General features: G+C 38.1%; 56 protein-coding genes (1 of these 56 running past the window's edge). 26 read left to right on the top strand and 30 right to left on the bottom strand.

Annotated features, from left to right (window positions below; genetic code table 11):
• Positions 1 to 1,288 carry the 5' portion of an L-lactate permease gene (lldP, locus tag ACTJJH_RS13655; RefSeq protein ID WP_170832242.1) on the bottom strand. It extends 380 nt beyond the left edge of the window, so the window shows 1,288 of its 1,668 coding nt (coding positions 1-1,288); its start codon is at positions 1,286 to 1,288; its stop codon lies beyond the left edge, outside the window.
• Positions 1,289 to 1,661: 373 nt separating this feature from the next.
• Between lldP and ACTJJH_RS13650 the strand changes: the two genes are divergently transcribed.
• Positions 1,662 to 3,032, top strand: a complete 1,371-nt coding sequence (locus ACTJJH_RS13650; protein ID WP_440601290.1) for a phosphomannomutase CpsG — start codon at positions 1,662 to 1,664, stop codon at positions 3,030 to 3,032.
• 41 nt (positions 3,033 to 3,073) lie between these two features.
• On the opposite strand, the gene galE is transcribed toward ACTJJH_RS13650, so the two are convergent.
• The 17 genes from galE to tviB form a co-directional block, all read right to left on the bottom strand.
• Positions 3,074 to 4,090, bottom strand: a complete 1,017-nt coding sequence (gene galE / locus ACTJJH_RS13645; protein WP_440601289.1) for a UDP-glucose 4-epimerase GalE — start codon at positions 4,088 to 4,090, stop codon at positions 3,074 to 3,076.
• Positions 4,083 to 5,753, bottom strand: coding sequence for a glucose-6-phosphate isomerase (pgi, locus tag ACTJJH_RS13640; RefSeq protein WP_440601288.1), 1,671 nt, complete (start codon positions 5,751 to 5,753; stop codon positions 4,083 to 4,085). Before pgi ends, galE begins: the two co-directional genes overlap by 8 nt.
• On the bottom strand, positions 5,750 to 7,012 hold the full coding sequence (locus tag ACTJJH_RS13635; RefSeq protein WP_032037105.1) for a nucleotide sugar dehydrogenase: 1,263 nt from the start codon (positions 7,010 to 7,012) through the stop codon (positions 5,750 to 5,752). The genes pgi and ACTJJH_RS13635 overlap by 4 nt, the downstream gene beginning before the upstream one ends.
• 117 nt (positions 7,013 to 7,129) lie before the next feature.
• Positions 7,130 to 8,005: a UTP--glucose-1-phosphate uridylyltransferase GalU gene (galU, locus tag ACTJJH_RS13630; protein ID WP_032037103.1), complete on the bottom strand. Its 876-nt coding sequence runs from the start codon at positions 8,003 to 8,005 to the stop codon at positions 7,130 to 7,132.
• A 24-nt stretch (positions 8,006 to 8,029) separates the two neighbouring features.
• Positions 8,030 to 8,650, bottom strand: a complete 621-nt coding sequence (locus ACTJJH_RS13625) for a sugar transferase (RefSeq protein WP_320124832.1) — start codon at positions 8,648 to 8,650, stop codon at positions 8,030 to 8,032.
• 12 nt (positions 8,651 to 8,662) lie between these two features.
• A complete protein-coding gene (locus ACTJJH_RS13620; RefSeq protein WP_032037101.1) occupies positions 8,663 to 9,490 on the bottom strand; it encodes a glycosyltransferase in 828 nt (275 codons plus the stop codon).
• Positions 9,491 to 9,496: 6 nt separating this feature from the next.
• The gene (locus ACTJJH_RS13615) at positions 9,497 to 10,531 is read right to left on the bottom strand and encodes a glycosyltransferase family 4 protein (RefSeq protein ID WP_032037100.1); all 1,035 of its coding nucleotides are present in this window, start codon (positions 10,529 to 10,531) and stop codon (positions 9,497 to 9,499) included.
• 3 nt (positions 10,532 to 10,534) lie between these two features.
• Positions 10,535 to 11,515, bottom strand: coding sequence for an EpsG family protein (locus tag ACTJJH_RS13610; protein WP_032037098.1), 981 nt, complete (start codon positions 11,513 to 11,515; stop codon positions 10,535 to 10,537).
• 36 nt (positions 11,516 to 11,551) lie between these two features.
• Positions 11,552 to 12,496: a glycosyltransferase family 52 gene (locus ACTJJH_RS13605; RefSeq protein WP_032037097.1), complete on the bottom strand. Its 945-nt coding sequence runs from the start codon at positions 12,494 to 12,496 to the stop codon at positions 11,552 to 11,554.
• On the bottom strand, positions 12,480 to 13,685 hold the full coding sequence (locus ACTJJH_RS13600; protein ID WP_032037096.1) for an oligosaccharide flippase family protein: 1,206 nt from the start codon (positions 13,683 to 13,685) through the stop codon (positions 12,480 to 12,482). The genes ACTJJH_RS13605 and ACTJJH_RS13600 overlap by 17 nt, the downstream gene beginning before the upstream one ends.
• Positions 13,686 to 14,723: a pseudaminic acid synthase gene (pseI, locus tag ACTJJH_RS13595; RefSeq protein WP_001166640.1), complete on the bottom strand. Its 1,038-nt coding sequence runs from the start codon at positions 14,721 to 14,723 to the stop codon at positions 13,686 to 13,688. It lies immediately after the preceding gene.
• A gap of 26 nt (positions 14,724 to 14,749) precedes the next feature.
• On the bottom strand, positions 14,750 to 15,649 hold the full coding sequence (pseH, locus tag ACTJJH_RS13590; RefSeq protein WP_032037093.1) for a UDP-4-amino-4,6-dideoxy-N-acetyl-beta-L-altrosamine N-acetyltransferase: 900 nt from the start codon (positions 15,647 to 15,649) through the stop codon (positions 14,750 to 14,752).
• Positions 15,642 to 16,724: a UDP-2,4-diacetamido-2,4,6-trideoxy-beta-L-altropyranose hydrolase gene (pseG, locus tag ACTJJH_RS13585; protein WP_320124833.1), complete on the bottom strand. Its 1,083-nt coding sequence runs from the start codon at positions 16,722 to 16,724 to the stop codon at positions 15,642 to 15,644. The genes pseH and pseG overlap by 8 nt, the downstream gene beginning before the upstream one ends.
• Positions 16,721 to 17,410 (bottom strand): pseudaminic acid cytidylyltransferase, encoded by a 690-nt coding sequence (pseF, locus tag ACTJJH_RS13580; protein ID WP_440601287.1) that lies wholly within the window; start codon positions 17,408 to 17,410, stop codon positions 16,721 to 16,723. The genes pseG and pseF overlap by 4 nt, the downstream gene beginning before the upstream one ends.
• 2 nt (positions 17,411 to 17,412) lie before the next feature.
• Positions 17,413 to 18,573 (bottom strand): UDP-4-amino-4,6-dideoxy-N-acetyl-beta-L-altrosamine transaminase, encoded by a 1,161-nt coding sequence (gene pseC, locus ACTJJH_RS13575; RefSeq protein ID WP_032037088.1) that lies wholly within the window; start codon positions 18,571 to 18,573, stop codon positions 17,413 to 17,415.
• A gap of 1 nt (position 18,574) precedes the next feature.
• Positions 18,575 to 19,573, bottom strand: coding sequence for a UDP-N-acetylglucosamine 4,6-dehydratase (inverting) (gene pseB / locus ACTJJH_RS13570; RefSeq protein WP_032037085.1), 999 nt, complete (start codon positions 19,571 to 19,573; stop codon positions 18,575 to 18,577).
• Between the two features lie 46 nt (positions 19,574 to 19,619).
• Entirely contained in the window at positions 19,620 to 20,894 is a 1,275-nt protein-coding gene (gene tviB / locus ACTJJH_RS13565; RefSeq protein WP_032037082.1) for a Vi polysaccharide biosynthesis UDP-N-acetylglucosamine C-6 dehydrogenase TviB, read from the bottom strand.
• Between the two features lie 354 nt (positions 20,895 to 21,248).
• Here tviB and ACTJJH_RS13560 point away from each other — a divergent pair, with 354 nt between their 5' ends.
• The 5 genes from ACTJJH_RS13560 to ACTJJH_RS13540 all read left to right on the top strand — a co-directional run bounded on the left by ACTJJH_RS13560 (position 21,249) and on the right by ACTJJH_RS13540 (position 26,652).
• Positions 21,249 to 22,349, top strand: coding sequence for a polysaccharide biosynthesis/export family protein (locus tag ACTJJH_RS13560; protein WP_440601286.1), 1,101 nt, complete (start codon positions 21,249 to 21,251; stop codon positions 22,347 to 22,349).
• A gap of 4 nt (positions 22,350 to 22,353) precedes the next feature.
• Positions 22,354 to 22,782, top strand: coding sequence for a low molecular weight protein-tyrosine-phosphatase (locus ACTJJH_RS13555; protein WP_032037079.1), 429 nt, complete (start codon positions 22,354 to 22,356; stop codon positions 22,780 to 22,782).
• 19 nt (positions 22,783 to 22,801) lie between these two features.
• The gene (locus tag ACTJJH_RS13550) at positions 22,802 to 24,988 is read left to right on the top strand and encodes a polysaccharide biosynthesis tyrosine autokinase (protein WP_440601285.1); all 2,187 of its coding nucleotides are present in this window, start codon (positions 22,802 to 22,804) and stop codon (positions 24,986 to 24,988) included.
• A 192-nt stretch (positions 24,989 to 25,180) separates the two neighbouring features.
• Positions 25,181 to 25,906, top strand: a complete 726-nt coding sequence (locus ACTJJH_RS13545; RefSeq protein ID WP_032037076.1) for an FKBP-type peptidyl-prolyl cis-trans isomerase — start codon at positions 25,181 to 25,183, stop codon at positions 25,904 to 25,906.
• Positions 25,907 to 25,956: 50 nt separating this feature from the next.
• Complete coding sequence (locus tag ACTJJH_RS13540) at positions 25,957 to 26,652, top strand: FKBP-type peptidyl-prolyl cis-trans isomerase (RefSeq protein WP_032037075.1); 696 nt, start codon at positions 25,957 to 25,959, stop codon at positions 26,650 to 26,652.
• A gap of 48 nt (positions 26,653 to 26,700) precedes the next feature.
• Here the strand turns inward: ACTJJH_RS13540 and murJ are convergent, their stop codons facing one another.
• Both murJ and ampD read right to left on the bottom strand, forming a co-directional pair.
• Positions 26,701 to 28,251, bottom strand: coding sequence for a murein biosynthesis integral membrane protein MurJ (murJ, locus tag ACTJJH_RS13535; RefSeq protein WP_440601284.1), 1,551 nt, complete (start codon positions 28,249 to 28,251; stop codon positions 26,701 to 26,703).
• A gap of 72 nt (positions 28,252 to 28,323) precedes the next feature.
• The gene (gene ampD / locus ACTJJH_RS13530) at positions 28,324 to 28,893 is read right to left on the bottom strand and encodes a 1,6-anhydro-N-acetylmuramyl-L-alanine amidase AmpD (protein WP_005804818.1); all 570 of its coding nucleotides are present in this window, start codon (positions 28,891 to 28,893) and stop codon (positions 28,324 to 28,326) included.
• Between the two features lie 171 nt (positions 28,894 to 29,064).
• Between ampD and nadC the strand changes: the two genes are divergently transcribed.
• A complete protein-coding gene (gene nadC, locus ACTJJH_RS13525) occupies positions 29,065 to 29,910 on the top strand; it encodes a carboxylating nicotinate-nucleotide diphosphorylase (RefSeq protein ID WP_032037072.1) in 846 nt (281 codons plus the stop codon).
• Here nadC and ACTJJH_RS13520 read toward each other — a convergent pair.
• From ACTJJH_RS13520 to ACTJJH_RS13495, 6 genes are all read right to left on the bottom strand, one after another.
• Positions 29,907 to 30,074 carry an ABZJ_00068 family colistin stress protein gene (locus tag ACTJJH_RS13520; RefSeq protein WP_320124834.1) on the bottom strand — a complete coding sequence of 56 codons (168 nt, stop codon included), beginning with the start codon at positions 30,072 to 30,074 and terminating at the stop codon, positions 29,907 to 29,909. The two genes, nadC and ACTJJH_RS13520, sit on opposite strands and share 4 nt — an antisense overlap.
• Before the next feature lie 451 nt (positions 30,075 to 30,525).
• Complete coding sequence (locus ACTJJH_RS13515) at positions 30,526 to 32,694, bottom strand: phosphocholine-specific phospholipase C (protein WP_440601283.1); 2,169 nt, start codon at positions 32,692 to 32,694, stop codon at positions 30,526 to 30,528.
• 20 nt (positions 32,695 to 32,714) lie between these two features.
• Positions 32,715 to 32,849 (bottom strand): hypothetical protein, encoded by a 135-nt coding sequence (locus tag ACTJJH_RS13510; protein WP_255018875.1) that lies wholly within the window; start codon positions 32,847 to 32,849, stop codon positions 32,715 to 32,717.
• A 133-nt stretch (positions 32,850 to 32,982) separates the two neighbouring features.
• Positions 32,983 to 33,699, bottom strand: coding sequence for a ribonuclease PH (rph, locus tag ACTJJH_RS13505; RefSeq protein ID WP_001217232.1), 717 nt, complete (start codon positions 33,697 to 33,699; stop codon positions 32,983 to 32,985).
• 159 nt (positions 33,700 to 33,858) lie between these two features.
• Positions 33,859 to 35,001 (bottom strand): fatty acid desaturase family protein, encoded by a 1,143-nt coding sequence (locus tag ACTJJH_RS13500; protein WP_440601318.1) that lies wholly within the window; start codon positions 34,999 to 35,001, stop codon positions 33,859 to 33,861.
• 30 nt (positions 35,002 to 35,031) lie between these two features.
• Entirely contained in the window at positions 35,032 to 36,057 is a 1,026-nt protein-coding gene (locus tag ACTJJH_RS13495) for a ferredoxin reductase (protein ID WP_440601282.1), read from the bottom strand.
• 173 nt (positions 36,058 to 36,230) lie between these two features.
• On the opposite strand from ACTJJH_RS13495, the gene ACTJJH_RS13490 reads away from it, so the two are divergent.
• Positions 36,231 to 36,869, top strand: a complete 639-nt coding sequence (locus ACTJJH_RS13490; protein ID WP_002120796.1) for a TetR family transcriptional regulator — start codon at positions 36,231 to 36,233, stop codon at positions 36,867 to 36,869.
• A 137-nt stretch (positions 36,870 to 37,006) separates the two neighbouring features.
• Complete coding sequence (locus ACTJJH_RS13485) at positions 37,007 to 37,654, top strand: TetR/AcrR family transcriptional regulator (protein ID WP_002120773.1); 648 nt, start codon at positions 37,007 to 37,009, stop codon at positions 37,652 to 37,654.
• A gap of 82 nt (positions 37,655 to 37,736) precedes the next feature.
• On the opposite strand, the gene ACTJJH_RS13480 is transcribed toward ACTJJH_RS13485, so the two are convergent.
• Entirely contained in the window at positions 37,737 to 38,354 is a 618-nt protein-coding gene (locus tag ACTJJH_RS13480; protein WP_005804825.1) for a thiol:disulfide interchange protein DsbA/DsbL, read from the bottom strand.
• Positions 38,355 to 38,534: 180 nt separating this feature from the next.
• Here ACTJJH_RS13480 and ubiG point away from each other — a divergent pair, with 180 nt between their 5' ends.
• The 12 genes from ubiG (at position 38,535) to ACTJJH_RS13420 (ending at position 49,488) form a co-directional block, all read left to right on the top strand.
• Positions 38,535 to 39,248: a bifunctional 2-polyprenyl-6-hydroxyphenol methylase/3-demethylubiquinol 3-O-methyltransferase UbiG gene (gene ubiG / locus ACTJJH_RS13475; protein ID WP_017400299.1), complete on the top strand. Its 714-nt coding sequence runs from the start codon at positions 38,535 to 38,537 to the stop codon at positions 39,246 to 39,248.
• Positions 39,245 to 39,946, top strand: a complete 702-nt coding sequence (locus tag ACTJJH_RS13470; protein WP_005804827.1) for an HAD family hydrolase — start codon at positions 39,245 to 39,247, stop codon at positions 39,944 to 39,946. The genes ubiG and ACTJJH_RS13470 overlap by 4 nt, the downstream gene beginning before the upstream one ends.
• Positions 39,947 to 40,014: 68 nt before the next feature.
• On the top strand, positions 40,015 to 40,761 hold the full coding sequence (locus ACTJJH_RS13465) for a YciK family oxidoreductase (RefSeq protein ID WP_002120710.1): 747 nt from the start codon (positions 40,015 to 40,017) through the stop codon (positions 40,759 to 40,761).
• A 216-nt stretch (positions 40,762 to 40,977) separates the two neighbouring features.
• On the top strand, positions 40,978 to 41,391 hold the full coding sequence (locus ACTJJH_RS13460; RefSeq protein WP_005071792.1) for an RcnB family protein: 414 nt from the start codon (positions 40,978 to 40,980) through the stop codon (positions 41,389 to 41,391).
• 242 nt (positions 41,392 to 41,633) lie between these two features.
• The gene (locus tag ACTJJH_RS13455; protein WP_017482365.1) at positions 41,634 to 41,963 is read left to right on the top strand and encodes an RcnB family protein; all 330 of its coding nucleotides are present in this window, start codon (positions 41,634 to 41,636) and stop codon (positions 41,961 to 41,963) included.
• A 119-nt stretch (positions 41,964 to 42,082) separates the two neighbouring features.
• Entirely contained in the window at positions 42,083 to 43,438 is a 1,356-nt protein-coding gene (gene argA / locus ACTJJH_RS13450) for an amino-acid N-acetyltransferase (protein ID WP_161283037.1), read from the top strand.
• A 335-nt stretch (positions 43,439 to 43,773) separates the two neighbouring features.
• Positions 43,774 to 44,742: a sulfonate ABC transporter substrate-binding protein gene (locus ACTJJH_RS13445; RefSeq protein ID WP_032063257.1), complete on the top strand. Its 969-nt coding sequence runs from the start codon at positions 43,774 to 43,776 to the stop codon at positions 44,740 to 44,742.
• A gap of 72 nt (positions 44,743 to 44,814) precedes the next feature.
• Positions 44,815 to 45,798 (top strand): sulfonate ABC transporter substrate-binding protein, encoded by a 984-nt coding sequence (locus ACTJJH_RS13440; protein WP_161283036.1) that lies wholly within the window; start codon positions 44,815 to 44,817, stop codon positions 45,796 to 45,798.
• 26 nt (positions 45,799 to 45,824) lie between these two features.
• Positions 45,825 to 47,000 carry an FMNH2-dependent alkanesulfonate monooxygenase gene (gene ssuD, locus ACTJJH_RS13435; protein ID WP_005308909.1) on the top strand — a complete coding sequence of 392 codons (1,176 nt, stop codon included), beginning with the start codon at positions 45,825 to 45,827 and terminating at the stop codon, positions 46,998 to 47,000.
• The gene (ssuC, locus tag ACTJJH_RS13430; protein WP_002120785.1) at positions 46,997 to 47,794 is read left to right on the top strand and encodes an aliphatic sulfonate ABC transporter permease SsuC; all 798 of its coding nucleotides are present in this window, start codon (positions 46,997 to 46,999) and stop codon (positions 47,792 to 47,794) included. Before ssuD ends, ssuC begins: the two co-directional genes overlap by 4 nt.
• A 13-nt stretch (positions 47,795 to 47,807) precedes the next feature.
• Positions 47,808 to 48,608 carry an ABC transporter ATP-binding protein gene (locus ACTJJH_RS13425; RefSeq protein WP_069141599.1) on the top strand — a complete coding sequence of 267 codons (801 nt, stop codon included), beginning with the start codon at positions 47,808 to 47,810 and terminating at the stop codon, positions 48,606 to 48,608.
• 259 nt (positions 48,609 to 48,867) lie between these two features.
• Positions 48,868 to 49,488: a TetR/AcrR family transcriptional regulator gene (locus ACTJJH_RS13420; RefSeq protein WP_005071782.1), complete on the top strand. Its 621-nt coding sequence runs from the start codon at positions 48,868 to 48,870 to the stop codon at positions 49,486 to 49,488.
• Between the two features lie 34 nt (positions 49,489 to 49,522).
• Here the strand turns inward: ACTJJH_RS13420 and ACTJJH_RS13415 are convergent, their stop codons facing one another.
• Together ACTJJH_RS13415 and ACTJJH_RS13410 are read right to left on the bottom strand one after the other, a co-directional pair.
• Positions 49,523 to 50,089: a 5'-methylthioadenosine/S-adenosylhomocysteine nucleosidase family protein gene (locus ACTJJH_RS13415; RefSeq protein ID WP_069141598.1), complete on the bottom strand. Its 567-nt coding sequence runs from the start codon at positions 50,087 to 50,089 to the stop codon at positions 49,523 to 49,525.
• An 80-nt stretch (positions 50,090 to 50,169) separates the two neighbouring features.
• Entirely contained in the window at positions 50,170 to 51,303 is a 1,134-nt protein-coding gene (locus ACTJJH_RS13410) for a TDT family transporter (protein WP_440601281.1), read from the bottom strand.
• Between the two features lie 207 nt (positions 51,304 to 51,510).
• Between ACTJJH_RS13410 and ribF the strand changes: the two genes are divergently transcribed.
• From ribF to ACTJJH_RS13385, 5 genes are all read left to right on the top strand, one after another.
• On the top strand, positions 51,511 to 52,512 hold the full coding sequence (gene ribF, locus ACTJJH_RS13405; protein WP_068611934.1) for a bifunctional riboflavin kinase/FAD synthetase: 1,002 nt from the start codon (positions 51,511 to 51,513) through the stop codon (positions 52,510 to 52,512).
• A gap of 62 nt (positions 52,513 to 52,574) precedes the next feature.
• Positions 52,575 to 55,412: an isoleucine--tRNA ligase gene (gene ileS, locus ACTJJH_RS13400; protein WP_440601280.1), complete on the top strand. Its 2,838-nt coding sequence runs from the start codon at positions 52,575 to 52,577 to the stop codon at positions 55,410 to 55,412.
• Entirely contained in the window at positions 55,405 to 55,935 is a 531-nt protein-coding gene (lspA, locus tag ACTJJH_RS13395; protein WP_005804840.1) for a signal peptidase II, read from the top strand. The genes ileS and lspA overlap by 8 nt, the downstream gene beginning before the upstream one ends.
• Position 55,936: 1 nt before the next feature.
• Positions 55,937 to 56,419: an FKBP-type peptidyl-prolyl cis-trans isomerase gene (locus tag ACTJJH_RS13390; protein ID WP_014208021.1), complete on the top strand. Its 483-nt coding sequence runs from the start codon at positions 55,937 to 55,939 to the stop codon at positions 56,417 to 56,419.
• 137 nt (positions 56,420 to 56,556) lie between these two features.
• Positions 56,557 to 57,099, top strand: a complete 543-nt coding sequence (locus ACTJJH_RS13385) for an NADPH-dependent FMN reductase (protein WP_009387643.1) — start codon at positions 56,557 to 56,559, stop codon at positions 57,097 to 57,099.
• Between the two features lie 43 nt (positions 57,100 to 57,142).
• Here ACTJJH_RS13385 and ACTJJH_RS13380 read toward each other — a convergent pair whose 3' ends face one another.
• Positions 57,143 to 57,493, bottom strand: a complete 351-nt coding sequence (locus tag ACTJJH_RS13380; protein WP_440601279.1) for an ankyrin repeat domain-containing protein — start codon at positions 57,491 to 57,493, stop codon at positions 57,143 to 57,145.
• Positions 57,494 to 57,671: the final 178 nt, after the last annotated feature.

Below are 57,671 nucleotides of genomic sequence, written 5' to 3'. Positions count from 1 at the left end.
CTGAATAGTTCGCAATAAAAGCAAATGCCAACACCATACCAATCGAGTAAATCGGTGTTTTTAACTCATTAAGCGTTTCACCAAAGGTCGTTACAGCTTCACTTGCTTTCATTTTTAAGAAAATAGCAGTGATGATTGCGGCAATAAAAATTGCAGTACCTGTTGCAGAGAACCAGTCAAACTTATAAATCGCTTCGTATGGTTTCATCTCTGCCACAATTGGCGGCATTTTTTCGACCAATTTGTGCAAATACGGTACTTCAAGTTTAAAAATCCAGTGTTCAAGAGCACCATCTTTTGCAAATAATGCTTTAAATGGCTTAACGCTCCAGATGGTCACCATCACTGTTAAAATCGCAAATGGAGACCATGCCTTAGCAATTTTTCCAATGCTATAACGTTGAACCGTAGTAGGTTGTTGAGTTAAAGTTTGACCCGCCTCAGGTTCAAAACGGAAAATATGTTTGGGTTTCCAAACACGGAACAGTAAAGTTAAGCTCACCAATGATGCAATTGCAGCGGTAATATCTGGTAACTCAGGGCCAATAAAGTTAGATGTAAGATACTGGGCAATCGCAAAAGCGCCACCACCGACTAACACCGCAGGCCAAGTTTCTTTAACACCACGCCAGCCATCCATAATCGCCATAATCCAAAACAGCACAATAATGACTAAAAATGGCAACTGACGACCCACCATTTGGCTAATTTCCATGGTGTCTACACCAGAAACCTGCCCCGCCACAATAATTGGAATACCCATTGCACCAAATGCCACTGGCGCCGTATTTACAATCAAGCATAAACCAGCAGCGTAAAGTGGCTTAAAGCCTAAACCAACAAGGAGTGCAGCGGTAATTGCTACAGGAGCACCAAAACCCGCCGCCCCTTCAAGGAAAGTACCGAATGCAAAACCAACCAATAGCATTTGCAGACGTTGGTCTTCGGTAATCGACAAAATGCTTGAGCGAATAATCTCAAACTGGCCTGTTTTTACCGAAATTTTGTATAGAAAAACTGCCCCGATAATGATCCATGAAATTGGCCATAGACCGTAGAAGAAACCGTAAATGATTGACGCAAAGGCCATTTGACCCGGCATTTGATAGAAAAATAGTGCAATCAATAATGCAATAATGACTGTGCCTGTACCCGCAATACTACCTTTTAAACGAAAAACTGCTAATGCCAAAAAGAAGAAAATAATCGGGATTAATGCAACCGCACTGGACAGCCAAATATTATTTAAAGGGTCATAAAGTTGTTGCCACATATTGAGCATTGTCATCTCCTTGAAATGCCGGGGCGAATTTTTGTACCTTAAATTTTTAAACATTTAACACAATTGGTATGACCAATTAAAAATTAAGTGCAAATGTTACTCCTTAAACCACAGACCGCATCATAAACACAGATGCTGGTAAGATCAATTATTAAATAATCACTATAATTGGTAAGACCAATAGTACTAAGTAAAATCAAGCTCTTTCTAATTTAGAAATTTTCTTATTAGACTAAAGTCGCAAAAATCTTTCTTATAAATTTAGATATGAACTACAGAAATGAAGTGAAAAATTTGAATATAAAAACTATAAACATACCTATTTGATGATCTATGTATAATGTGCACACAACTCAAACCACATGTATTGAATTGAATAATGACTACTTTAACGTGTTTTAAAGCTTATGATATCCGAGGCAAACTCGGCACCGAATTGAATGAAGAAATCGCCTATAAAATTGGCCGTGCTTACGGACAAATCTATAAACCAAAGACTGTTGTTGTAGGTTGTGATATTCGTTTAAGCAGTGAGGATTTAAAACAAGCGACGATCCGCGGTTTAAATGATGCGGGTGTGAATGTGCTTGATTTAGGCATGACAGGAACTGAAGAAGTCTATTTCGCCGCTTTCCATTTAGATGTGCAAGGTGGTATCGAAGTTACTGCCAGTCATAACCCAATGGACTATAACGGCATGAAATTAGTACGAGAAAATGCTCGTCCAATTAGTGCTGATACCGGTTTAAAAGAAATTCAGGCTTTAGCAGAAACCAATAACTTTGAAGAAGTTAGTCAAAAAGGCACAACTCAAAGTTATAACATTTTACCTGAGTTCGTTGATCACTTAATCACCTACATTGAACCTGCAAAAATCCGCCCCCTTAAATTGGTGGTAAACGCAGGTAATGGGGCTGCGGGTCATGTCATTGATGCCATTGAAGAAAAATTTAAAACGCTTAACGTACCTATTGAATTTATTAAAATTCACCATGAAGCAGATGGTACTTTCCCAAATGGCATTCCTAACCCAATTTTAATTGAAAACCGTGACAGTACCCGTAATGCCGTCATTGAGCATAAAGCAGATATGGGAATTGCTTGGGACGGCGACTTTGACCGCTGTTTCTTGTTTGATGAGAAGGGCCAATTTATTGAAGGCTACTATATTGTTGGACTCTTGGCTCAAGCTTTCTTAATCAAACAGTCAGGCGAAAAAATTGTTCATGACCCACGTTTAGTCTGGAACACATTTGATATCGTCGATGAATACAAAGGCATTGCCGTACAGTCAAAATCTGGACATGCATTCATTAAAGATGTCATGCGTGAACACAATGCCGTATATGGCGGAGAAATGAGTGCCCATCACTATTTCCGTGACTTTGCTTACTGCGACAGCGGTATGATTCCTTGGTTACTCACCGTTGCTCTACTCTCTGAAACAGGACAATCTCTTTCAACACTCGTTGAAAATATGATTACCAAGTTTCCTTGTAGTGGTGAAATCAACTTTAAAGTAGCTGATACACAAACCACTATTCAAAAGATTTTCGACTTCTATACCGATCAAAATCCACAAATTGACCGTACCGATGGTGTAAGCCTTGACTTTAGCGCATGGCGTTTTAACGTCCGTGCTTCAAATACCGAGCCTTTATTACGTCTCAATATTGAAAGCCGTGCAGACCGTCAGGCTCAGCCAATGCAATATTATGTAGATGAGTTAACCAGATTAATTCAAAGCTAATCAAAAATAAAAAAGGAGCAATTTGCTCCTTTTTTATTTACTTAATTATAGCCATTAGGGTTCTGCTTCTGCCAATTCCAGCTATCAGCAAGCATATCTTCTAAACCATATTGCGGCTGCCAACCCAACTCAGCAACTGCACGACTATTGTCTGCAAAAGATGTGGCTACATCTCCAGATCTCCGCGGTGCAAATTCAAAAGCTACAGGCACGCCATTAACTTTTTCAAATGTATCCTTAACTTGCAAAACAGATGAACCATTACCCGTACCAATATTCCATGCACGACAACCTGTCGCATTCAATCGGTTATTGAGAGCACATAAGTGCGCATTCGCTAAATCGACCACATGGATATAGTCACGCACACCAGTACCATCCACAGTTTCATAATCATTACCATAAATGGATAGTTTCTCACGGCGACCAACAGCAACTTGTGTCACATACGGCATTAAATTATTTGGAATACCCTGTGGGTCTTCCCCAATACGTCCACTTTTATGTGCACCGACTGGGTTAAAATAACGAAGTAATGCGATTGACCATTTTGGATTAGATGCGGACAATTTTTGTAATAATTGCTCGACAATCAGTTTAGTATAACCATAGTTATTACTTGGTATACCTGTTGGCATTTCTTCATTTAATGGAGATATATTGGCTTCATCATAAACTGTTGCAGATGAGCTAAATACAAGCGTATAGACACCTGCCTTTTCCATCGATTTAACCAGTTGAACGCTGCCAGCAATATTATTATCAAAATAAATCAGCGGTTTTTCCTGACTTTCACCTACTGCTTTTAAACCTGCGAAGTGAATCACAGCATCAATTGAATGATCCTGAAATACACGATCAAGTTCATGTGCATTACGAATATCGCCCTGCACAAAAGCTAAACTCTTTTGTGTGATATCCTGAACTCTCGTTAATGATTCTTCTGAGCTGTTTGATAGATTATCAAAAACAATAACTTCATGACCGGCATTTAAAAGCTCTACACAGGTGTGTGAACCAATATAACCAGCTCCACCAGCAACTAGGATTTTAGCCATCTACTTTTCCTAATAATATTTTAATTAATCCACGTGTTGAGGCATCTAATGATGAAAGATCATTTTGAACCCCATTTAAAATAGGTAATAGCTGATCAGCAATCTGTTTGCCTTTTTCGACACCCCATTGATCAAACGGGTTAATATTCCAAATTACGGACTGCACAAAAACTTTATGCTCATATAAAGCAATTAACATTCCCAAACTATACGGATTTAACTCTTTCAATAATAAGGTCGAACTCGGTTGGTTACCTTCATATTGCTTGTAAATCGGCAGTTTTTCTAATTCAGTTGAGTCTAAAGCGTCATTACCAAAGGCCAATAATCTTGATTGAGCCAAACAATTCGATAATGCAAGATGATGCTGTTCGACTAAAGCGTCTGCATTTTCAACATAGGTAAAATGGTCAGCGTTATAGCGTTGGACTGGGGCAATAAAGTCACAGCTGACTGCTTGAGTTCCCTGATGTAATAACTGATAGAAGGCATGTTGAGCATTTGGTCCAACTTCACCCCATACAATTGGGCACGTATCGAGTTCGACTTTTTGACCGTCACGTTGTACCGATTTACCATTAGATTCCATTTCAAGCTGCTGTAAATAAGCAGCGAAATACTTTAATCGACCATCATAAGGCAATACAGCATGTGTTTGAATATTTAAAAAATTATTGTTCCAAACGCCTAATAATCCCATTAAAAGAGGAATATTTTGCTCATAACTTGTATTTTGAAAATGTTCATCTATTGCATGAGCACCAGCTAAGAGTTGCTGAAAACCTTCAACCCCGATACTCAACGCAATAGGTAAACCAATGCATGACCACAATGAGTAACGGCCACCTACCCAGTCCCAAAGCAGTAATTGATTTTCTGGGGCAATCCCCCATTCAGTCATTTTATCTGCTTTTGTTGATACTCCAACAAAATGACTTTTTAAAACTCGGGCATGTGTTCCCAAAGTTTTTTCAAGCCACTGACGTACGGTTTGGGCATTTGATAAAGTATCAATCGTTCCAAAAGATTTTGAAGAAATAATAAATAGTGTTGTTTCTGGACGAAGTTGGTGGAGTAACTCCGACAACTGACTACCATCCATAGTCGATACAAAGTGAACATTTAAAGGTTTAGCCGTTTTCACTTTAAAATCTGACAACGCATGCGTGACCATTTGTGGCCCTAAATCAGAACCACCCACACCAATGTTCACAACATCTTGAATCACTTCACCGGTTGCACCGCGATATTGACCAGCATGAATCTTTTCCACTAAGGCATACATACGTTGTAACTGGCTATGGACTTGAGCCGTTAACTCTGGAAACTTCGAATAGCTAACTGGTAAGCGTAGTGCCCAATGCATTGCTGCACGTTGCTCTGTACAATTTACTTTATCTTGTGAAAAAAGACGTTCAATCCATTGATTTAATTGTTTAGTTTTCGCAAGAGCAGTCAATTGTTCCAAAATGTCTTTAGTAACACGATGCTTACTATAATCAAAAACTAATGGATCAAATTTTATAGAATATTGTTGAAAGCGATCTGGTTCTGAAGCGAACAATTCTTTTATGTGTAACTTTGAATTTTTCTCACCCATTAACTGTAATTTTAGTAAAGGTGAAACCAACTCTTTAGGAAATTTCTCGATAGATTTACTCATAAACGACCTACTCCTTCATAAGCAAAGCCCTTAGCCTTTACATATGCTGGGTCATAAATATTACGCCCATCCAAAATTAAAGGATGTTGCATCAATTGTTGTAACTGCTTAAAGTCAGGACTCCAGTACTGTTTCCATGCGGTAACCAAACATAAGGCATGTGCGCCTCGAGCAGCCTCATATTGATCAGTACACAGTATTAAATCCTTACGTTCACCATATGTAGCGGCAATTTCATCTAATGCTTGAGGATCATGCAAACGTACTGTGACACCTTGCGCCCACAATGCAGCTAATAAAATATGAATTGGCGAGTTATGTATGCTTGAGGTATTTTCTTTGAAGGATGCACCCCAAATAGCCACGGTTTTACCATTCAAATTACAATGATAATAATTCCACAGCTTACGGAATAAAATTTCTTTTTGTTGTTCGTTAATCGCCCATACCTGCTCTAACAGTCGACTTTTCGCCCCAGTTTCAGAAACAGTACTCGAAAGGGTTAAAATATCATGCGAAAAATTTTCACCGCCAAAACCAACTCCAGCGGACAAGTAAGCCGCACCAATACGTGTATCAGCCGCAATACCATGCTTTACGTTGGCGATATCAATACCGAGTTTCTCTGCCACCATAGCTAAGTCATTCATATAACTAATGCGGGTCGCCAACATGCCAGAAATACTAAGTTTAGTAAACTCAGCATCCAAGATCGGCATAAATAAGTATTGATAACTAAAACGGAAAAATGGGCGTAACAACTCTTGCATTGTATCCCGTGCATGATTGGACTCAACACCAACAATGACATGCTTTACATTCAATACGCTATTAATGGCATTCCCCTCTTGTATTACATCAGGGAAATAGACCCACTCGTCTTTTGGTAAATATTGTTTTAACTGATCAGTTCCATGTAAGCCAAATGTAGAACCATTTACCATTAAACGAGGATGAACAATAGGACGTTGACTTAACTTCTCAACTGTATTTAAAGCAAGCTGAATTTGTGTAGGGCTAAAACAGAATAAATAAACCTCAACATCAAGAGGAATAGCAGAAAAAGGACTTTCTTGTAGAAAACCCGATCTTCTTTGTTTATTTAAATAGTTATTAACTTCTTGATCTTGATAGGAAAGTACAGAAATATTTTCTTCGCAGGTGACACTTGTGCACCAATAAATCTGATTGCCATATTCAGCTAGTAATGCTGCCATTACACCAGCGTGTAAGGTGGTTCCAAACACTGCGATTTTCATTGCACACCTGTTTTTTTAATATTCTATAGATTTCTCTTCCCGTTAAGGGAAGAGAATATATTGATTGTTTATTATATTCAGCAGTTTTTACAAATGCTTAAGTAGAACTACACAATACTACAACTTAAGTTCTTGAATTAACTGTTTAAATTCTGACCCTAATTTAGGATGTTGAATGCCATAATGTAATACAGCTTTTAAATAACCAAGCTTACTACCGCAGTCAAAAGTTTGGCCTTGCATACGATAGGCTTCAACAATATCTGTTTCTTGTAACATCGCAATCGCATCTGTTAACTGAATTTCATTACCTGCACCTTTTGGCGTGTTTTCCAAAAGTTGCATAATTTTTGCAGGTAATATATAGCGACCCACTACAGAAAGATTTGAAGGTGCAGAACCAACATTAGGTTTTTCGACAATACCTTGCATGGCAACGCTTTCACCCTCATTAGGGCTATGCGCTACATCTACAATCCCATATTGATCAACAAGGTTATCAGGTACAGCTTCTACCATAATCTGTGCGGCTTGGCTGGCATCATAACGTGCAATCATACGGGTTAAATCATTTCGCCCCGAGTCGTCTTTTACCAACACATCTGGTAATAACACAGCAAAATCATCTTGACCAACAATACTCTTTGCACATAAAACCGCATGTCCTAACCCTAAAGGCTGAGGTTGTCTTACACTTACAACACTCACATGAGGTGGAACAATTTGGGTAATTTCTGCAAGTAAATCAAATTTCTTTTTTTGCTCTAATGTTGTTTCTAATTCAAAGTTTCGGTCAAAATAATTTTCAATTGAAGCTTTTGAAGAGTGAGTGACCAAAATAATTTGCTCAATTCCTGCTTCAACTGCCTCACGCACTACATATTCAATGGCTGGACGGTCAACAACAGTCACCATTTCCTTTGGAATTGACTTACTTGCTGGTAAAAAACGTGTGCCTAGACCGGCTACTGGTAGAACTGCTTTTTTGATCATAACAAAGATTTCAAGATATAAAATTTACTTTACAGAGGAATCAACATTTTCTGGAACATCATTACCTTTAAATAAAGATGGTCCAACATGCCCTGGCGCGTTAATGCCTTCACGCTTAGTCATCACTTTGACTGTTTTAAACATAATTTTAAAGTCAACCCAAACATTATGATTGTCGACATACCACACATCACATTTAAATCGCTCTTCATAATCGAGCTCATTACGGCCACTTACCTGAGCCAAACCTGTCATTCCTGGACGTACTTCTAAACGACGCGCTTGTTCTGGTGAATATAATGCAACAAAGTCTTTAAGCATTGGACGAGGTCCAACTACACTCATGTCACCCTTAAGCACATTAATCAATTGCGGCATTTCATCTAGGCTTGTAGATCGCAATTTTTGACCAAATGGTGTTATACGTGCCTCATCTGGTAATGGATTTCCTTCTACATCAAAAGCATCCTTCATAGAACGGAACTTAATCATTTTAAATAGTTTTCCGTCCTTTCCAGGTCTTTCTTGATAAAAGAATATGGGTGACCCTAAATTTTTACGGACCTTATAAGCAACAATCAGAAATATTGGCGACAGAACACTTAAAGCTATTAAAGAAATGACTATGTCTACTAAACGCTTCATATTTTCATTCACTCATTTTTTAATATCTTTACGAAGAAAGGTATTATAAATTTTACCCAATAGATTTGCTGGTAACAGTCTAAAGGCAGACCGTATCAGAAACAGCATGTTAGCATATAGAGGATTTTGTAACTTTAGTTGTTTTTTTAAATCTAGTAACTGTTTTTCACTTTTAATATATTGGAAACCTTTACGACGACCATGCATACCATTATCAATACGTGCATAGACTAATACATCTGGTAAGTTCTGAATTTTATATCCCTTAGCAATCACCCGTAAAAAGAGATTATAGTCTTCCATCCACAAATGATGTTGATAGCCACCTACTTCAAGAATATGTGACTTTCGATAGGTAATTGTCATATTATTAAATGGGCTTTGCTTCTTTGCATAATTTCTTAGATCTTCATTTGATAAAGGAACGTTACGCATACCTGTCGGATTTTGAGTATCCTCAACAAACTCAAGAATTTGCCCACCTACAATTGATACATCAGGGTTTTTTTCTAAAAATTTAATTTGTTTTTCAAATCTTTCTGGCACATAAATATCATCTGTATCAACAATACAAACAATGTCATAGGTGCATTCTTGCAATCCAATATTTTTTGCCTTACCTGTTCCAACATTTTGTTCAAGTTTTTTAACTCGAAGAACTTTACCTAATTTTGCTTGCCATTTAGCAATAATTTGATCTAATTCAGGTGTTAAAGGACCATCCTCAATTAAAACAATTTCTGTAGGTTTTAAAGTTTGTTTATCCCAAATGCTTTCAATACAAGCATTAAAGTGTGCTGGATGCTCCTTGTGATAAATAGAGCTTAATACAGAAAACATAAAACCTTATCCTTGCAAGACTTTTTCAATCCAAATTTTCAAAATTTGTTCAGGTTGATATTTTTTAGCATTTAATAACGATTCTTGAGAAAAGCGCTCTAATAAGTCTGGAGATGACGCAAGTTTTAAAATTGCTTCTGCTAATTTATCAATATTTTGATCTTCAACTAATAACCCATTTTGATTTTCTTGAATGACGTCACTTGGGCCATATGGACAATTATATGAAACAATAGGTAAACCAAAACTTTGTGCCTCTATTAACACCATGGGTAAGCCTTCATATTTTGATGACATTACAAAGAAGTTAGATTGTTCGTATACTTGCTTTACGTTAGAAGTTGTCCCCATTAAAGTCACATTTCGAAGAGAATTTCTAGTAATGTAATCATCTAACATTGAATAATGTTCACCTTCTCCGTAAATATTTAACTGCCACTCAGGGATAAATTGATAGATTTTCTCCCACGCTTGAAGCAGATGCATATAATTTTTCTGATCAGTTAAACGGCCAATTGTTACAATTTGTTTATTATTCTGTTGATGTGTTGAGCTAATAGGAAATGGCGAAAAATTAGGTATCACAAGTACATTTGAATGAAATTTATCAAATTGCTCTTTGTCATTTTGAGTAAGAGTCACCACTTGATCAATTTTTCGATATAACAGTTTACTTAAAATTTGTATTTTTTGAGGACGACTGACAAAAGAAACATGTTCCAAAATTACTAGTTTTTTAATATTAGAGACAAACGCACATAGTAAAGACAATTTGCCCATATTATGGACAATTACCACATCATAATTCGAGGCAGCAATATGTTTTTTAAGTTTTTGATAAAAATGAAATAAATTACCATCCAGTGCTATTACGTTTATATTATCAGCAACAGGATATGCTGTACTATTTTTATTCGACTCTCTATTCAATAACGTAATATCATAATCTTCTATAACTGACATCTTATTGGCCAATTCAACAGCGACACGTTCAGAGCCCGATTTATTTCTTAACGAATTTATTATAAATAAAATTTTCATATATTATTTACCTGCATATACGAGCATATTAAAAACAGAAGAAAATATAAATGTTGGAAGCAATGTAACCAAGACTAAACCAGCTCTAAAAACAAGAATATTTTTTTTATTATCTTCAATAAACCAATAAATTGAATATAGTATGAAAATTAGAGCAATCATACAAATTCTTTTTGCAGGTGCATCAGATAAAAACAAAACAGAAAATAAGGAAATAAATACACAATACATATTTACATAATATAAATCTATATTCTTTCTATATAAAATCAACTTGTTTAATGACAAAAATATTAGCATCCCTGTACAAACAACCGCAAAAAAAAGTAGAGGAGAAGTTTCACCTGTATCTATCTCAGACTTTGAACTCGACAAGAAAATCATCGCAAATATAGAAATAATAGAAGTCAAAACAAATTTACTTTGGAAAAATTTCTTTCTTATAAAAATAAGTGGTAAAAATATAGCTCCCACATTATGGCTTAAAAAAGAAGTCAAATAAAAAAACTTAGATTTTATATGATTTTCATAAACAAGCAAAAAGGATAAGAAAAGAAATATCGTTGATATATACTGCCTATAAACATTTAAAAAACCCATAACATTAGGAAAAAACAATATAAATACTAAAATAAAGTATGGTTTTAGATTTTTTTTATAAGCAATATAGATAAATAAGCTAAAAATTATAGCATCCCATATAATGAATACAAAAATAGGCTCTTTAAAAAAATCATAGAGAATTTTACTTGTAATCCAATAAATTGGTTCTCTTAATACGTAAAGGCTTTTATAAAAATCCCAATTATAACTCATTGCCTCAGAGTAAACTATTAAGTCTTGTTGAATTGAGTTAAATCGTGCAACAATCGACCACCCCATTAAACAGAAGAAAACAAAAACATAATTTAGTAAATATTTTTTTTGTATAAAAATAAAACAAAAGGCCATTAAGCAAAGAAAACAATATATAAATAATGTCATTGGTTAACCCTATTACATAAGACTGAGAAATATCCATTAAAAATCAATTACATCACACTCTATGTTTTTAAAAATTTCATAGAATTGAAAATAATTAATATTTAAATCTTTTTCACATAACACTTTGATTCTTACATTTTTTAATGATGCTACATTCAAAGCTGCTGTGCTTAATAGCGTATAAACCTCAACAAAATAACCATCTTTCAATATATTTACAATATAATCCTCAAATATCAATGAGGAATCTATATATTTAAAATTATTATATTTCTCCACTTCACGTGGATGGGGAAAATAATAATCAATTTTCAAACTTTCAATAAAGTTTAGTATTTTCTCAGTATTAATACCTTTTATATCTTTAAAAGGTTGTCCTAAAAATATTTTCACTTTCTTTTTTTCTACTACAGTTTCTTTTTGCTTAAAAAGAGATATAAAACTAACATTTTCTATTATATTACTATAGTTATTATAAATAGAATAATGTTTACTGCTTTCACTTACCACATCCTGTGTGCTATATATATTTCCTAGCAACGCTAGAATTAGATCTTGAACTCTGCTCTTATTTTGATAGTTATAATAAACACTTTCTTTATAGATATTCGCAGTACCATCATCAAAAGTAGCTATATTATTTTTACTTAATTTTGATAAAAGTATATGTAAGAATGGATTATCAATACTAGCCAAATAAACATTATTATATTTATTTCTAGTCAATGTTAATAAAAAAAATTTAAATCGAAAAAAATCAAATATTCGATAAATTTTACTTTTAGATCTGACTAAGAATTTCCAAGATAAATCGCATTTCTTGGAAATATTATTAAAATAATAATCATATTTTTTATTTTCATTATATGAAAGACATAGTACATCATACGATGCAGGATTCTGATCTATTATTTTTGATGCTATCAACATTTGTAATGGTGTTAAGCAAACCAACAAGTTTTTATTAGCTTGTTTTTGCATAATTTATTCTCTTCCAAAAAATGACTAGCAATACAAAGTTACTTATCAATAATGCATAAGGGATTAACTCTATTGATTCCTTTGCAAAGAAATATAAAAAGACTAGATACACGATTGACGATAACGTTGTTATTTTAGAAATCATCAAATTTTTACCATGATAAAAAAAGTAGTTCACTAACATAAGATAAGGAAGATTTGCTCCGAAGCCCAGTAAATACATTATGACATAGTACTTTGAACCAACATAACTTTGCCCTAAAAACCAAAGATATACTTGTTCAGGCAGCAGCCAACCTACTACTGCTGGTAGTATACTTATAGGCAAGCTATACAATGTATATTTTTTTATCTTAGCTATAGTTAACGAGTTATCTTTAAGGCCTTGATAGTAATATGGTACTATTGCTTTATTGAGCGCCATAAGAATAATTGGCAACACGGCTGCAATTTGTACGCCTGCAGAATAAATACCTAAATCTATTTTTGAGTATTGTTGATAGATAAAAATACGATCTAACTGACCTTTAATGAAAAAGCTGGACTGATGTAAAATAAGTGGCAGCCCAAACGAAAAAATATAAAAGAGGCTTAAACGTAACCTTTGCCATGTAAAGTGATAATTATCTCTAAAGAGATCTCCTAATACTAAACTTGCGATCACGAATGTTGTAAGGTTTGCTACAATAATCGCCAATATTCGATAAGCTACTAAATCTTGAGTAAAATATTCAAGAGCTGCAACGGTAAATAAAACATTGGTTAAAGACAATATAATTTGAATCGCAATATATTTAAGTGGCTGCTTTTGACACTGTCTTAAAGCAAGCTGAACAGTGACAAAAGACTGAAACATTGTTGCTAGAACAACATATGCCATAATTTCGGCTTTAAACCACCAACAAGCAAGTAGCAGGACAAAAGAAATAACTATATTAAATAAATAGCCTGCCTTAACAACTGTATTTAAAGCTTTTTTACCATAAAAATAGAAATAGCGTGTAACTGCCCCATCTTGGCTTAAACCGACAAAAATACCAAACAACGACAGCATAGTTAAATAGTAAGACAACTCACCAAAGCCATCTGGTCCAAGCTTTCTTGTTAGGTAAGGCAACATCAGAAAAGGGAGACTTTTTGCAAAAAGCTCCCCAATCAAATAAATAAAGCTATCTTTTAATACCCGCATTTAGCCAATAACATCCATCGTTACTGGTGTGTTTAAACTAATATTCTGCGTCACTTTTTTCCCTAGAATTTCATCATAAAATTTAGGTGGTAAACCGAACCCTGGGCGTACACTACGGATACTTGATTCGTCAATCACATCACCTGCTTTTAAGTCTTTTACAAAGTAAAGTGAACGTCTAAATTTAACATTACCTTGTTCACTTGATTTTCTACCGTAGTCTACACGACCAAGTGCCTGCCATGCAGTTTTTGCAGATTGACACAAGTGTTGTAATTCTATGGGTTCCAAAGAGAAACTATCGTCTGGTCCGCCACCATTGCGGTCGAGTGTAAAATGCTTTTCAATAACACATGCACCTAATGTAACCGCTGCAATTGCAGTTGTATTATCTAAGGTATGATCAGATAATCCTACTTGAACATTAAAAGATTTTGCCATATCAACCATAGTTAGCAAATTATAATCTTCCGCTGGAGCAGGGTAACCACTTACACAATGCAAAACTACAAGCTCTTTGCAACCACCGTCATAAGCAGCTTGAATTGCTTCACCAATTTCTTCTTTGTCCGCCATACCTGTTGAAATAATCATTGGTTTGCCGGTTGAAGCTACATATTTAATTAATGGCAAATCGACCGCTTCAAAAGAGGCAATTTTATATGCTGGTGCATTAAGGTCTTCAAGTAAATCAACTGCAGTCCGATCAAATGGTGAGCTAAAAATTGTAATATCTAAAGCACGCGCGTGGTCAAAAAGCGGTTTATGCCACTCCCATGGCATTTGTGCTTTTTGATAGAGCTCATATAGAGACTGCCCATCCCATAAACCACCACGAATCATAAATTCTTCGTTTTGGCTGTTTAATGTAATAGTATCCGCACTGTAAGTTTGTAACTTAACAGCATCTGCACCACAGCGCTTAGCTTCTTCAATAATTTTAAGTGCAGTTTCCAAATGCCCATTATGGTTTGCAGAGAGCTCAGCTATCACATAAGGTGGATACTGTATACCAATATTTCTATGATTTATTTGCATTTACTTCACCTATCTTATGGATAATACTAGCTTAATAAAAACTCGGATTCGCCTTGAGCTATAAGTTTTTCTTCCTGATAAACACCATACTCAATAATGACATAACGTCCTATTTGTGTTTTTAACTTCGCCTTTCCGGTAAGCTCTACATTTGGATAAATCGGGGCTTTAAAATCAAGGTTTTGTCCTAAATAAATTGCATTTCTACTTGGATAGTCCATAGCTGCAACTTTTGATATCTCAGCAACAAGTAAAGCGCCATGGGCGATTCTATTTTCAAAACCCAGTGAAATCGCAGTCTCTTTATCCAGATGAACAGGATTTTTATCGCCAGACAAGGTAGCAAACTGATCAATTTTTTCCTCTGGAATAGAAAAACTCCATACATAACTTTTTTCTATTGGGCTATAAGCTTGCGACTGTATTTTTTGATAATCTTTTTTGAACAGAGCTAACTGATAGATATCATAGAATTTACCGTCTCTATAGTAATCCTGCTTCTTAATGCCTTCCATTTTAAAACCAAATTTGCGATGGAAATTAACAACAGCAAAATTAAACTCTAAAACTTCACAACATAATTTATTTAAATCTAATTCATTAAAAGCATAATCTAATGCCAGTTGCTCCATCTCAGAACCAATACCTCGTACCGTGGTATCTCCAGAGTAAAAAGCCCAAGATGCTTTCTTATTTTTGAAATCGATATCATTGAAGGAGAGCACACCTAATGGTGTATTATTTTGTTCATAAATAAAATAACGACAAGTATCATTTACCAAAATAGAATTAAACCACTTCAGATGAGCATCTAATTCAATAATATCATGGTTATACATATTCATACGGACAGAATCTTGATTACGCCATGTTAAAATCATTTCTGCGTCTTTCAGTTGGACTGGTCTTATTTTTCCTTTAAACATTACTTAACTCCAAGATTTTTTCACATGTTCTGACAACACCAAGCCCATCAACAAGTGCCATTATTTTGATTCTTCTTTGACGGTAAGAAACACTGGTGAAATCTAATTTACTTAAAAATTCGAATAATCGATCTTCTGTTAAAGCGTTACAATCGCCTAAATTATCAATTAAATCTTCCTCAGCCAAATATCCTAATAAGATACGCTGGTTATCTGCTACCTGTACTAACGCTGCATTTAACCCTAAACAAAAACGCTCCCAAACCGTTGAGCCACAAGCCCCTATAGCAAAACTTGAACTATTCATTAATTCAGCCATATTTGATGATGATTGCATAATTTTGATATTTGATTTATCAACAACCAAGCCCTCTAAATACTGAAATCGCTCTTTCTCCAACATTCCTGTAATTAAAATATAATCATATTTATCCACACGATTAATTACAGATATAACTTTTTGCAAAAGTGTAAAATTACCTACACCACCAAAGTTAATCAAAATCTTATTACTATTAATTTGTTCTTGATTTCTCAATGATCTAAACAGACTAAACTCTTTTTTAAGAAGGCAGTATTCCGGCCCCAACAACTTAATAGTTGTTAATGGCGTTGTAAGATCATAGCGCTGCTTATAATATGGGAAAAAGTTTTGGTCTAATAGAATTTCACATTCATGTTCACGAGCTAAATCGTCTATAACAATTAACTTCGAAACATGCTTCCGAATAATCCGTTCCCAGTTAATATTTAATGCATAATGATCAACGATACAGATATCTATTGTTTTCTCTTTTATTTTTTCAATAAAGTCTTCACTATCTTTTTCTATACTTACGCCTAACCAGTCTTTTTCCGACTTTGGCAAACTGCCAATTGTTGTTTGGCCTATAATTTCAAGTTGGAAGCCTGCATTCAATACTAAATTATAAAAAGCTTGCCCATAGTCTCTACAATAGAAAATACATTGATGCCCCTTTGCCTTTAAATAATTAGCAAGAGTTAAACAGCGCTGTAGGTGACCAGTTCCAATATGTTTAGCAGCATCAACTCTAAAGCCTATCCGCATTATCATAATTTCAAAGCCCCAAATAACATCTCTGCTAATTGCCAATCCTCTAGGGTATCAATATCCTGCACACGTGTTCTAGGGAGCTCGACAATTCGAGACTTGCTTGAGAAAACTGGATATTTTTCCTGCCACGCCTGTGCCGTTCCCCAGTAGAACTGCCCTGCGTCATGCCACGCTTCTTCTAAATCCTGAGAACGCTTATTAAAGTTTTCTGGTTGGAACATCTCAACATTACCCTCCTTATTCAATTTAATAGCTCTTTGAATCGGGAAAGCAAAAGTCGTTGCACTAAAAGCATAATCTAGCGGGTGAGATTGTAATAGCTGTAACCCAATTTTCAGATCATCAACCTGTACAAACGGTGCTGTCGCATATAAACAGCAAACAAAGTCTGGCGATTGCCCCCGTAATTGTGCAAAAGCTTGTATCGTATGCTGCATGACATCTGCTGTAGTTGCATAATCATCAGACAAATGAGCTGGTCGCAGGAATGGAACTTTCGCTCCAAACTTAACTGCAATATCTGCAATTTCTTGATCATCAGTCGAGACCCAGACTTCATCAAAACATTCACTTTTCAGTGCTGCTTCTATAGACCATGCAATCATGGGCTTACCGTAGAAGTCTTTAATGTTTTTACGAGGAATTCTTTTGCTTCCACCTCGCGCAGGAATAACCGCCAGTTGCATTATTATACCAACACCTCTTTTAGTGTCTGGTAAATGTATTGAATTTGCTCATCAGTCAAATCAGGGAACATTGGTAAGCTAATAGCAGCTTCATAATAAGCTTCTGCTTCAGGGAAATCGCCTTTTTTGAAGCCTAATTGTTGATAATAAGGTTGGGTATGCACTGGAATATAATGCACATTTACTCCAATACCCTTTTCTCTCAATATCTCAAAAATTTCTTTACGCCCTTTACTCAATTCATCTAGCTTTAAACGAATAACATATAAATGCAAACCAGAATATGTTTCCGGTAATTGGTATGGAGTAATTAACGGTAAATCTTTTAAGAGCTCATTATATTTTTTAGCAATCTCATGTCGTTTAGCCACAAATGTTTCTAAGCGAGTCAACTGTGTAACCCCTAATGCAGCTTGTAATTCGGTCATGCGATAGTTATATCCCAACTCAACCTGTTGGTAGTACCAAGGGCCTTCTGATGGTTTGGTCATAAATTCCGGGTTTCTTGTAACGCCATGACTACGTAATAAATCGATTTTCTTAGCTAAATCTTCATTATTGGTAAGCGCCATTCCACCTTCAGCTGTTGTAATAATTTTGACTGGATGAAAACTAAAGATTGTAATATCGGAATACTGGTTACAACCAATATAACTTTCTTTATATTTACCCCCAATTGCATGAGATGCATCTTCAATAACACTAAAGCCATATTCTTTCGAAAGCGCATGAATTTTTTCCATATCGCATGGCTGACCACATAAATGCACAGGCACTACAATTTTTGGTAATTTATTATTTTGCTTTGCAATTTCTAATTTGGCTTTTAGAGCATTAACCGAAAGATTATAGGTATCTGGGTCAATATCGACGAAATCAACATCTGCTTCACAGTACAATGCACAATTAGCCGATGCAACAAAAGTAATCGGAGATGTCCAAAGGACATCTCCTTTTTTCAATCCCAATGCCAAACAAGCTACATGTAAAGCTGATGTTGCACTATTCATAGCAAAGGCATATTTCGCCCCAACTAATTCTGCTACTGATTTTTCAAATAAAGGAACTTGAGGACCTTGTGTCAAAAAGTCAGATTGGAGGACTTGAACCACTGCATCAACATCAGCCTGATTTATATTTTGTTTGCCATATGGGATAGACATGTTAGATATTTCCTACTTTCTCAGCGTTTTCAATTAACCATTTTTGTAATTCTTCTGGGCTCATCCATTCAGTATTATTATCACTAGAATAGTGGAAACCTTCTGGAACTCGTTTACCGTCTTTAATACGTTCTTGTGTTTCCGCCCAATCATTGATTACAGGTAGGATTTTATAATGCTCTGGATATTCATAAGTATAATAAGCGTCTTCAATACTGATCATTTGCTCATGTAATTTTTCACCTGGACGAATACCTACAACTTCTTGTTTAGCTTCAGGAGCAACCACTGCAGCAAGATCAGTCACTTTCATTGATGGAATTTTTTTCACATAAATTTCACCACCAACCATATCTTCAAATGCATGCCAAACAAGTTCTACACCTTGTTCTAACGAGATCATAAAGCGAGTCATACGGTCATCTGTAATTGGCAGCACACCTTTATCTTTAATTGACATAAAGAAAGGAATAACTGACCCACGAGATCCCATTACGTTACCGTAACGTACAACAGAGAACTTTGTACCATGTTCACCAGAGTACGCATTACCAGCAACAAATAATTTGTCAGATGCAAGTTTTGTTGCACCATACAAATTAATTGGACTGCTTGCCTTATCAGTTGAAAGAGCAACAACACCTTTTACCTTTTTATCAATACATGCATCAATCAAGTTCATTGCACCATTAATATTAGTCTTGATGCATTCAAAAGGGTTGTACTCAGCAGTTGGTACAATTTTTGTTGCTGCAGCATGCACAACATAATCAACCCCATCTAAAGCACGATATAAGCGTTCTTTATCACGCACATCACCAATGAAAAACCGAACACGTTTATCATCTTTAAATTTTTTCGCCATTTCCCATTGTTTCATTTCATCGCGAGAAAAAATAATTATTTTTTTAGGATTATATTTTTCCAATGTCATTGGAACAAATGTATTACCAAAAGAACCTGTTCCACCAGTTACTAATATTGTTGAGCCTTGTAACATCTCTTCCTCATTTTTAAACAAATTAAAATTATTAGCCTAAATAATATCAAAGTCTGATATCGGTCTCTGATTTATCTAAAACATACTTCAAATCATAAAGTACATGCTTTTCTTTACCTAAGGCATGAAACTCATGTGCACTCATTGATTTAAACTGATTATGGGCAACGGCAATAACGATCGCATCATACAAGCCTTGTTGTAATTCTTTAATTGGCGCTAAACCATATTCGTGTTGTACTTCTGTATCATCTACCCACGGGTCATAGATATCTAAATCTAAATCGTATTCTTTCAACGCTTTAATAAAATCAACAATTTTTGTATTACGAATATCAGGGCAATTTTCTTTAAAACTGAGCCCCATTACTAAAATACGGGCACCAACGACCTGAATTCGCTGTTTAACCATCTCTTTTATAAGCTGAGTCGCCACATGCTCACCCATACGATCATTTAAGCGCCGAGCTGCTAAAATAATTTCGGGATGCAATCCGATAGACTGGGCTTTATGTGTAAGGTAATAGGGATCTACACCTATACAATGCCCCCCAACCAATCCAGGTCGGAATGGTAAAAAGTTCCATTTCGTGCCAGCAGCCTTAAGTACATCTTCGGTATCAATATCTAATTTATTAAAAATAAGTGCCAATTCATTAATTAGAGCGATATTGACATCGCGCTGAGTGTTTTCAATTACTTTAGCTGCTTCTGCTACTTTTATATTCGGTGCCTTATGAGTGCCCGCCTCAATAATTAAATTATAAACTTCATCAATATAATCAGCTACCTCAGGTGTGGAACCCGATGTGATTTTTAAAATATTAGTTACGCGGTGCTGCGTATCACCGGGGTTAATCCGCTCTGGACTATAACCTGCAAAGAAATCTTGATTAAACTTGAGTCCAGATATTTTTTCCAAAACAGGAATACATACTTCTTCTGTTGCACCTGGATATACGGTGGACTCATATACCACTACATCACCTTTTTTTAAAACCTGCCCAATACTCGTCGAGGCTTTAATTAAAGGCGTTAAATCAGGCTGCTTAAAGTCATCAATTGGTGTAGGTACTGTGACTATAAAAAAATTAGAGTCCTGTAAATCATCTAAATGAGCAGTATATTTGAGGTGAACGGCTTGCTTTAATTCTTCAGGTGAAACTTCTAAGGTATGATCTTGACCATTCTTAAGCTCATCTATACGTTTTTGATAAATATCAAAGCCGACGACTGGTACCTTTTTTCCAAACTCAACTGCCAACGGCAAGCCAACATAGCCTAACCCAATAATTGCTATTTTTAATTTGGCAATTTGCATATAAACGAGCCTTTTTCCTTAGAGTTTATATCTAATAAATCATGCTTTTGGCACTAACAGTGCAGCGTACTATATCAGATTTTCATTCAGCGCCGTACGTCAATTGTATAAATGTGTTTACAACGTTTATAAGCAATCTTTTTAATGTAGCCAAAATTATACATTATTAATATTTCTACACTGTGACCACTGCTTAAAAGCTAGTTCCAGATAAACTAAACATACAAAGCCTTGCGATTTTTCTATGTTTTTTCATTTTTTTTCAGCTAGAATCAGTTCAGCCTGCGTTTAATAGACACTTGTCGCTATGCAGTGGACAATATCAATTAAAGATAAATACACAAAGGGTTGCGTGTGAAGTATTGCCAGTTTTTCTCTGTTCTTGCCCTAAGTTTAAGTGCTGCCAGCTGTGCGGTTACTTCCGGTTTACAAACTTATGATATTCCGAGTGAGGGAGTTTATAAAACGGACCTCGGAACTACGGTTAATGTAGTTAGAATTTCTCAAGAAACATTACCAGCAATACAACCAGCTCAAATCGATTATCAGCGCGACTACGCATCCTTATTTAAAACGCAGCAATCTATTTATCGTTTAAGTCCAGGTGATGTTCTCTCTATCCAGCTGTGGGCTTATCCAGAAATTACTCCTCCACTCAATAGCATTAGTAATGAGCAATCTGTTCAAGCGAATGGTTACCCAATCGACCAAACGGGGTATATTCAGTTTCCATTAGTTGGTCGCTACAAAGCAGCTGGTAAAACACTTGCTCAAGTCAACCGTGAGCTACATAGTCAACTTGCTCGTTTTTTAAAAAATCCCGATGTGGTTGTACGTGTAGTGTCTTATGAAGGACAACGCTTCTCTGTTCAAGGTAGTGTTACTAAAGGTGGTCAATTTTATTTAAGCGATCAACCTGTGAGTATTTATACTGCATTGGGTATGGCAGGTGGCGTAACTACAACAGGTGATAATACTTATATTCAACTGATTCGGAATGGTCGAACTTATAACCTAAATACAATTGATTTAGAAAAAGCAGGCTATTCACTGCACAAACTTTTGGTTCAGCCGAACGATACCATTTATGTCAGTACTCGTGAGAACCAAAAAATTTATGTGATGGGTGAATCAGGTAAAAATCAAGCACTACCTATGCGTGATCAAGGCATGACATTGACTGATGCCCTAGGTGAAAGTTTAGGAATTAACCCGAACTCGGCAAGTGCTAGCCGTATCTATGTAGTACGGACTAACCCAAATGATCGTACAACCGAAATTTATCATTTAAATTTAATGAGTATTGGTGATTTTGGTTTAGCGAATCAATTTAGACTACGTAGTAATGATGTCGTTTATGTTGATGCAACTGGTTTAACTCGTTGGCAACGTATTGTCAACCAAATTATTCCTTTCTCAAATGCTTTATATAACATAGACCGTTTGGGACAATAACTTTATGCAAATTAAAAATATTTTAGTGGTTTGTATTGGAAATATCTGCCGTAGTCCTATGGCAGAATATTTTTTAAAACAGCAATATCCTCAACTAAATATTGAATCTGCCGGTATTTCAGGACTCATTGGGCATCAGGCAGACAATAAAGCACAACTCTGTATGCAGCGTTTAGGCATTGATATGCAACCTCATATTGCGAGAAAACTCAATGCCGAACTCATCAAAAAAGCTGATCTTATTTTAGTGATGAGCAATAACCAACAAAAGCATATTGAGCAAACTTGGCCCTTCGCGAAAGGTAAAATCTATCGCTTAGGCCACTGGCAAAATAAAAATGTGCCCGATCCTTACCAGCATGAGCAAGCTGTATTTGATGAAACTTGCCAGCTCATTCAGCAATGCGTGGCTGACTGGAAACCTTATATTTAACGTATAGATTTTTAAGCATATGAACCAACAGAATACTAATACCGAAGATACAATTGACTTAAAAGAATTGTTTTTTTCACTGATTGCACAGTGGAAACTCATTGCTCTATGCGTTATTTTAAGTGTTGTATGTGTCCTACTCTATTTACGTGTGACCCCAGATACCTATTCGGTAGATGCTTTAGTTCAGGTCGAGGACAGTAAGGGCGCTTCTGCTGCACTTTTAGGCGATCTATCACAAATGATTGAGCAAAAATCACCTGCTCAAGCAGAAATAGAAATTTTAAAATCTCGTCTGGTTTTAGGTTCTGTTATTAAAGATTTACACTTAAATATACAGGTGTCTAGCACTGAAAATACATTTGCACATCGCTTATTGAGTGATACTGATTATAAAACTGAATACGATAAAAAATCGGTTTTATTTAAAGATGGCTTAAAAAGTTTTGATATACGTCAGTTTGAGATTCCAGCTTATTATTTAGATAAGAACTTACTTCTTGAATTTGATAAACAGTCTTTACGTTTAACAGACCCAGATACTGAAGAAGTCATCTTAACTGTTCCATTAAACCAAGCTAACAGCGTTACAGGACCATATGGTGTATGGAAAGTTGCTATCTTTACAAAAGACCAATTTGACTCAACTTATAATATTAAGAAATTATCACTTCCTTTAGCTATAAAATCTATTAGTTCCGACTATTCTGTAGAAGAAAAAGGTAAACTCACAGGTATATTAGGACTTAGCTATCAAGGGCAAGATCAAGAACATATTACTAAAGTCTTAAATGCTATTTTAGCGACTTATAGTGCACAAAATATTGAGCGGCGTTCGGCAGAATCTGCTCAAACCTTAAAATTTTTAGATGAACAGCTACCTGACTTGAAGAAACAGCTAGATGATGCAGAACGTCAATTTAATAAATTCCGCCAGCAATACAATACAGTTGATGTGACTAAAGAATCTGAGCTGTATTTAACCCAAAGTATCACTTTGGAAACTAAAAAAGCAGAGCTTGAGCAAAAACAAGCGGAAATGGCAGCAAAATATACGGCTGAACATCCGGCAATGCGTGAAATTAACGGTCAGCTCAGTGCAATTAATAAGCAAATTGGTGAACTCAATAGTACTTTAAAACAGTTACCAGATGTTCAACGCCAATATTTACAACTTTATCGTGAAGTTGAAGTAAAAACTCAGCTCTATACAGCTCTTTTAAACTCATACCAACAGCTTCGTATTGCCAAAGCCGGTGAAATTGGTAATGTACGTATTGTTGACACAGCTATTGAACCTGTTCAACCTATCAAACCTAGAAAACTGTTAGTTCTTATTTTATCCGTTTTGGTGGGTGGTTTTATTGGAACGCTGATTGCCCTATTACGTAATATGTTACGTACAGGCATTAAAGATTCTGGGCAAATTGAAAATGAGTTAGATTTACCAGTCTATGCAACCGTACCTCGCTCTCCAATTCAAGAAAGTCGTATCAAAATTTTAAAGAAGAAGAAGAGTATTCCTATTCTTGCCGTTAAAAATGGTGATGACATCGCAATTGAGAGCTTACGTAGTATCCGTACTGCGATTCACTTTGCTTTAGCAAATGCAAAAAACAATATCATTATGATTGCTGGCCCTTCACCGGAAGTTGGTAAATCATTTATTTCGACGAATCTTGCAACGATTTTTGCACAAGGCGACAAACGAGTACTATTGATTGATGCGGATATGCGCCGTGGTTATATGCATAAATACTTCGATATTGATGTTAAACCAGGCCTTTCTGAATTATTGAGCGGACAAGCTGATCTACAAAATGTTTTGCACAAAACTCAAGTTGCTAACTTAGACGTGATTACTCGTGGTAAGAGCCCAACGAACCCTTCGGAAATCTTAAGCTCTAACCAGTTTAAAGAACTACTTGAACAGCTACAAAGTCAATATGACCACATCATTATTGATACTCCACCTGTCCTTGCAGTAACCGATGGTATTATTATTTCGCAATATACAGGTGTGAACTTAATTGTTGCGCGCTATGCTAAGTCGCAAATGAAAGAGCTTGAATTAACGCTTAATCGCTTTGAACAAGCAGGCGTTAAAGTCAACGGCTTTATTCTTAACGACATTCAACGTGCTAGTGCGGGCTACGGTTATGGTTATAACTACGCTTATGCATATAAAGCACAAAAAGAAGATTAACCGAAAAGTGATAAGAGAACCGGATCAAATGATCCGGTTTTTTTATTTAAGATTTTTTTAAGTCTATCCCTACTAAAACTAACTAAAATATATAAAAAACCACTCGTTTTTTTTCTTAAACATTCTATGCTTAAGCATGCTAAGATCAAAAGCAGCCTTTTTAGACTCAAATGATTATTTTTGGAACCTTTTATGAGTAAAGCCTTACCCATTGCTGTCGCTGTAGTTTTAGGCGGTGCTGCACTTGTACCAGTTTATTATGCAAGCCAACATCCGACCACAGAAGTCGGAAGCAAAGCAAATAAAAATGCCTCTCCAATTGAAAAAATCAGTTATGTTCTTGGGTACGAAGTTGCTCAGCAAACTCCACCTGAACTAGACACAAAATCATTTGTGAAAGGGATTCATGATGCTCGCAATAAGCAACCAAGTGCTTATACTCAAGAAGAGTTAAAAGCTGCTGTTGCTGCTTATGAAAAAGAGTTGCAGCAAAAAATGCAACAACAAGATAAATCAGAACAGGCCGCTGGAGTAGCGTCTGAATCTGCAGATGTTCAATTCCTTGCAGAAAATAAAACAAAAGCTGGTGTAAAAACTACAGCGTCTGGTTTGCAATACATCATTACTAAAGAAGGCACAGGTAAACAACCAACTGCGCAGTCTATGGTTAAAGTACATTACGAAGGCCGATTAATTAATGGTCAAGTATTTGATAGTTCGTATAAGCGCGGTGAGCCTGTTGAGTTTCCACTCAATCAGGTTATTCCAGGTTGGACTGAAGGGCTTCAGCTCATGAAAGAAGGCGGCAAAGCGACGTTCTTTATTCCATCTAATCTTGCTTATGGTCCTCAGGAACTTCCTGGTATTCCAGCAAACAGTACGCTGATTTTTGATGTAGAACTCATTTCAGTGAAATAAATACATTCAGGAGAGTAAAACAGTACTCTCCTTTTTTTTTGGAAAACGGCATGAAAAAAATTGGTTTAATTATTGCAACATCAACGATAAGTTTATCTGTTTTTGCTGCTGCACCTATTACAAATAAAAGCCCGGCGAAAGAACAATTTAGCTATAGCTATGGCTATTTAATGGGCCGTAATAATACTGATGCTTTAACAGATCTAAATCTTGATATTTTTTATCAGGGTTTACAAGAAGGTGCTCAGAACAAAACCGCACGCTTAACTGACGAAGAAATGGCGAAAGCGATTAATGATTATAAAAAAACTTTAGAAGCTAAGCAGCTTGTTGAATTTCAAAAAGTAGGACAACAAAATGCTCAAGCAGGTGCTGCATTTCTTGCTGATAATGCAAAAAAATCGGGTGTAATCACGACTAAATCAGGCCTCCAATATCAAGTATTAAAAGAAGGTACAGGTAAAAAACCGAAAGCTCTATCACGTGTTAAAGTGAATTATGAAGGTCGTTTACTCGACGGAACTGTATTTGACAGCTCAATCGCACGTAATCATCCAGTTGAGTTTCAGCTCAGCCAAGTGATTGCAGGCTGGACAGAAGGTCTCCAAACCATGAAAGAAGGCGGTAAAACCCGTTTCTTTATCCCTGCTAATCTCGCTTACGGTGAAGTTGGTGCAGGTGACACGATTGGGCCGAATAGCACTTTAATTTTCGATATTGAATTGCTGCAAGTTTTGCCAAAATAAATATATTAGATATAAAAAAAGCGATCTTAAATGATCGCTTTTTTATTTTTAGTGTTTTAAATCTCTAGGTCGAAAACCCGTAAGGATTAAACCGATCAGGTAAGCAATTATCCCAACTACGCATAGCCCTACGACTTCGGCAACACGTAACCACTGTGAAAGCTCTCCATTATACCAATTGAGCCCAAACCAAAGCGCTGCAATCATAGCAAGGTTTGCTAAACCATATTGAAGTCCCAATTTCTTCCAATGCGGACCAAATCGGAAAATATTACGCTTATGCAAATAGAAGTAGAGTAAACCGGCATTTACTAACGCTGAACCTGAAGATGCTAGTGCAAGTGCCATATGTTCTGCATGCCAATCAATAAGCTTAAAGAAGCCTATAAATACAACGTTTAAAACCGCATTAGCTGCAACTGACATTAAACCTACACGCACTGGTGTTTTTGTGTCTTGTTGTGCATAGAAACCGGGTGCAAATACTTTAATAAGCATGAAAGAAATTACACCAGCACTCATACATTGCAACGCAAGCGCTGTCATTTGTGTATCACGTAAATCAAACTCACCACGCTGGAATAATGCTTGAATAATCGGTGTTGAAAGCATAAATAAAGCAATACTTGCTGGTAATCCTACCAATACAATGACTTTTGCAGCCCAGTCGATCATACCGCGGAACTTTGCTTGATCCTGCTCTGCATGACGGGCAGAAAGCGAAGGCAAAATTACTGTACCAATCGCAACACCAATTAAACCTAAAGGTAGCTCAGTCATACGTTCGGCACTGTAGAGCCAAGACACTGAACCATCTTGCATGAATGATGCCCAAATCGTATTTAACAGTAGGTTAATCTGAGTCACAGATACACCAAATAATGCTGGAAGCATGAGTTTTAAAATACGTTCTACACCTTCATGTTTAAAATCAACTTTAGGTGGAATCAGTAAGTTTTTACGCCACAATTCAGGGATTTGTATCGCTAACTGTAATACCCCAGCCGCAACAACTGACCAGCCTAGTGCTTTGATTGGCTCAGCCATATACGGCGTAAGCCACCACGCTCCTGCGATCATCGCTACATTTAACAAAACTGGTGAAAAAGCTGGTGAGGCAAACGAGCCATAACTATTTAAGATGCTGCTAGCAAAAGCCGTGAGCGACATAAACATTAGATATGGAATAGTCAAACGGAACATGCTGACGGCTAAATCGAACTTTTCTGGATCACTGTGGAAGCCCGGTGCGTACATATAGATGATTGCAGGTGCTAAAACCATAGCCACAAAAGTGAGTAAGGTCATAACTGTTAGCAAACAGCCAAATACCCGACTAATTAAGATCTGTACTTCAGCGTGTGCTCGACCTGTTTTATATTCAGTTAAGACTGGGATAAAGGCCTGAGAAAAGGCGCCTTCGGCAAATAGTCGTCGAAAGAAGTTGGGAATACGAAAAGCGACGACGAAGGTATCAAAATCTTTACCTGCACCAAACACGTTGAGCAATACGACGTCACGCACGAGCCCTAACACTCGTGACAACATCGTCATTGCACTGACAATAAAAGTCGATCGCCACAATGCCATCGCACTCACCTACAGCTATATTCGAAAGACGCTATTGTAATGAAACTAGAAAATCTTTTCGTTGTGAAATGATGAATGAACTCAAGTTTTTTTCTGTGCTAACAGTTGTCTAAAGTGTTGCCATTTAAAATAAGGCCCCGGATCGGTTTTTCGGCCTGGTGCAACATCCGAATGCCCTGCAATATGGTTTTTAATTTCAGGATAAGCCTGACGGATAGCGGTAACAACGTCAGTTAGCACTTCATATTGTACATTTTCAAAAGGTAAATCATCGCTTCCTTCAAGCTCAATACCAATTGAATAATCATTGCATTCAACTTTGGCTAAGTAGCTTGAACGCCCTGCATGCCATGCTCTGTCGTTAAAGTTAACAAACTGTAGGACTTCACCTGTTCGTAAAATTAACAGGTGTGTAGAGACTTGCATACCTTCAATAGTCTGAAAATAAGGATGAACTGACCAATCTAACTTGTTTTGAAAAAACTGCTCAATATATCCCCCTCCAAATTGAGACGGCGGCAAGCTAATATTATGAACCACAATCATTTGAATTTCGGTGCCAGTCGGACGCTGGTTAAAATTTGGAGAAGGGATTTGTCTCGCCCCTTTTAATTGTCCATCTATAACTTCATACGGTGTGATTTGCTTCATTGAGACGCCAATAAATTGCTTGCCAATTGTTTTAGTTTAAAACAGTTATGTGCTTTTCAAAGTAGTAAATGCGATTGTTTATCGCGATTAATCTCATAAAACAGCTTATTTTTCAGGTCGACGATGCTAATATATCGCAAGTTTTAGGGTCATCGACAAAATGGAAACCGTATGAGCATACCTCAGTCTTTGCTTGAACAATCAATTCAAATCAATATTCAACAAGCATTACAAGAAGATATTGGGGACGGTGACATTACCGCCATGCTCACCCCAGAAGATGAACAGGCTACCGCAACCATTATTAGCCGCGAAGATATGGTCTTAGCTGGACAACCGTGGGTTAATGCGCTCATCTCAGCTTATGACAATACTGTTCAGGTGACTTGGCTAAAACAAGAAGGTGAACGTGTTGCTGCAAACGAAGCCTTTTTAAAGCTTGCTGGTTCTGCACGTAGCTTACTGACTGTAGAGCGCCCTGCTTTAAACTTTATTCAAACTTTGTCTGCTGTTGCAACAAAAACTGCTGAATATGTTCAACATCTTGAAGGTTTAAATACAAAACTTCTCGATACACGTAAAACTCTACCAGGCTTACGTATTGCACAAAAATATGCGGTTACTATCGGGGGTGGACAAAACCATCGTCTTGGCTTATTTGATGCGTTCTTAATTAAAGAAAACCATATTATGGCAGCGGGTGGTATTGCTCAAGCAATCACCAAAGCACATCAAATTGCACCGGGCAAACCTGTTGAAGTCGAAGTTGAAACTTGGGATGAACTAAACCAAGCACTTGAAGCTGGGGCGGACGTTGTCATGCTCGATAACTTCAGTCAACAGCAAATGATTGATGCCGTAAAACATGTGGCGGGCCGCTGTAAACTCGAAGCATCTGGCAATATCACTATTGAAAACTTGCGTGAAGTTGCCACCACTGGCGTTGACTATATTTCTATGGGCGTCCTAACTAAAGACGTTAGAGCTGTTGATTTATCTATGCGTTTTAATGCTTAGATAAAATCTGCGTCATTATTGGTATTTTTTTGCGACTTGGTCATGTCTGCCGCTTGTGTTTTCTGCCATGCTGACCGAGTCGCTTGTGCCCCACCATCACGTGGGTCGGCAGCCATTAAAACAAATGTAACGACTGCTAATAATACAATAAAACCTTGTAGCATAAATTTTCCCCATTACTTTAAAAATCAGGGTTTCAAGATAAAAGATAAATATGACTAGGCTTAGGAGATTCTGTTACAAAAGGTAAGTCTTTATTTTTATTATTCATCTATACGACAGCATATTCCCACATAATATTTTATATCAACAGCATAACTCCCTTTATTTACTATCGTGACATGGATATCTCTTTTCCTACGCGACAGAGTCTTATCGCTTAGAATTTTTTGCCAACAGCCCATTCTGTTACTTTGGTTTCGCCCTGAGTGGCGGCTAAAGCCACGTAAGACCAAAGGCATTGTCATCTGCAAAACCTGCCCACTTTCATCCTCTATCCTATTTTGTTGCAAAAATAAGATCCTTATAGATTATAGACAGGTTGCAGATGACTTTTAGCACCAGTTAATGAGGTATAAATTTCAATACCTACATTAAGGGAAATAACTTACCAACCTAAGACTCTAAATAACCCATATATGGATCAGAAATTGAATCTTCTTGAGTTTCAATACGACCTGCAAAACGACGACTAAACGTAGCGTCATCAGCTAAAGTCACAGTAAAGTCATACCAGCCACCAAATTCAGACATATCCCAAACTAGTTCTTTTTCAGAACTATTCGTTTCAATCGTCCATGTTTTGTTTGGAAGATAAGCATTTGCTTTGACTGTGAGTTTGACTGATTTATTACCATCGTGACGAACTTTTAAATACAAATTCGCATCACACTCTTCCACACATACTCTAATTTCCGGTAATGCTTGAGTTTGATTGGTTTGGCTCAAATTGCCTTTAAATGCACGGTGGAAACCATTTGGTCCAAGTATCCATAAATCATACTGCCCATTTGTAGCATTCCATACATCATCGAGCTGTTTACCCGCCTCAACCATATAACGGCGTGGAGTTGACGTTAGATCCAATCGGTTATACACATGGAAAACTGCTGCCTGTTTACCCGTATTAGAGAACATGAGCTTTACCGTTTTTTTAGTCGCATCAACTTTGGCACTGGTGTGCAAAATATATGGCAAAGCCCGTGATGGCCTAATTCCCATTTCCTGCTGAGGAAATTGCTGTTGGCTTGGAACAGAAACTTGCGGCAATAATTCTTGAGCAATACGAATTGCATCGGCTTCAGCTTTTGTTTTTTTCCCGTCTAGTTCAGCAACAGGCAAAAGATTCGGTGTTTTAAAGTCAAAAGCTGTGGTTAAATCACCACATACAGCACGGCGGTATGGACTAATGTTAGGCTCTTGCACACCAAAGCGCTTTTCTAAGAACTGTAAAATAGAGGTATGGTCAAAGACTTGAGAATTTACCCATCCTCCACGGCTCCATGGTGAAATCACGTACATTGGAACACGTACGCCTGGTCCATACACTCGACCATCTGGCGTAGGTTGAGATTTTGAAGCCGCTACTGCGGGATGGTCAAAATATTCATAAGCTAGTTGCTGATCACTTAAAGTCGTTTTTCCATATACGACACCTTTAATATCTTTAGACGGTGCACTTGGTGAAGGAATATGGTCAAAGAAACCGTCATTTTCATCGAAGTTTACCAATAAAACAGTTTGGCTCCACAGCTCAGGATTTTCAGTTAATGCATTTAATACTTCCTGAATATACCAAGCACCTTGTACAGGACTAGATGGCCCCGGATGTTCACTGTAAGTTGCAGGAGCAACTAACCAACTCACCTGCGGTAATTTACCTTGTGCGATATCAGCTTTAAAAGTTCCTAAAAACCCCCCGTCCGGCATGGTATTGGCAATACCTTTGTAAAGTGGTTGAGTCGCATCAATCTTTTCATCATATGCTGGGCACGTTAGCGCATCGTTACTGACAGGCTGACCAGATTGCTCGTTTGCACGGCGATATTGCTTGAAACCAGCTAAAGGGTTATCAGTAAAGTTATCCGGCATGTTTTGATAAACTTTCCATGTCACGCCAGCCTGCTGTAAACGCTCAGGATACGTCGTCCATTCATAACCTTCTGTTGATGGTCCAATTCCATCAAATTCATTTACTACACTGGCAACACCTGCACCTGTAGGGCCATTGGTTCCCGTCCAGATAAATTTACGGTTCGGGTTAGTTCCCGCGTGCATGGCACAGTGGTAGGCATCACAAATGGTAAAAGCATTCGCTAAGGCAAATTGATATTCAACTTCTTGTTTTTTGTAGTAGCCCATCGACTGCGGTTGTTTATGCGCTACCCAATCACTCATACGCCCATTATCCCAAGCACCTTGACCATCTGACCATGAATGATTTGTACCAGTAACACGCTGAGCATTTCCTAAACGACTATCTAAGTGGTATGGCAATACTTTCTTTTTGTTGGCGTCATATTGTTCCCAAACCTTTCGGCCTTCTGTCATAGGAATGGTAAAACGGTCGCCGAAACCACGTACACCTTTTAGTGTTCCAAAATAATTATCAAATGAACGGTTTTCCTGAGTCAAAATGACGATGTGTTTAACATCTTGAATTGTTCCACTTTCAACTTTGGCGTCAATTGCTAACGCTTTTTGAATACTCAGCGGGAAACTCGCTAGAGCAGCTGTCCCAAACATTGTTTTTGTAGAATTTAAAAGAAATTCGCGACGATTCATTTTTTCATCCTTAATTTTTATTATGGTGCACAGTGCATTTTGCAATTGCTGGTTGGTGGAGTTGTTGGCGATGAATTATCTGAGTTGTTGTCATCGTTACAAGCACTGAGCATAAGCGCTAAAGATGTAATTAATAAAAGTGAAAATTTTCGCATTGGTTTTTTCCAAACGGTTTAAATGCGAACTACTAATAAAGTGAAAAGGTGACAGACAAGTGATGTTTTTATGTCGATTTGATGAAGGTATAAAAAAACGCATCCGAAGATGCGTCTTTTAGATAACTTGAAATTACCAGCCTAAAGCTTCTTGTTGCTTTTTAATAAGCTCGGCAATTCCTTTTTCAGCCATTTCTAACATGGCATTGCTTTGAGCACGGGTAAACGGTTTGTCTTCCGCTGTACCTTGAATTTCAATAAACTCACCTGCTTGTGTCATCACGACATTTAAGTCAGTTTGACAGTTCGAGTCTTCTTCATAGCAAAGATCAAGTAATACTTCATCTTGATACATACCTACAGAAATTGCAGCAACTAAGCCTTTAAGCGGATCTTGCTTAATTTTTTTCTGTGCAAGTAAAACATTCATCGCATCAACCAATGCTACAGCAGCACCAGTGATTGAAGCAGTACGTGTACCACCATCTGCCTGAATGACATCGCAGTCGATCGTAATCGTGTTTTCACCAAGCTTTTTCAAATCAACCATCGCACGTAGGCTACGGCCAATCAGACGTTGGATTTCTTGAGTACGACCAGTTTGTTTGCCACGAGCAGCTTCACGATCACAACGTGAGTGTGTTGAGCGCGGTAACATGCCATATTCTGCTGTTACCCAGCCTTGGCCTTGGCCTTTTAGAAAGCGTGGCACTGAGTTATCAATGCTTGCAGTACAAAGGACTTTGGTGTGACCAAATTCGACCAGCACAGAACCTTCAGCATAACGGGTGTAGTTTCGTGTAATTTTCACTTCACGTAATTGGTCTAATGCACGTTGGTCAATACGCATAATCCTTCCTAACTTCTCTTAAATACAAATTTGGGCATAGTATAGCAAAGGATTTTGACAGGTTGAGTTTATTCCCTACTTTCAAATGTAAGTCTGCAAGTTTCATAACTCAAAAATAAAAATAGCCCCTAAAAAAGAGCTATTTTTAATTAACTGAGATTAAGCAAATTTAAATTTTGCTTTTAACTTTTCCAATGTCTGCATCACTTTTGCAGTGGTGTGGTTTGGTAATGAGCATTTTGCTAAACGCACCCATACACTCCAGAACTGACGCATAAAGTTCGCTTCGTTGTAGTTAATGCTATATTCTGCACAAAGTGCCTTAATTTTCGGTGCTACTTCTTTATAGCGGTTGGCAGGCATATCTGGGAATAAATGGTGTTCGATTTGATGGCTTAAATTACCACTCATAAAATGAAGCCATTCTGTACCACTAAAATTACTTGAACCACGAATCTGACGTAAATACCACTCTGCCTTAGTTTCAGTGTCGGTATTATCCGGCTCAAACGTTTCTGCATCTTCAGTAAAGTGACCATTAAAGATCACAGCAGATGACCACAAGTTACGAATAATATTCGCAACTACATTTCCAGCAAAAACCGGTAAAAACATAGGGCCAGAGATCACAGGGAAAAACACATAGTCTTTTAAAACTTGGCGTGTGGCTTTTTTACGGACTTTAGCCGAATCTTTCCAAACCTGTTTCCAGCTCTTGGTTTTATAAACTAATGCATCTTCAAGATGTAAGTTTTGTACACCCACATACCATTCAAAGAAAAACATTAACTGTAGACCAAGTGGAATATTAAACAGATGACGAGGTTCCCACTTCTGTTGATCACTTACTCGCAAAATACCATAACCTACATCATGGTCTTTACCAACAATATTGGTATAGGTGTGGTGCACATAGTTATGTGTTTCACGCCAGTCATCACCCGATGCAATGGTATCCCAATCGTAAGTATTACCGTTCAGGCTTGGTTCGTTTAACCAGTCAAACTGACCGTGCATGACGTTATGACCAAGTTCCATATTTTCTACAATTTTAGAAATACCTAATAAGCCTGTGCCTAGTAGCCAAACAGGCGGAATCCAACCACCAAACATCAACATGCCACGTGAAGTGATTTCAGTGTAGCGAACAAAATTACGTACTTTGTAGATATATTTCGCGTCTTGTTCACCAAGGCTTTGCATCACGTCTTGGCGAATCTGCTCAACACGGCGACCAAACTCTTCAGTCTGTTCAGGTGTTAAATGAGCAGATTTAGAAACAGTAGAAAATTCTAATGCCATATTCATAGGGTTAATCCTCTTTAATTCTTTTTATAGATCAATTGTGACTGGGCTTAATGCCTGGCTCACGCATAGTTTAATTGGGCGGTTCGGTTGATCTTCAATTTCACCAGTTAACAGGTTTTGAGTAACTCCGCTTACCTTGGTACAGCTGCATTTATTGCAAACACCCATACGGCAACCATGTTGTGGGCGTAAACCGGCTTGCTCTGCACTGCTCAGTAAATTTGTTTCAGCTAAAAACTCGTGTTGGGCACGGCGGAAAATAACAGGCTGTGCTGCATGTGTACCAGTCACGTGAAGTGGTTGGAAATATTCTTGATGAAGCTGCGACTGAGCACCTTTTTGGGCATAAATTTCATTGGCTTGTTGCATCATGCCGTGATGACCACAAACATAAGTTGCTGTTTGCTCGAAATCTGGAACCAGCTTTTGCAGTAAGCTTCCAGTTAAATGCTGCTTTTGCTCGGTGGTATTAAAAAAGTGATATTGAAGCTGCGGGTGCTGTTCTGCCAAAGCTTTTAATTCAGTATGAAAAATTTCCGCACGATTAAAATAAATGACATGAATTTGTTCAAGTTGCTGTTTTAAAGCTTGCTGCAAGAGTGAATAAATTGCAGTTATACCGCTTCCTGACGCAATCAAAATTGCAGGATGCCGACCTTGGTGCAAAATAAAATCACCTTGTGGCTGTGAAATCTCCACACACTCGCCCACATGTAATAGTTGAGCTGTACGAGACACCAAACCTTGTATTTTAATGCCTAAAGCAATTTCACCTTGCGTTGTCACTTCAATAATCGAGTAACTACGTTGTTGGTAAACGCCATCGATAAGTAAAGTCAGCAGGATACTTTGACCCGCAAAAACTCGATCGAAATTAAAATTACGATTTGGTTTAAGTCTAATGAGCACCATATCGGTATGCAGTGGCTGAACTGCAGTAACTTCTGCAAGTACCCTTTTCCACGCCCAAGTCACGTTAATTTTCTGCAAGACAAAATCAACGAAATCTTCTCGAACCCAATGTGGCTGATAGCTAAGTGTTGCGTTCATACGTTCCTCTTTTGTTTCTGGCTATTTATTTGAGTGAACACATGTTCGTATAGTGAACATATGTACACTATATTTATAATTGTTCACTCAGTCAACACTTGTTCACTATTTTTTTTATGAAAGTTTGCTCTTTTTTGTTAGACTTTGGCTCACGGTTTAAATAGGTTCTTTTAATGTCGATACGGGATGAACGAAAACAGCAAAGTCGTCAGGCACTTCTCGATGCAGCCTTGCATCTAAGCACGTCTGGGCGTTCGTTCAGTAGTATCAGTTTGCGTGAAGTTGCACGTGAAGTAGGTTTAGTACCGACAGCGTTCTACCGCCATTTTCAGGACATGGATGAGCTGGGCAAGGAATTGGTCGATCAAGTTGCCCTACATTTAAAAAGTGTTTTACATCAACTTGGACAAAGTTACTTACAACATAAATCTGCTAAAACCCAAACCAGTATTGAGCTATTTGTGCAGGCAGTAAATCATAGCCCTAAGCAATGGCAATTTATGATTGCTGAACGTTGGGGAGGTTCAGAAACGGTTCGTGCAGCAATTGCCCGAGAAATCGAATTTTTGATTGAAGATCTCACAACTGATCTTACTAAACTCGAAAATTTTAAACATATTCAAAATCCTCAAGACTTAAATGTCTTATCTACCATTTTGACTAATATGTCATTTACATGGGCAATGACGTGGCTCAACCTATCGAAACAATATCAAGGTGAACAGCTCAAGCTGCAACAAACTGCCTTTATTGAAAATGCTTCTACACAAGTTCGCTTACTGTTTAGAGGGATTGCAAACTGGGAACGATAGAAGCGGCAAATGACAAAAAACAGGTTATGTGGTAATACGTAAAGAGAGAAAGAAAAAGGCTAAAAATTTCGAGAAAAGTCTTTTTCTTTTTACAGGAAGTAAACTATTAGTTAGGCCAAACTGGTGTGGGAATACCTATGAATCTTGATCGTCATACACAGTTTTTGATGCGTAAAGAAAAAATTCTGAGCGTGGCAGAAAAGTTGTTATTAGAAAACAATCAGGAAATTACTCTAGATGAGTTAGTGGCCGAGCTAGATATTGCTAAAGGCACACTTTATAAGCATTTTAGAAGTAAAAATGAGCTTCTACTTGAGCTCATTATTCAAAATGAAAAGCAAATTTTAGAAATTTCTAAAAAATATAATACAGATTTCAAAGAATATGCTCCTCATTACATGCTTCATCATTTACTTGCACCAGGGAAAACGATTCTATTGCATCAACTTGAAGAAAATCTGACGATGACAGAGTCTAAGTTGAAGCATCTTTTCGAAGAGCTTTATGAAATTCGCCAACAGCGTATTTTGGCAATTAAAGATATTACAGAAAATTATTTAAAATCATTGAATTATGATATGTCAATTCGTGACTATTTGTCTTATATCTGGTCACTGACTTATGGTGCATCACTGCTTTTAAATTCTACTTATTACCAGCGTTCGATTGGTTCTCGCCAAAAATTAATTAATTTATATATTAATCAGGCATTATCACTGCCGACTCAAACAGCTAATTTTGATGTTTTAAATTTTCAGATTGAAGATGAAAATCAGCAAAATTAATTGAATTATTTCGTGATAATTAACTAAATATAAAAATGGGCTTCACATGAAGCCCATTTTTTTGAAGTAAAGCCTAAACAACTTATTTTGCTTTACGTTCTTTCTCAATTAAATAATTAAGAACTTGAGTGACTTTACCATCTTCACCCTGCACGACATATTTACCATTCACGACAACTGCAGGTACGCCTGTTAATTGGTATTGTTGAGCAAGTTTATTTGACTCGGCAACTTTCGCAGTTACTGCAAACGAGTTGTAAGTACTATTAAATTTCTGCTCAGGTACGCCATAACGAGTAAAAAATTTCGCAGCAGAAGCCTGATCAAAAATTTGTTGACCGTTCACCTGAATCGCATGGAACAGTGGTAAATGCGTGCGCTTACGTACACCTAATGCCTCAGATGTATAATATGTACGCGCCCCTTGTTCCCACATTTTATTCATTGCAGCTGGTGTACGCACAAAACGTACATCTTTAGGAATCTGCTTTAACCACGTTTGCATATGCGGTTCAAGTTTGAAACAGTGTGGACATCCATACCAAAAGAACTCTCGAACTTCGATTTTCCCCGGAACTTCCACTTTGCCTGGATTGGCAATCACGGTGTAGTCTTTACCAGCAACAAAATCTGCTGCCATTGCACCACCCGATACGGCCATAATTGCTGCACTCAAACCACCCAAAACCAATTTTTTCATTGCTACAGCTTTTCCTCTAAGTTGTTATGCATTAGCTTATGCCCTAAATATAAAACAAATATGCTAAATTCGTTTTGCTTCTGTGAAGTTTTTTATTGGGTTTATCGCTTTTTTCCCAATAATCGCTACACTAACGGCGAACTACATCCAAAAAGATAACTCAAGTTTAGAGGTAGCACCATGTCGCAATTGAATGTTGATTTACAAGAAATCGCAAAGTTTGAAGCACTTGCTGCCAAATGGTGGGATCAACATTCTGAATTTCGCCCACTTCACCAGATCAATCCACTACGTCTTAACTGGATTGATGAACGTGCAGGCGGTCTTGTTGGTAAAAAAGTACTTGATGTCGGCTGTGGTGGCGGTATTTTGGCCGAAAGCATGGCACGTCGTGGCGCAGATGTATTAGGTATCGATATGGGTGAAGCACCTCTAGCTGTCGGCCGTTTACATGCTCAGCAAGAAAATGTTCAAAATATTGAATATCGTCAAATTCCTGTAGAGGAATTAGCACAAGAACAGGCTGGTCAATATGACGTGGTGACTTGTATGGAAATGATGGAACACGTTCCAGATCCAGCATCTATTGTAAAAGCTTGTCAGGCTCTGGTTAAACCGGGCGGCCATGTGTTCTTCTCGACCATTAACCGTAACCCAAAATCTTATTTATTTGCCATTATTGGTGCAGAGTACGTCCTACGCATGTTGCCAAAAGGTACGCATGATTATCATAAATTTATTCGACCATCTGAAATGGCACATGATATTCGTAATGCAGGTCTTACGTTAAAAGAAATGACTGGACTACATTACAACCCACTGACCAAGCATTACTGGTTAGCGCCAAATGTTGACGTTAACTATATGGTTCATACGATTAATACAGGTGCATGATGAAAGCTGTTTTATTTGATTTAGACGGTACGCTTATCGATACAGCTGCGGATTTCATTCGTATTATTCAGCAAATGTGCCGTGATGCAAGACGCCCTGTTGTAGAAGCCGATCTTATTCGCACTCAGGTTTCTGAAGGTGCACGTGCGATGGTGAAATTGGTCTATCCAGAGCTAGATGTGGCCAACCCAATATTCTTGGCACATCGTCAAAACTTTTTAGATCTGTACGGCAATAATATTGTGGTCGATACAGATCTGTTTGAAGGCATGTATCCACTCTTAGAAGAGTTAGAAGCTGCACAAATCCCATGGGGTATTGTGACCAACAAACCACGCGGATTAAGTGAATCTCTTTTAGAAAAGTTAAATCTAACAGAACGCTGTGCGGTTCTGGTATGCCCTGAAGATGTCAGTAAAACCAAACCAGATCCTGAACCAATGTATTTGGCTGCTAAACAGTTAAATATCCCAGCAGATCAAATTATTTATGTGGGCGACCACCCACGTGATATTGATGCTGGTCGCAATGCCGATATGTATACCATATTGGCAGCTTATGGCTATTTACCTATCGAACACCGTGATGATTTAGCATCATGGCAGGCCGATTCGATTGTAAATACAGTGACAGAATTACACGATATGTTACGTCAAAAGCTTCCTGCTCTACAGGAAAATCAGCGTATGATAAGTTAACATCAGAGTTTTATAGACTTTTTTAACGGCTATTTGTTTTATCAATATAAAAAGAAGGAGGTTTACCAATGAAATATTCAGAATACCAACCTCGTCCGGATCTACTCAAAGATCGAATTATTTTAATTACCGGTGCTGGTGATGGAATTGGGCGAGCTGCGGCTCTAAGTTATGCCCTACATGGTGCAACCGTTGTCCTACATGGTAGAACCTTAAATAAACTTGAAGTGATTTATGATGAAATTGAAAGTCTAGGTGCACCGCAACCCGCGATTTTACCGCTACAGCTTTCAAGTGCCTCTGACCGTGATTATGATTTTTTAGTCGATACGCTCGAAAAGCAGTTTGGGCGTCTAGACGGTATTTTGCATAATGCGGGTATTTTGGGTGAACGTGTAGAACTAGCACATTACCCAACAGAAGTATGGGATGACGTAATGGCAGTTAACTTACGTGCTCCTTTTGCCCTCACTCAAGCTCTATTACCACTTTTGCAAAAGTCAGAAAATGCCTCTGTTGTATTTACCAGCTCGGGTGTAGGCCGTGAAGCACGTGCTTTGTGGGGCGCATATTCTGTCTCAAAAATTGCAATTGAAGCAGTAAGTAAAATTTTTGCAGCGGAAAATACTTATCCAAATATCCGCTTTAACTGCATTAATCCAGGCGCAACACGTACTGCAATGCGTGCTAAAGCCTACCCACAAGAAGATCCGAAGACACTACCTACACCTGAGTCAATCTTGCCTGCTTACCTCTATTTAATGGGTGAAGACAGCTTGGCACTCAATGGTCAAAGTATTGATGCACAGGATTAAAAAGTTAAAGATGAAAAAGCTAAATTAAATTACGGCCAATCATCAAATCTGGCTTGCCTATACCTGAAAAGATATACAAGCCTTTTTTATTATTGATAAAAACCCTTGATCTATCCGTAATTTTAATTGAACCATTAAATGATCTTCACAGTTTCTCTGCATTTTGCGCGTAGAGTATTCAACATGAGAGACATCAGATGTAAACGAGGATGCATCATGAAAAAGTTGTTCACCATCTTAGCCCTTTGCATAACCGTACTAACCACCAGTATGGCGAGCTTTGCTGATCCTCCTTTTGACCGAGGCCATGGCCCAAAAGGTCCTAAAGGTGGAGGTCCACGTGGTGAGTGGAATGATCGTGGACCAGGATTTGGACGTGATCATGATGATGATCGTATCCGTGACGAACGCCGTATGCGCGAAGAGCGTGGCTTTGAACGATTAAAACAACATCGCTGGCAGCCTGGCTATGTTATGCCACAGCACTATCGTGGTAATGGCTATAAAGTCGACTATAAAGACAGTAACTTGCCAAAACCGGGCCGTAATCAACAATGGTACAAAATCAATAATGACTATATTTTAGTCGACACAGATTCTAATAGCATTGTGAGTATTCGTGGTTTTTAAGGCGATAGGCCCTCGCTATCGCTGAGTAAAAAAAGGATAAAGCCTTTGGGTTTTATCCTTTTTTTATTGTTTATCTATCTTAAAAATACAAGCTTTTTTATATTTTCACTTTAGATATTTTCTTAATTTCTTCTTATTTCACAATTAGTTTTCACATTTATTCTTCTTAGCCTCCACGATTTATCTGCAATTGTTCACTAATCTTTAGTTATTGAAATTTAACTCATCATTCGAGGTTTACAATGAAAAAATTAACAACAGCGATTGTTCTTTCACTTAGTGGCTTAGTTGCAACAACAGCAATGGCAGCACCAAATGATCATAATCATCATGGCAACTATCAAAACCATGAAGTAAAAACAGTTAAAGTGATTAAAAAAGACGACCATCGTAATGCGTGGAGAGTAGGTCAGGTTGTACCGCATGAGTATCGACATTCACGTTACGTGATCGACTATCGTCAACACCAAAAATTGACTAAACCGGGTCGTTATCAAAAATGGTATAAAGTGAACGGAAATTACGTATTAGTGAATGAACAAAGTCATAAAATCATTAGAGTTGTTCACTAATCAAAAAAATTTAAACACCCAAATTTCAATTTGGGTGTTTTTTTATCTAAAACATGCGGCTTTAGTCTTTTTTGTTTAGAATCATCTTTATATCTTTTTGCTGTTGATTCGAGATCGGTATGCCAAGTAAGCCTGAAAGTAAGTCGCATAATAACACCCAGCATTATGTACACTGGTTTCGACACTCAGCGCCCTACATTAATGCTCACCGCGATAAAACATTTGTGTTGATGTTTGGTGGTGAAGCAGTCCGACATCCTAATTTCGAACATATCATTCACGATATTGCTTTATTACATTCTCTTGGCATCCGCTTAATCTTAGTTCATGGCGCACGTCCACAAATTAATCAAAATCTTAAAGAAAAAGGAATCGAAACTCCTTTTTATGACAACAGCCGTATTACCACACGTGAATCTTTAAGCTGTGTTATGAGTGCTGTAGGTTCTATTCGCCTTGAAATTGAAGCATTACTTTCTATGGGCTTAGCAAACTCGCCAATGTACGGCGCTCGCATAGATGTGGTATCAGGTAATTTTGTGACTGCTAAACCTTATGGTATTCGTGATGGCATGGATTTCCAGCTTACAGGTGAAGTTCGTTCTATTGATACAGATGCGATTGATCGACACCTCGATAATCATAATATTGTACTGCTAGGACCAACAGGTTACTCCACTACAGGTGAGGTATTTAACTTAAGAGCTGAAGAAGTCGCAACTAAAACAGCAACTTATTTAAAAGCAGATAAACTCATTTTTCTTGGAGAGCAACAAGGATTGCTGAATGAAGATGAGCAAATATTACGTGAATTAAGCCCACATCAACTGGACTACTATATTCAACAATACCAAACCATTAGCCCAACACTCACTTTGCATTTGCAACAGGCAAAAAAAGCATCTTTATCAGGTGTACACCGCGTTCATCTTATTTCTTATGCCTATGATGGCGCCCTTCTCGAAGAGTTATTTACTCGAGATGGTATAGGCACCATGATTACCGATGCGCATTATGAAGAAGTTCGCATGGCCAATATTCAAGACGTAGGCGGTTTAATGAATTTATTACGTCCATTAGAAGAAGAAGGTATCTTAGTTTATCGTTCGCGTGAACGTTTAGAGCAAGAGATTAGCCAGTTCGCTGTTATTGAGCGCGATGGTACGATTCTAGCGTGTGCTGCACTTTATCCAATTCCAACAGAATTTAATGAAACACGTTCAGCAGAAATTGCCTGCGTCGCAGTACACCCAAGTTATCGTAAATCGAACCGTGGCAGCCAGATTTTGCAATTCCTTGAAGAAAAGGCAAAAGAACAAGGTATTCGTCAATTATTTGTTTTAACGACTCGAACCGCTCACTGGTTCTTAGAGCACGGTTTCCATCAGGTGAGTGTTGATGACTTACCAAATGCTCGTCAAGCACTCTATAACTATCAGAGAAATTCTTTAGTCTTTAAGAAACTGCTTCCCTAGCCTTTGCTATTTTTAAGATATTCTTATTTCAGATAAGCTTAGTTCAAAAAGTACACCCGTAAACACGATTAATTTATGGTTGTACTTTTTTTAAATCTAAATTTTTTAAGGTTTTAATATTTTTTATTTTATTTACATCAACTTAATCAAAATTCATTAAATATATTTTTAATAGATAAATCATTTTTTCGCATAAGTTTATAGCCTATTGTGTTTAGCTTTTTTTTGCATAAATAAAGACCGAATACTTATTTTTTCTGAAATAAAAATCCATTTAGGGTATCTGCTCATCCAATTATTTTTTTCTTTTTCTCTTTCGGGGAGTACGAAATCTCATGGCACTTTTCAACACCACTTCATGGGCAAAATATTCAGTCATCGCGGCCAGCCTTGCAGGAGTGATGATGTTAAGTGGTTGTGCCAAAAAAGAGGAACAAGCCACCACAACTTTAAATATTGGCTACCAAAAATATGGGATTCTTCCTATTTTAAAGGCTCGTGGTGACTTAGAAAAAGCATTAAAAGAACAAGGCGTGCAAGTAAAATGGGTTGAGTTCCCTGCTGGCCCTCAATTGCTTGAAGGTTTAAACGTAGGAAGTGTTTCGCTGGGGGAAGCTGGTGAAGCACCACCGATCTTTGCTCAGGCTGCCAATCCAAATTTAGTCTATGTCGCAAACCAACCTGCTGCGCCAAAAGCTGAAGCACTATTGGTACAAAAAGACTCTCCAATCCAATCTATTAAAGATTTAAAAGGCAAACGTGTTGCTCTTAACAAAGGCTCGAATGTTCATTACCTATTGTTAAAAGTTTTAGAAGCCAACAACTTAAGCTTAAGTGATATTCAACCAGTTTATTTACCGCCATCAGACGCTCGTGCTGCCTTTGAAAAAGGTGCAGTCGATGCATGGGTCATTTGGGACCCGTTCTTTGCAGCAGCTGAACATCAAATTCAGGCCCGAGTTTTAGCAACAGGTGAAAACTTGGTGAGTAATCATCAGTTCTATTTAGCTGACCGTAAATTTGCAGAAAATAATCCGAAAGTACTCAACACTGTTGTACAGACACTTAACCAGACCACTGAGTGGGTAAGTTCACATCAGGATGAAGCTGCCAAGTTACTCGAAAAACCTACCGCACTTGAGTTTGATGTACTCAAAACTTCCATTTCACGTATGGGTTTTGGAGTGCAGCCAATATCTGACAAGGTGGCACAAGAACAACAATATGTGGCTGATGCTTTTTATGCACAAAAGCTCATTCCAAACAAACTCACCATTCAAGACGCCATTTTAAAACTGAAATAACCCCAGCTTGGGCACAGCTTAAATAACGATATAAATGCTGTGTCTTGCCTCAAGGGGAACAAGGATATCAATATGCAACATCAGTCATTATTTAGTAAGAGTCAGTGGACACAATTAATTAAGCGCCTCAGTGCAGTCACTGTATTAGGCTTAACAATCGCAGCGCCAGCTTGGGCAATTGATCCAACTGTGAAAGAACTTCGTATTGGTTTTCAAAAAAGCTCGATTAACTTTGCAATTGCCAAACAGCAAAAGCTATTTGAGCAAGAATTCCCAAATGCAAAAATTACTTGGAATGAGTTTCCTGCTGGACCACAAATTTTAGAAGCTTTAGCTGTCGGTTCTCTTGATGTAGGCGTTACTGGAGACACACCTCCTGTCTATGCACAAGCGGCTGGCAAGCCTTTATATTACATTGCTTATGAAGCGGCTAAGCCATTGGCATCGGCAATTCTAGTTCCCAAAAACTCGCAGCTCAAACAGCTTAAAGACCTTAAAGGCAAACGTATTGCGCTGCAAAAAGGTTCAAGTTCACATTACTTACTTGTACAAGCCGTACGTAAAGCAGGCCTAAACTGGAGTGACATTACTCCGATCTGGCTTACTCCTGCCGATGCTCGCGCAGCATTCCAAAAGGGTGCTGTTGATGCATGGGCAATTTGGGATCCTTACTTTGCTTCAGCACAACTAGAAGACCAAGCGCGTGTTCTTGCATCGGGTAAAGGTTTAAGCCCGAACTATACATTTTATTTAGCGGCCCCAAATTTTGTTAAACAACATCCTAAAGCTATTTCAGGGCTCATCAAACAAATCAATCAAGCTGACAAATGGGTTCAAAGCCATCAAGCAGAAACGGCAGGTGCGATTGGTCAAAGTACAGGACTTAAGCCTGCAACCAGTGATTTATTCATTAAACGACGTCCACGCCCATCATCGGCAGCTCCACTCAGCAGCAAAGTGATTGCTGAGCAGCAGCAACTCGCAGACATTTTTACTCAACAAGGCATCATTCCAAAACCAATCAGCATTAAACAAGCTGTTTGGGGTGCCAAGTAATTTCAATAGACATATAGGTAATGCACATGAAAATTTTCTGGTTTATTCCTACCCACGGTGATAGTCGCTATTTAGGTACAAGTAAAGGCGCTCGTCAGGTTGACCATGCCTATATGAAGCAAATTGCTGTGGCAGTAGATAATTTAGGTTACGAAGGTGTACTTATTCCAACAGGCCGTTCATGTGAAGACCCTTGGATTACGGCGGCTAGCCTAATTGATGCAACTCAACACCTTAAATTTTTAGTTGCATTACGACCAGGGGTAACGACACCAGCGTTGGCAGCACGTATGGCTGCAACGTTTGATCGTTTGTCGAATGGCCGTGTGTTACTCAACTTAGTGACTGGTGGTGATGAAGCAGAACTACGCGGTGATGGCTTATATGAAGATCACTCAACACGTTATCAAACTGCTAATGAATACGTAAAAATCTGGCGTGAGATTTTGACACGCTCACATACAGGTGAAGCTTTTACATTCCACGGTGAACGCTTACAAGTGGATGATGCAAAACTACTTTACCCACCTGTTCAAAAGCCTTATCCACCACTTTGGTTCGGCGGTTCTTCAGACGTCGCGGTCGATCTTGCAGCTGAGCAAGTCGATACTTACCTTACATGGGGTGAACCACCAGAAGCAGTTAAACAAAAAGTCGAACATGTTCGTGCCAAAGCTGAGGCTAAAGGTCGTAAATTAACTTATGGCATTCGCTTGCATGTGATTGTTCGCGAAACCAACGAACAAGCTTGGGCAGCAGCGAATGAGCTTATCCAATATCTTGATGATGCGACTATTGCTGCGGCACAGAAAAAATTTGCACAAATGGACTCTGTAGGCCAACAACGTATGGCGGCTCTCCACGGTGGTAATCGAGACAAACTAGAAGTATCTCCAAACCTTTGGGCTGGTATTGGTTTAGTTCGTGGTGGTGCAGGTACAGCACTTGTAGGCGATCCTGAAACAGTTGCTGCTCGTATTCAGGAATATGCTGATTTAGGTATTGATACTTTCATTTTCTCAGGCTATCCACACCTTGAAGAATCAATTCGTTTTGCGGAGTTAGTATTCCCGTTATTACCAATTGAAACTCGCGCTAAACTTGCTCAGCCAAATTTAACTGGTCCATTCGGTGAAATTATTGCCAACAATTATGTTCCAGACGAGAAGAAGCAAAATAGTTCCGTCAAGGAGCCTGCATGAGCAAAGCTGAAAGTGTTGTTTCACGTGGAACAAAACAAATCGGGCAGCGTTTGCTGCCTTGGATTTTCCCTATTCTTCTATTAGTTGTTTGGCAAATTGCCTCAAGTTCGGGTCTTTTAGAAAGCCGTATTTTACCTGCACCTACTGCTGTAGTTTCCGCTTTTTGGCATCTACTGGTGAGTGGCGAACTCTGGCAGCACGTTAAAGTAAGTGCAGGACGTGCTTTACTCGGGTTGTTGATTGGCGGCGGCTTAGGTTTGTTATTAGGCCTGCTGAATGGGTCTTCGCGTTTCGCCTCTACCCTGCTCGATACGACCTTGCAAATGATTCGTAACATCCCAGCCTTAGCACTTATCCCACTTGTCATCTTGTGGTTCGGCATTGATGAAACAGCGAAATTATTTTTAGTCGCAGTAGGCGTTTTCTTCCCCATTTATATTAATACCTATCACGGTATTCGATCAGTTGACCCTCAATTGATTGAGATGGGCAAAAGCTATGGGCTTTCTCGCTGGCAGCTTTACAAAGAAATTATTTTGCCAGGTGCGATGCCTTCTATTTTAGTGGGTTTACGCTTTGCTTTAGGTTTGGTTTGGGTATTGCTCATTGTTGCTGAAACCATTTCAGCTCAAGCAGGTATTGGTTATATGACCATGAATGCACGTGAGTTTTTACAAACGGATGTAGTTCTGGTCGGTATTCTTCTGTACGCCTTACTAGGCAAACTGGCAGATGTTTTAGCACAGCTTTTGGAACGCTATTTACTACGTTGGCACTCTGGATATCAGAAATAAGGGAGCTTAGAACATGACAAATCTGAATTTAAATATTAATCAGAATGAAGTGCAGCTCATTCCGGAAGAACCAACAGAATCTCAAGAACCTGTATTAGGAGCAGAGATTCTGATTGAGCAACTTTATAAATTTTATGGTGAGGTAAAGGTCCTCGAAGATCTTGACCTACACATCCAGCCGGGTGAGTTTTTAGCAATTGTTGGCCGAAGTGGTTGTGGCAAAAGTACGTTACTCCGTTTAATTGCTCAACTTGAAAAAGCCAGCTTTGGGGAAATCAAATTTAAATCTGCCCGACATTTACGTGAAGGCATTACGAACGATGATATTCGAGTAATGTTCCAAGATCCTCGTTTACTTCCTTGGAGAAATATTCTTCAAAATGTTCAACTTGGGCTACCAAAATCGCAACATGCTTTAGCAGAAGAATTACTAGAAAAAGTCGGTTTAAAAGAGAAATCAGGACAATGGCCTTCCCAGCTTTCAGGTGGTCAACGTCAGCGTACTGCCCTAGCCCGTGCACTATCACATACGCCGCGCATATTGTTGCTAGACGAACCTTTGGGTGCATTAGATGCGTTAACTCGGCTTGAGATGCAAAGCTTGATTGAACGCTTGTGGAAGGAGCAAGGCTTTACTGCAATTTTGGTCACACACGATGTGAGTGAAGCAGTGCAATTAGCTGACCGTATTATCTTATTAGATAAGGGCAAGATTGCTCAAAGTTTCCAAGTTAATTTGCCACGCCCGCGTAAAAAGAGCATTACTTTTGCTCAACTTGAGCAACAAGTACTCGATGCGGTTTTGGCAACTTAAGGTTGCGATGAGTAATGAGAATATCTCAGCCGAAAAATGCCCAATTTACGAGCAATAAAACTGCTGTTTTATTGCTCTTTTTTAGGGCGAAATTTAAAAAATATTTTTAAGAATAACAATAAACTAGTGAATCTCTCTATTTTTTGCACAATAGTATATCTATTACACAAATAACTAGCCGTTTTTTGATTAAAAAAGCAAGACACCTGTGCACAAATCAAACAATTTCCCTTACAATGGGAATATTATTTTTTTAATTATGCAGCAGATGGAACAAAAAAAGAGTACCCAAAAGCGCAATCAGCTTCTTGCTGCGGCCCTTGACGTATTTTCAGTCTATGGGTTCAGTGGAGCAAGTCTGGATGAAATTGCCCAACTCGCCGACATGCATAAGTCGAATATTTTCTATTACTATGAAAATAAAGAGTCTTTATATGTAGAAGTGCTCACAACCGTTTTACAAAAATGGTTGGCCCCCTTACAAACTTTAGAAGCTGAATTAGAACCAGCCGAAGCCTTATCTCACTATTTAATTCAAAAAATCGAACTGTCTCGTAGCCAACCGAAAGCATCTAGATTGTTTGCACTAGAAATTATTCAAGGCGCTCCACATATTTTGCCTATACTGAAAGGGCCTTTGAAAAAGCTATTTAAACGCAAAGCTAAAGTCATTCAGACTTGGCAAGAAGAAGGAAAGATTTCCCCAGATATCGACCCTGAGTTATTAATACTCAATATTTGGGGCCTTACGCAAAACTATGCAGATTTTGCAACTCAAATGGAAATGGTAACTGGTAAAACGCTTCGTAACCGCAGTATGTTCCAGCGTTCGATTGAGCATACGGTACATATGATGCTCTACGGCGTATTACCTCGTTAAACAAAAAAAGATCGGCAAATTTGCCGATCTTTTTCTAGAAATGATTTTGATAAAGTGCTAGGAGTTTCTGGGCCCCTAACAATAAATTTTCTTCCCAATCCAAATGTGCAGTATCATCTGCCCCATCAGTAATATACTTCACAGAAATTAATCGTACACCTAACTTATGGCACACTTTAGCTAAAGCATAGCCTTCCATGTCAACCACATCACAAGCTACTTTTGGCTGACCCGTTTCAAATGAATCACCAGTTCCACAAACTGCTTTTGGCAAATCAATAAAATGTGGTTGAAGATGAATTTCAGCTGGCAAGTGATCATCTAACGGCGTTACACCTACTTCAAACCCTAGGGGTGAAACATCCATATCACGTTGTACAAAAGTCTTCACCTCGACCAAATCATGTCGATTAAACGCAGAGCTTCCAGCTGTACCTAGATTAATTAAAGTTTTACAGCCAGTTTTTTGAATAACTTCAAATGCTTTAAAGGCAGCATTAATCTTACCAATACCACTGTAATGGACTTCAACACCTGCTTGTTCAAATAAACCCTTAGATTCATTAGGAAGTGCCATAATCAAAGCAATATCAGTGTTCATTCAAAAAGCTCAAATCAAAATTAAATAAGTTAGAAAATAAGTATAAATCAGGTGCAAAAGCTTTTTGCACCTTTTCATCATTACTGCACTTTTTGTTGTAAAGCGATTAAGCATGGAGAAAAAAACAGTTGACCACTATATGCTCCTGCTAGCGTTTTCTTCATTACAACGCCCCACATCGTCAATAACAGAATACTCAATGCGACAGCAACGTATTGTAAGAATACAATTTCAACCTGATGTCCTAAATTAAATAGTGCGAGAATAAATACACCTAATGGAAAGGTTAAGCCCCACCAGCCCAAGTTAAATGGAATACCTGTCTTGGCGTGACGAAGCGTTGTTAAAATCGCAAGACCAAGCCACCATAAACCAAAGCCTAAAAGTACAAGACTGCCTACAACTCCTAAAGCTTGAAAGACATTCGCAAATTGGTGAAATCCTACGTTTGGCGCCACTCTTTGTGCCTGCTGACCTAGTAACAATAAACCTAATGCACCTGTACCAATCGGGCCTAAAGAGAGCCAGCTAGAAATAGCGACTTCTTTTTCAGGTAGCTGATGCAAAGCCATACGTAATATTAAAATTGTCAGAATAGCGAATGCTGGTAAAATAGAGATTCCCCAAAGTACATAGCCCCCCATTAATAAATGAAAGCTGTGCACATCTGCTGGTAAATGTGCAACTAACATGCCCGCAGAACTTGCTGCGACTTCACAAGCAACCACAGGTAAAAGCCAGATTGCAGTCATGGTATGTAGCTGATGGTTCTGACGGCTAAACATGCAAAATGGTACAATCCACGCAATTGCTAGCGCTAAAAAGACATCGATGTACCATAAAGCTTGGGCGATATGGATTGCGACTTCCCCGTAAAGCCCGATACCAAAGCTTAAAAAGCCATTTAGTATGGTAGCGAGCCCCATCGGAATAGCGCCTAAAAACAAGCTCATATTTGGATGATTAAAAATTTGCTTCGCCTCATGAGGGAAAAGAAACCACCGCAATAAATAAAGAACTGAAAAAACGCTAAATAAAGCAATGTTAAATTGCCATAACAAAGTTGCTAGCGTGAATAAAAATGATTGAGCAAATGGAAGCTGAATTAAAATCATACTCACCACGCCAGTACCCATAGTCGCTGTAAACCAATTTGGAGTAAAATGTCGTATAACATCTTTGCTTTGATTTAATTGGTAAAAGGGTTTTTTCATCTTAGTTCTCTAATCAAAGAGTGGATAAAGACATAGTAGAGCAAACCACTAATAAGAAAAATTGATTTATTTTTATTTAATTCATCAGTATTTTAAATATACAGATATTCATTTTGAAAAATAACTGAGTAAAAACACAACAACAAGACGAATCTGTGAGATTATGGCAATATATAGCCCTTGCAAAAATAGCCATATTTTAAGTTCATGAAACTGCTTCGTCTTAATGCGTTATCGCCCAATTTTCAGTTACCTCAAACAGCGGTAACTATTGGTAATTTTGATGGTGTCCATTTAGGCCACCAAGCGATGATTGCTCAACTCAAAAACATTGCTGCAGCACAAGGCTTAAAAACACTGGTCATGATTTTTGAGCCACAACCTCTTGAGTTCTTTAAAGGTTACGATGCTCCTCCTCGTATTAATTCACTACGGGAAAAAGTTGAATACCTAGCTGAGCTTGGCGTTGACTATATTGCGGTTGCTAAATTTGATGAACATTTTCGTAGCATGAGCGCATCTGCCTTCGCAGATTTATTAAAAGACAAATTAAATGCTCAAGCTTTGGTTTTAGGAGATGACTTTCATTTCGGCAAAGACCGCCAAGGCAACAGTGAATTTTTAAAAGATTATGGCTTCCAAGTCACAAATTTACATACCATTGAACTTGAAGGTGAACGCGTCAGTTCAACCCGTATTCGCCAAGTACTTCAAGTGGGTAATCTTGCTTTAGCAGCTAAATTATTAGGCCGTCCGTACAGTATTACTGGACGTGTCCAATATGGCGATCAAATTGGTCGAACTCTTGATTTTCCAACCATTAATGTTCGACTCAACCGCCACAAACCTTGTTTAAACGGTATTTATGGCGTTGAAGTCATTTGCGAAACAACTTCACTCACTGAAAAAGTGCGCCAAGAAACACCAGAGAAACCGGGAATTGCCGGATATCATGAAAATAGCCTCTATGGTGCAGGTCATGTCGGTACACGTCCCGCCATTCAGCAAGAACATCCAGAATGGAGATTAGAAGTACATTTCCCTGATGTTTCTGCTAATCTGTATGGCTTATTTATGCGGGTGACTTTTCTTCACTATCTTCATGGTGAATTGAACTACCCTTCGCTTGAAGCACTTAAGGCTGGAATTGATAATGACGTGCAACAGTTACGACAATACCGTAACGACACGACACAATTTCCTTTTTAATTCGAATTTTGATTGTAAAACATGTCAGCTCCCAAGCTGATTAAAACTGGATGAAAACTTGCATGAGCGATAAGCAAACTCCTGAGAATGCAGTGGACTACAAAGCCACGCTAAACCTGCCGGATACTCAATTTGCAATGAAAGCAAATTTGGCAGTACGTGAAGTGAAATGGTTAGAAGAGTGGTATACCGACAACATTTATCAGCAGATTCGTGCATCGCGTATTGGCAAGAAAAAATATATTTTGCATGATGGCCCTCCATATGCGAACGGTACAATTCACTTAGGCCACGCAGTCAATAAAGTACTTAAAGACGTTATTGTAAAAAGCCGTACACTTTCAGGTTTTGATGCACCATATGTTCCAGGTTGGGACTGTCATGGCTTGCCAATCGAACTAAAAGTCGAAGAGAAAGTAGGTAAAGTGGGCGAAAAAGTTGACGCAGCAACTTTCCGTAAACTTTGCCGTGAATACGCGCTAAAACAAATTGATTTACAACGTACTGACTTTAAACGTCTTGGTATTTTAGGTGATTGGGATAATCCTTATCTCACCATGAATTACAAACAAGAAGCCGATATCGTTCGTGCTTTAGGTCTCATCCAGAAAAATGGCCATATCCAACCAGGCTTAAAACCAGTGAACTGGTGTATGGACTGCGGTTCAGCTCTTGCTGAAGCAGAGGTTGAATACGAAGATAAAAAATCTGACGCAATTGACGTTGGATTTGGCGTTGTCGATCTAAAAGATTTAAGTGCTCGCTTAAACGTAGAAGTTCAAGATCCGACAGATATCGTGATCTGGACCACTACACCTTGGACATTACCAGCTAACCAAGCCGTTGCGTTGCATGCCGAAATTGAATATCAATTGGTGCAAGTGTCTACTGAGCGCGATAAGCAAAACTTCATTCTTGCTAAAGACCTAGTTGCTTCAGCGATTGAGCGTTACAAGCTTGAAAACCCAATTGTTTTAGCTGATTTTACAGGTTCAGCTCTTGAAAACCTTACTTTACAACACCCTCTACTTACTGATCGTCAAGTTCCGGTTATTTTAGGTGAACACGTTATTGCAACAAGCGGTACAGGTGCCGTACATACAGCACCTGGCCATGGTGCAGACGACTATAAAGTAGGTCTTCAATACAACCTTAAAGTAGATAACCCAGTGGGTGGTAACGGTGTTTATTTACCAACTGCTCCAATCTATGCTGGTGAACACATCTATAAAGCCAATCCAAAGATTATCGAAGCTTTGGGCGCTGTAGGCCGTTTATGGGCTCATCAGCCAATTAAACATAGCTACCCACACTGCTGGCGCCATAAGACTCCAATTATTTTCCGTGCTACACCACAATGGTTCATTAGCATGGATCAAAAAGGTTTACGTGAAGGTGCGCTTAATGCCATTGAAAATGATATCGAGTTTGTACCGAACTGGGGTAAAAACCGTATTGAATCAATGATCGAAGGTCGTCCGGACTGGTGTATTTCACGTCAACGTACTTGGGGTGTTCCAATTCCATTCTTCGTTCATAAAGACACGAACGAATTACACCCACGTACACCTGAACTCATCGAAGAAGTTGCTCAACTGATCGAAGAAGAAGGCATCGAAGCATGGTTCAAACGTGAAGCAAAAGACTTCATCGGTGAAGATGCTGAACAATATAACGCTGTTCGCGATACACTCGATGTATGGTTCGACTCTGGCACAACACATTACGCTGTACTTGAGCAACGTGAAGAATTAGAAAGCCCTGCTGACTTATATTTAGAGGGTTCAGACCAACACCGCGGCTGGTTCCAATCTTCTTTATTAACATCTATGGCAATTCACAATCGTGCGCCATATAAAGCCTTGTTAACTCATGGTTTTACAGTGGACGAAAACGGTCGTAAATTGTCGAAATCTTTAGGCAACTATATCCCGCTTGAAGAAATCATCAAACAGCTTGGTGCAGATGGTTTACGACTATATGTAGCGTCTAGCGACTACCGTTATGAAATCGCAGCATCGAAAGAAATCTTTAGCCGTGTAAGTGATAGCTATCGCCGTATTCGTAATACCCTACGCTTCTTGCTTGCGAACCTAAATGGTTTCAAACCAAGTACTGATGCTCTGGACGTAGATGACCTTATCGCTCTAGATCAATACATCTTACAGCGTGCGAATGAAGTACAACAAACCATTATCACTGCCTATGAAGAAATGAACTTCCATGTGGTGTGTAGTGCGTTAACAAGCTTCTGTATTAATGACTTAGGTGGTTTCTACCTAGATATTATCAAAGACCGTCAATACACCACTAAAGCGGATTCTCAGGCACGTCGTTCTGCACAAACAGCGCTTTATCATATTGTTCAAGCATTTATCCGTTGGATGAGCCCAATCTTAAGCTTTACGGCTCAAGAAGCTTGGCCATTGATTCCAGAACAAACTGAAAAGTATGTATTTACTTCAGAATGGTATGACTTACCTGTTTCATCAAAAGCAAACTTGCTTTCTGAAGAAGATTGGCAAACATTGATTAGCGTAAAATCTGCAGTAAATAAACAGATTGAAGCAGCGCGTAACGCTAAACTTGTCGGCAGTAATCTTTCAGCCAAAGTTGAACTTTGGGCAAGTGAATCATTACAAACAGTTTTAAACCAACTGGCTGATGAACTCCGTTTTGTTCTTATTACTTCGCAAGTAGTAGTACATCCATTTGCTGAGCAAGGTGAAGCAACTGAAATGGAAGGCTTACGTGTACAAATATCTGCAGCTGAAGGTGAAAAATGTGCACGTTGCTGGCACGTTCTTCCAGATGTAAATACACATGCCGATCATCCTGGTTTATGTGGTCGTTGTATTGTGAACGTCACTGGTCGTGGCGAAGTGAGAAAATATGCCTAATTCACAAGCTAAAAAAGGCTTATTCCAGTTTTATCCACATAATCTGATTTGGCTTGGACTTTCAGTCCTTGCCATTGTATTGGATCAATGGACAAAATGGATTGCGAGTACACATCTAAACTATGCAGATCCTGTACCTGTACTTCCATTTTTAAACTGGACACTATTACATAACTATGGTGCAGCTTTTAGCTTTTTATCTGATGCAGGAGGATGGCAGCGCTATTTCTTCACATCTTTGGCGGGCTTAGTTTCAGTACTTTTTGTATTTTGGTTAATGCGTATGCCTAAAAAAATGGTGGTGCTACCTGTAGCCATCGCTTTAATTTTAGGTGGAGCTTTAGGCAATTTAATTGACCGTATTACCCTAGGTTATGTGGTCGATTTCATTCATGTTTATTACCAAAATCATCACTTTCCAGCTTTTAATATTGCGGACAGTGCCATCACTCTAGGTACGATTTTGCTACTCATTGATACATTCTTCCTTGAGAAGCAACGTAACCAAAATTCGGATGCATAATATGACCGAAATTATTCAACCTAACGAAGAAATTCGTATCCAAGAAGGCTCTAAAGTCGACCTACACTTTTCTGTAGCTATCGAAAATGGTGTAGAAATTGACAATACACGTAGCCGTGAAGAGCCAGTTAGTCTGACTATTGGTGACGGAAACCTTTTACCAGGTTTCGAAAAAGCATTATTCGGTTTACGTGCAGGTGACCGCCGTACAGTACACCTTCCACCAGAAGAGGCTTTTGGTCCATGGAATCCAGAAAATGTTCAAACTTTCGATACAGTTAAGTTTGAACAACGCCCTATTCCTGGTCACATGATCGAATTTGAAGATAAGGCAAAAACCACCTTATTCGGTGTAGTAAAATCAGTTAATGATGACATTACAGAAATTGATTTTAATCACCCATTAGCTGGGAAAAATATTACCTTTGAAGTAGAAATATTTAAGGTTACTCCTGAAGGCCAACAAGGCATTAAGCTAATGTAAATAAAAAAGCCCTCTACATGAGGGCTTTTTTATGATTTAATTTTTATTAGTGACATAAGAATCCTTACAAATTCTATATTCTCTCCTACCTATAGAATGAATTAAGTTATAAAGATAAAAATTCTTAGGAAAAATACATGCTGGTCTATATTATCGTAGGAAGTGTTCGTGAAGGACGTACAGCAATTAAAGTTGCCAATTGGCTAGAATCCACAATTCCATCATTTAATCTAGAAGATTTTCAGACAGAAGTAATTGATTTAAAAGAGTGGAATTTACCGTTATTTTCAGGCTCTCACCCACCTGCTACCGGGATTTATGATCAACCTAAACAACAAGAATGGGCAGACAAAATTGCTCAAGCAGATGCATTTATCTTTATTAGCCCAGAATACAACCATGGTTACAGCCCAGCTTTAAAAAATGCACTTGATTATGTCGGTAAGGAGTGGGGTGGTAAACCTGCTGCATTTATTGGCTATGGTTCAACAAATGGCTCTCGTTCTATTAGCCAAATACGTCAAGTCACCTCAAGTTTAAGTATTATTGACCCGAATGCTGTAATAGAGATAAGAGATATATTTAAACGTAATAAAGATGAAAAATTCGAAGCTAATGAATTTGAAGTAAAAGGTCTTCAATCCATTGTTGAGAAACTACAGAAATATCATTTGTCTTAATTACATAAAAGGCCTCTTTTCTAAACAAAAGAGGCCTTTAATTTTATAAACTATTTAAATACTCCACTACATCAGCATTACCTGCCATTTCTGCAAGCTCTAATGCTGTGTATTCACTTTTGTAAGCGACATGCGCACCTTTTTCAATTAAGAGTTGAACTATCTCTAAATGATCATTTTCAGCAGCTGCTTGTAGAGCACTATATCCCTCATCATCTGTCTGATTAGGATCCTCTCCCTCTATTAGTAATTCTTTTACTTGATCGATATCACCTAGAGATGCCCAATAAATCAATGCAGGCAAAGATAGCTCTTCATCATCTTCAGGTATTGGAGAGAAAGAATTGATTTTCATGGCCGTACCCCAAATAATAGAGTTCATCATTATATTCATAGAATACAGCAAGAATACAAATCTAATTTTGGACCTATCTTTTATTAAAGATTAAATTCCGCAATAAAGAAACACCCCCACTCTTGCGAACGGGGGTGTTTAGAATAATGAGCTGGCGATGACTTACTCTCACATGGGTAACCCCACACTACCATCAGCGCTAAGAGGTTTCACTTCT

This window comes from Acinetobacter sp. 22301 (assembly GCF_052045285.1).
Classification (GTDB): Bacteria; Pseudomonadota; Gammaproteobacteria; order Pseudomonadales; family Moraxellaceae; genus Acinetobacter; species Acinetobacter pittii.
The sequence above is the reverse complement of the archived record's forward strand: the minus strand, read 5'-3'. Positions and strand labels throughout refer to the sequence as shown.

Bases quoted from the DNA above. Each gene is read 5' to 3' on its own strand.
- ACTJJH_RS13650 (WP_440601290.1), top strand. From the start codon at position 1,662: ATGACTACTTTAACGTGTTTTAAAGCTTATGATATCCGAGGCAAACTC.
- galE (WP_440601289.1), bottom strand. From the start codon at position 4,090: ATGGCTAAAATCCTAGTTGCTGGTGGAGCTGGTTATATTGGTTCACAC.
- pgi (WP_440601288.1), bottom strand. From the start codon at position 5,753: ATGAGTAAATCTATCGAGAAATTTCCTAAAGAGTTGGTTTCACCTTTA.
- ACTJJH_RS13635 (WP_032037105.1), bottom strand. From the start codon at position 7,012: ATGAAAATCGCAGTGTTTGGAACCACCTTACACGCTGGTGTAATGGCA.
- galU (WP_032037103.1), bottom strand. From the start codon at position 8,005: ATGATCAAAAAAGCAGTTCTACCAGTAGCCGGTCTAGGCACACGTTTT.
- ACTJJH_RS13625 (WP_320124832.1), bottom strand. From the start codon at position 8,650: ATGAAGCGTTTAGTAGACATAGTCATTTCTTTAATAGCTTTAAGTGTT.
- ACTJJH_RS13620 (WP_032037101.1), bottom strand. From the start codon at position 9,490: ATGTTTTCTGTATTAAGCTCTATTTATCACAAGGAGCATCCAGCACAC.
- ACTJJH_RS13615 (WP_032037100.1), bottom strand. From the start codon at position 10,531: ATGAAAATTTTATTTATAATAAATTCGTTAAGAAATAAATCGGGCTCT.
- ACTJJH_RS13610 (WP_032037098.1), bottom strand. From the start codon at position 11,515: ATGACATTATTTATATATTGTTTTCTTTGCTTAATGGCCTTTTGTTTT.
- ACTJJH_RS13605 (WP_032037097.1), bottom strand. From the start codon at position 12,496: ATGCAAAAACAAGCTAATAAAAACTTGTTGGTTTGCTTAACACCATTA.
- ACTJJH_RS13600 (WP_032037096.1), bottom strand. From the start codon at position 13,685: ATGCGGGTATTAAAAGATAGCTTTATTTATTTGATTGGGGAGCTTTTT.
- pseI (WP_001166640.1), bottom strand. From the start codon at position 14,723: ATGCAAATAAATCATAGAAATATTGGTATACAGTATCCACCTTATGTG.
- pseH (WP_032037093.1), bottom strand. From the start codon at position 15,649: ATGTTTAAAGGAAAAATAAGACCAGTCCAACTGAAAGACGCAGAAATG.
- pseG (WP_320124833.1), bottom strand. From the start codon at position 16,724: ATGATAATGCGGATAGGCTTTAGAGTTGATGCTGCTAAACATATTGGA.
- pseF (WP_440601287.1), bottom strand. From the start codon at position 17,410: ATGCAACTGGCGGTTATTCCTGCGCGAGGTGGAAGCAAAAGAATTCCT.
- pseC (WP_032037088.1), bottom strand. From the start codon at position 18,573: ATGTCTATCCCATATGGCAAACAAAATATAAATCAGGCTGATGTTGAT.
- pseB (WP_032037085.1), bottom strand. From the start codon at position 19,573: ATGTTACAAGGCTCAACAATATTAGTAACTGGTGGAACAGGTTCTTTT.
- tviB (WP_032037082.1), bottom strand. From the start codon at position 20,894: ATGCAAATTGCCAAATTAAAAATAGCAATTATTGGGTTAGGCTATGTT.
- ACTJJH_RS13555 (WP_032037079.1), top strand. From the start codon at position 22,354: ATGCAAATTAAAAATATTTTAGTGGTTTGTATTGGAAATATCTGCCGT.
- ACTJJH_RS13550 (WP_440601285.1), top strand. From the start codon at position 22,802: ATGAACCAACAGAATACTAATACCGAAGATACAATTGACTTAAAAGAA.
- ACTJJH_RS13545 (WP_032037076.1), top strand. From the start codon at position 25,181: ATGAGTAAAGCCTTACCCATTGCTGTCGCTGTAGTTTTAGGCGGTGCT.
- ACTJJH_RS13540 (WP_032037075.1), top strand. From the start codon at position 25,957: ATGAAAAAAATTGGTTTAATTATTGCAACATCAACGATAAGTTTATCT.
- ampD (WP_005804818.1), bottom strand. From the start codon at position 28,893: ATGAAGCAAATCACACCGTATGAAGTTATAGATGGACAATTAAAAGGG.
- nadC (WP_032037072.1), top strand. From the start codon at position 29,065: ATGAGCATACCTCAGTCTTTGCTTGAACAATCAATTCAAATCAATATT.
- ACTJJH_RS13520 (WP_320124834.1), bottom strand. From the start codon at position 30,074: ATGCTACAAGGTTTTATTGTATTATTAGCAGTCGTTACATTTGTTTTA.
- ACTJJH_RS13515 (WP_440601283.1), bottom strand. From the start codon at position 32,694: ATGAATCGTCGCGAATTTCTTTTAAATTCTACAAAAACAATGTTTGGG.
- ACTJJH_RS13510 (WP_255018875.1), bottom strand. From the start codon at position 32,849: ATGCGAAAATTTTCACTTTTATTAATTACATCTTTAGCGCTTATGCTC.
- rph (WP_001217232.1), bottom strand. From the start codon at position 33,699: ATGCGTATTGACCAACGTGCATTAGACCAATTACGTGAAGTGAAAATT.
- ACTJJH_RS13500 (WP_440601318.1), bottom strand. From the start codon at position 35,001: ATGGCATTAGAATTTTCTACTGTTTCTAAATCTGCTCATTTAACACCT.
- ACTJJH_RS13495 (WP_440601282.1), bottom strand. From the start codon at position 36,057: ATGAACGCAACACTTAGCTATCAGCCACATTGGGTTCGAGAAGATTTC.
- ACTJJH_RS13490 (WP_002120796.1), top strand. From the start codon at position 36,231: ATGTCGATACGGGATGAACGAAAACAGCAAAGTCGTCAGGCACTTCTC.
- ACTJJH_RS13485 (WP_002120773.1), top strand. From the start codon at position 37,007: ATGAATCTTGATCGTCATACACAGTTTTTGATGCGTAAAGAAAAAATT.
- ACTJJH_RS13480 (WP_005804825.1), bottom strand. From the start codon at position 38,354: ATGAAAAAATTGGTTTTGGGTGGTTTGAGTGCAGCAATTATGGCCGTA.
- ubiG (WP_017400299.1), top strand. From the start codon at position 38,535: ATGTCGCAATTGAATGTTGATTTACAAGAAATCGCAAAGTTTGAAGCA.
- ACTJJH_RS13470 (WP_005804827.1), top strand. From the start codon at position 39,245: ATGATGAAAGCTGTTTTATTTGATTTAGACGGTACGCTTATCGATACA.
- ACTJJH_RS13465 (WP_002120710.1), top strand. From the start codon at position 40,015: ATGAAATATTCAGAATACCAACCTCGTCCGGATCTACTCAAAGATCGA.
- ACTJJH_RS13460 (WP_005071792.1), top strand. From the start codon at position 40,978: ATGAAAAAGTTGTTCACCATCTTAGCCCTTTGCATAACCGTACTAACC.
- ACTJJH_RS13455 (WP_017482365.1), top strand. From the start codon at position 41,634: ATGAAAAAATTAACAACAGCGATTGTTCTTTCACTTAGTGGCTTAGTT.
- argA (WP_161283037.1), top strand. From the start codon at position 42,083: ATGCCAAGTAAGCCTGAAAGTAAGTCGCATAATAACACCCAGCATTAT.
- ACTJJH_RS13445 (WP_032063257.1), top strand. From the start codon at position 43,774: ATGGCACTTTTCAACACCACTTCATGGGCAAAATATTCAGTCATCGCG.
- ACTJJH_RS13440 (WP_161283036.1), top strand. From the start codon at position 44,815: ATGCAACATCAGTCATTATTTAGTAAGAGTCAGTGGACACAATTAATT.
- ssuD (WP_005308909.1), top strand. From the start codon at position 45,825: ATGAAAATTTTCTGGTTTATTCCTACCCACGGTGATAGTCGCTATTTA.
- ssuC (WP_002120785.1), top strand. From the start codon at position 46,997: ATGAGCAAAGCTGAAAGTGTTGTTTCACGTGGAACAAAACAAATCGGG.
- ACTJJH_RS13425 (WP_069141599.1), top strand. From the start codon at position 47,808: ATGACAAATCTGAATTTAAATATTAATCAGAATGAAGTGCAGCTCATT.
- ACTJJH_RS13420 (WP_005071782.1), top strand. From the start codon at position 48,868: ATGCAGCAGATGGAACAAAAAAAGAGTACCCAAAAGCGCAATCAGCTT.
- ACTJJH_RS13415 (WP_069141598.1), bottom strand. From the start codon at position 50,089: ATGAACACTGATATTGCTTTGATTATGGCACTTCCTAATGAATCTAAG.
- ACTJJH_RS13410 (WP_440601281.1), bottom strand. From the start codon at position 51,303: ATGAAAAAACCCTTTTACCAATTAAATCAAAGCAAAGATGTTATACGA.
- ribF (WP_068611934.1), top strand. From the start codon at position 51,511: ATGAAACTGCTTCGTCTTAATGCGTTATCGCCCAATTTTCAGTTACCT.
- ileS (WP_440601280.1), top strand. From the start codon at position 52,575: ATGAGCGATAAGCAAACTCCTGAGAATGCAGTGGACTACAAAGCCACG.
- lspA (WP_005804840.1), top strand. From the start codon at position 55,405: ATGCCTAATTCACAAGCTAAAAAAGGCTTATTCCAGTTTTATCCACAT.
- ACTJJH_RS13390 (WP_014208021.1), top strand. From the start codon at position 55,937: ATGACCGAAATTATTCAACCTAACGAAGAAATTCGTATCCAAGAAGGC.
- ACTJJH_RS13385 (WP_009387643.1), top strand. From the start codon at position 56,557: ATGCTGGTCTATATTATCGTAGGAAGTGTTCGTGAAGGACGTACAGCA.
- ACTJJH_RS13380 (WP_440601279.1), bottom strand. From the start codon at position 57,493: ATGAATATAATGATGAACTCTATTATTTGGGGTACGGCCATGAAAATC.